Below are 56,411 nucleotides of genomic sequence, written 5' to 3' on the forward strand. Positions count from 1 at the left end.
CAGGACGACGCGCTGCACATCGAAGAACTGTCGGTTGCCCAGGCCAGCCAGGGGCACGGTCTGGGGCGCAAGCTGCTGGCGTGCGTGGAAGCCTGGGGCCGTGGCGAAGGCTTCAAGGCGTTGACCCTGACCACCTTCGCCACGGTGCCCTGGAATGCACCCTTCTATACCCGGCTGGGTTTCCAGCGCCTGGACGACGCACAGGCCGGCGAGTTTCTGCGCTGGCAACTGCGGCACGAACAGGCGCTCGGCCTGTCGGACCGCTGCGCCATGCGCAAGGCGCTGTGATCCTTACTCCGCCGGATCGGCGGGTGGTGTCTGCTGCGCCTGACGCAGCGCGTCGAGATCAGCTTCCAGCTGCTTGACCTGCTTGGCCAACTGGCGCCGCTCGCCACTGACCTGCTCCATCTGCGCCGACAGTGCCTGGCTCTGCCGCTGCAGCTCTTCACGGGCACCCTGGGACTGCGCCAGGTTGGCACTGAGGGTGCGTCCTTCGCCGATGTAGTGCTCGCACTGGTCCTTGAGCTGCTGCGACTCGCGCTGGATATGCCGCGCTTCCACCAGAAGACGTTCGTTGTCGCGGTTCAGGCGCGTGGTTTCGTCCTGCTTGACGATCAGCGTCTGCTGCAACTGGCGCAACTCGCCCTGCAACTGCTGCACCTGCGCTTCGTGGCGGCGCTGGTCCTGCTCGCGCTGTTCGCGGCTGGCGGTGCGGTAGTGCTCCAGGGCATCGCGGGCGTGCTGGTGCTTGTCTTCCAGCGAGGCGATCTGCTCGTCCTTGTCGGCCAGACGCAGGTTCAGCTCGCCCACCGCCTGGCTCAAGGTCGCATTGCGCGTGTGCTCGCTCTGCAGCGTGCTGCGGGTGGTGGCCAGTTCGGCCGATTCCGCCGCCAGCGCCGCGCCCTGGATCTGCAACTGCTGCTGCGCCGCGGCCAGGGCCTGCTGGCTGTCCTGCAACTGGGTCTTCAGCCCGGCCAGCTCCACATCGAACGACTTCTGCGCCTCGGCGACCTTGCTGTCGCTCTCTTCCTTCAACTGCTCGGCCAATTGCCGCACCAGGCCGCTGATGGACTCGCTGAGGTCCGGCACGCTGGTGGTGGCCGGCGGTTTCTGGATTTCCAGCTCTTTCAGATAACGATGAATGGTGGTCTTCGAACCGGTGTTTCCGAGTTCAATACGCACCGCGTCGATGCTGGGGTGATCGCCCCGGGCCAGGATCGCCTGACGGGCCTTGTGCACGACTGCCTTGTTGATACCACCGCGGGCCATGTTGCCTTTTCCTGCAATTTCATAATGTGGTACGTATCATGTATTTACATACCAATTTAGTCAATGGCGAAACATGAAAACGTTGAAATTTAAGATTAAATAATCACGACTTATCGAATGTGATAGTCGATTCAGGGGGTAAAACGTCGCTGCGCGGCCTCGGCGGTCATCAGAAGTGAGATCGCTGTCATCAGAAATGAGATTCTGGCGGTGCGAGCGGTGTGCCGCCGTGGCTGCATGGTGAAGGGCTTGGGGATTTTGCGCCTCTGATCGAGAGGCCTAAGGGCTGGCGCCCAGTGATGGGAGATGAGGAAAAGCGGAAAGCTATCCGACCCCCCCTTCATCTGTCAAAAGGAAAGACAAGGAATTCAGCAGTACGACGGTCAAGTTTGCGCAATCAAAATCAAGTGTACTGACATGCGCAGCAATTACACATAGTTCGTGCCCCTCACAAAGATTTAAAACGCACTACTCAACTTGGCTTTTTCATCTCGGATTTGACACTGTCTACCAGTTGTTCTAAGTCGAGTCCGGGATCAATGACTAGAAATGTCTCGACGATCAGTGCCAGCGGGTGAATACCCAATCGCTCAGTCAGTTCAACGACCTTCTCCAGGCTAACCGCCTTGGTGCCTCTCTCAAGACAGCTCAAATAGGTCCTGCTACTTACTATCGAAAAGTCCTCCTGAGTGAGCTTTTGCCGTTTGCGCGCGTTTCGTAGCGCTATACCAAACGCTTGCTTCACGTCCATCATCATTCCTCGCAAAAGGAATGATGAAGCCTTTTTTGAACCCTATAGGACTACAACCTATAGTGTTCATTTTGAATTGGCAGTATGCTTTCCGAGTTTTCACTCCGCCATCTTTCACGAATGTTAGTGCCGCTCCTCATGCGGCAGCCACTCGACGCTTACCATTTTCTCTATCCCGGAGCCTCAAGTGCTTTTCATATTCGACCCCGTAACACGGGATGTAAGAACCTGGACTCATTGTGAGCTGGAAGGCCTCTGCTTTTTTGTCACGATAAAGTGCATGCATACCGGGCAGAGGAATCGCGCTGCGATCGTCAACTGCGCATATGAGCTTCGCCACTATCTACTGACAGCTAGGGATGTGGAAATCCATCAGGTGCAGATGATGTGCCCTCCCTCGATCAGCGGCCAGAATCAATGGGTGCTTTCCGAGCTCGACAGCATCACGCTCTACTCCGGCGTTGACACCAATGAAACCGCTATGGTCTATCGAGCTAAAGGACAGGTCTACAAGCTTGGAGAACTCGATCTCCGAAAAAGAAAAACGGCGCGCACTTTTTACACCAGTGCAGAACTGTCGCAACGAGTTACTGAGGCTAGCGAGTGCCGACCACCTGTCAACAATGTCAGTCTCTACTCGTATGTTTAGAGCAAGAACCGGCTTCCCAGCCGTGCGCTCCTACTCGCCAGTCTGCAGGAGTCACCGACCAGTGTCCGTGTTGCTCAGTTAGGATGGATAGCGCTTCTCCCTATGGGCTTCAGCAGCATCGGCGATTTTCTTCTCGAACTCATGAGCCTCGGCAACTCCAACGCTTACCAGGCGCCCTACCATTGAGTCGATACGAGCACGACATGGATGCACTGGTCCGAGCAAATCAGGCTCTTGGAGGGCCGCTTGCTCGAACCATTGAACAACGCGCCGCCCGATTCCTAAATTGACCCACAGGTCTGACGAGTCAGTGCGTCCAAACCAGGATTCGGCCGCCTCAAGAAGAAACCCCAGGTGGGATGTATGGGATCTCACCTCGAGCAGATTCAGCGTGCACAGTGCTACGAAAGCCGTCGGCCCCCCCGGTAACAGCGGAGCTATTGGTGAAAGGAGCGGATCCACACGGTCGGACAACGACGGCGGAAGGTAGCAGTAGGTATTACCGAATGGATTGTAGGTATTCAGGAACATGCGGGCGACGATGCCGGCGAGATCGCTTTTGACCCGCGGCGCAGATGGGTTATCGGAATTCTGCCAGCTTTGAAGGCTCATCACTTGCGATGTCAGCCTGGCGCGTAATTCAGTTGGCCTGCCTGGAGGATGGCTCCGGTCGTTAAAGTAAAGCGCGTCAGCCGAGAGGATAACCACTTGGGCGATCTTGCCGAATTGCTTACCCGGCAAATCTGTCACCAGTTTGAGGTCATTCTCCCAGGATGCATTCGTGCGATCGAGCAGCCGCTCAGCGAACAGCGCGTAATAGGACGAGTTCCACTCATTCGGATCACTGCTGATCTCAACATCTGCCGGTAGCCCCAGACCGTTCATTCGTGAGGTCCAGGCCGCATAGGCCAAGACCACCTCAGAGCGCCAACTGATTGCCTCCCGTGGTGCTTCCTGCACCACCTTCAACCATTGTGCTGCTGAACGGCTGTCGAGACGAATGTCTGATGAAGAATTGGCAGCGTTGGGCTTGGCAGCATCGTTCTCTTTCGAGCTGGCCGCATTCGACAGGCTCGGAATACGAATGCGCATGCGCTGCTGGAGAATAGGTTGTTCTTCGGGCCAGGCAGGCCACGCCGGCTCGGGGCCGCCATCCAACCAGGCGATCTCGGCTGCCACTGCCATATTGCTGTTCTTCGCTTGATCCGCGCAGAAGCGAACCTGCTCGGATTCACCCTCTTTCGATTGGTCGCTCCAGCGCCAAACCATGCTGGCAAAAGCAGCACGCATTGCTGCCTTGAAGAGCTTGGGCTCGTGCTCAAGGATCCGTTCGCGTCCGATGGAGAATGCCGGCGCAGCGCAACGATCGTTGCGCACTGACAGTCGAATCAGGTCGTTCCGATCGGATTCGTCACCAGTGCGGGTCCAGAGATGAATCAAAGCAAGAATGGCTATAGCCTGTCGGTTGAAGCGCAGCGTCTCGGTGGAGGTTGCGTGGCGATCTGAGCGCTCTTCAAGCGTAATATTGATGACTTGGCGAATCCATCCGGCCGCAGAAGCTAGCAACTCATCGTCACCATCGCGCGCTGCCAGCAAGGCGGTCATGATGAGCCGAGTTGAGCGTGTTTTTTGATAATCAGTGTCACTGTCGTCAGGAAAGCCTCCGCTCGCGTAGGCAACTGCTTCGCGCGCGGTAGAAGCATTGGCATGATCGACATTGCCGTCGAACGCGAGATCGATGCGCAATTCCATCTCCCTTGGCCCCCAGGACACTATTTGACGCTCCGCCATAGCCTGGAGGTTCGCCGCCTCTTCTGGTGGCGATTGATAGGCCAATTTTCCGCCCTCAATGTCAATCCAATTCGATCTCTGCAGCATGTTACTGGCAATGCGCGCAATGACCTCTTTATCACCCCGACTTGAATAGGCTCCGATGGGTTCAAGACCTGCTATCGCGGCACTTAATTGCGCACGCAAGCGGTTCGCTACTTCGTCATCTGCCAGGTACCAAGGAACCATGTCAAACAGCGCGACGCGCCGTGATGGGCGACCCTCCAAATCAGCGAGTTTGACTTTGGCATAGGGCTCCCCTTGCAGGGCAAACTGGTCGAGCACGGATCCCCGGCGATCATGGTTGCAACGCACACTGTCAGCGGCGAGCAGCTCTGGGCTGGCAATGAACCGTGCCAATGCATCATGTGCAACGTCGGCGTGGGAAAGAAGCACATCGACTGCGACCAGAACATACGCAGCGCAACTGCCTTGAGGACCAAGTATGTCGGTGAGTACATTCTCGGCCGCCATTCCGCCGTCGAGTCGTTGCTGACTCCAGGCTTCGAGTGCCTTGAGCCCAGATGCCACAGCACCCTCATTGCATTGATCTCGCGACCAGAGATAGCTGTCTGGTCGAGGAAAGAGTCGTGGCCCATCACCAAGATCGATGGCGAAACCCGAGTCCATAGTGTCATTGTCATCTGTGCTGAATGTGATGGCATGGGACACGAGCGTTCGGATCAAACGCAATCCTTCGTCAGGTGCGGATTCCAGTAGGTCCAGGAACGGTGGTTGTGCTGGCGAAGCTGGCAGGTAACTGCTGTCCGCGTACGTGAGTGCACGCTCCCTGATTCGGCCTCCCAACCCATAGTCCGCTTCTGCCGGCACAAGGCTTTTGAGCACCAAGTCAGCTAACTCACGAGGCGCAACCGGAGCAATAGCATTTGAAAGTTCTCGAATCGCATTCGTCTTGTAACCACTCTCCTCGTTGGCTACCTCCTTCAGATAGAGCTTAAGCTCATCAGGGGCGTAGCTGCCGAGCATCACAGCGATTAAACGAAGTCGCTCCACCATGCTGTTTTGATCAATAGCCTGCGATCGCGCACCAGGGATCGTCACTTCAGCGTCACGGAGGTCCAGCTGCCGCAACCATCCGAAGAGCATGATCGCAGTTTCACGGCCAAGGCTCGGATTCTCTTTCAGCGAAAAGAGCTGAATTTTTACGAGCTCGACTATCGTGGGAATCGCTTGCAGTGGAATCGCTGCCTTATGTTTCAGCAGCCAGCATAGAACGAGAGTGGCGGACCAGGTAATCGAGATCCGAAATGACCGCGGCTTGTCAACGGGAGCTCCCTCTAGGGTCTTCAGGTCGGCTACCGATATTGTTTCAACAACGGAGACTGTTGTGCACAGCTCTACAAGGAGTGCTGCCTCATTGGCAAGTAAATGGTCTCTGCACTTGTCGAGCAGTTGGTAGCCTATCTCTGAACGCGGTAAGGCGAGGATCGCTTGGCGCCGCCACGAACTATGCGCACCAGAGACAGCGAGGGCCTGCAGCAGCTGAAGCCACTGGCCAGCATCCGCGCCGGATTCGAGAACTAAGCGAGCCGAGAACTCAATGCCCCGTGCAATTCGCGGAGATACCGGCACGCTCAGATCTAGGCTCGCCAAATGTTGGAAGTTTTCAGCCAGGTAACTGCCGATCCCCCAATCACAGAGCACATCGTGGTAGAAGTCTAGGCAGTCACGTCGTATTTCCTTGAGCGTCAGGGTTTCCACTAAGTGGGAGCGTGCTGCTGAATCCTCGCCAACCTCCAATCCTCTCCCGCCTTTAAGCACACTTTCCGCCAATGCTGCGACGAGCCGCTGAGCGCCCCGTATGTCTTTTGTCGGCGCGTTGTCGGCAGTTGACCACCACAACCGAGCCATACCCGCTTCCGTGTGTACGCGGGTTGGGCTTGACACCTTAAGTAGTCGGGAAAGACGGTAGAGATTGCGAGAAAGCCCGGCTGCAGGATGACTTGAGCTAAGTACTGACTGAAGCGCCGGAGCTTGCTCGATGAGTGTCGCGACTTCAGCGTCAGAAAGCGCTCCAATCTCAACACGTTGGGTGCCACCCAATGCGGTAACGATCTGCTCGTCGAGCCATATCACGTCGCAGATGTCATTGGCGTTGCGCATGGTGGTAATGACTTTGAAGTCTGGAATCGCGCTTGCGGCTCTGAGGATCTCCAGGACTGTTCTCTGGCGTCCCGTGTCCTCGAACATGTCCAGGCCGTCAATGAAAATTACCGTACCACCACTTGCGGCCAAATCGTTCAAGAAATCGGAGGCCACCCCTGGAATGCCCAGGGCGTTTGAAAACGCTAGCCATCCACCCGAAGGCGTAGAGTCGGGATCAAGAACTATAATCGTCGCCAGGCGCGCGGCCCGCTCCGCGAAATGGCGGAGGATCGAGGATTTACCTACGCCCGGATTTCCTCGAACCACCACGAAGCGGTGGTTTTCAAATGCATCATCGATCGCAGAGATTGCCTCCAAGCGAAGCAATGTTACCCCCGCCACATTCATACCGATATGGGCGAGCGTATTGTGCGCAAGTTCGGCAAGTTTGGCGCGAGCCTGGCCATATTCCCTGTGGCCGGCAAGTTGAAAGCCTGCCTCGGCTAGATTTGCCCTAAGGGCTTGAAGGTCTATGGTACCGCCTGTCGTTCCAGTCTTGATCGAAAACTCGATCAAGCGGCTCCATAACGCTTCTGCCCGCCCCTCCTCGCCGTCCGCCAGTGCTGTTCGTGCCAGCGATATTCCGTGCGTGCGGGCCATCGGAGACGTCGCCTCGAAATCAAACTCAAGGATGAGCAATCGCCGCAAGATTCGCCAAATGGTTTCAGGGTCATCGACGACACCGCCTGAGACCAAGTGCTTTTGCGTCGTCGCGATAAACTCGCGCATTGAGCTACTCGCGACGCCCTTGGCCGCCAAGCGAGTGAAAAATGCTTCCGCATGTTCCGCGCTGCGCGCCCACTTCAGGACATCCTGGTAGGCTCCCGAGATATTGCGACTTGTTCGCTGGGTGGCAATACCTAGAAAATGTCGATCCTCCGGAACAGAGCGGACCTTGCTTTGTGCTAATTGGGTCGCGACGTCCTTGAAGACTTTGTCAGCCGGAGAGAAGGTGATGTCTCGTTTCGACTGAATCTCGAGAATGTAGTCGCCATCATGGCCAGCGCCAAAAATGATCAGATCGTCTAGCGCAAACCCGTTTTCAACGCCTTGGAACTGAACACTAACGACCCGGGCCTGAGGTAGACCCCGGGCACGATTGCCAGTTATCAAGGCAAGCAAATACAAGGCCCCGAGCTCACCCTCGATATACGCCCCGGCCGCCCCTCGCGATGCCGGGCTTGAGCCGATCTCCATTCTGCTGAACTCCACCTCTATCCGCGAGCATCATGCGCGCACGGGTTCGACTATTGCACAGAAGAGCCGAGGAATCGACCTTGGCGTCTTAGAGAGACTTGGGCTCCCGGGGAGCAAGTTTATGGCAAGGCCTTTCGAACACCAATCTGAGCTAGACGTCTCGGTGTGGAGACCCGCCGAGGCTATTACTACTTTCGTCGTCGTTCTGTATTTCAGATGGATTGCTCAATAGTTCGGCTTAAAGGGTGCGGCCGTCTCAAGCTGAGGGGTGATAGTCGCTGATATGGTAGTGACACTGACGTCATTGTTGGTCTACCGTCGACGCGACAGATGTAGCCATTGCGGCTGAATCAGCATGCTAATCGCCTTGTTCTATCTCGGCAAGGAAGAACCCACTATGAGCGTTATTACGCACGCCTTGAAGTCATTGGGTCTTGAGGAGTTTGAGCAGCTCAAGGCCTCAAGGAAGCCTCAATGGATGCAGTCGGCCCTGGAACAGGCTGGTAAAGTAATTGAGTGGCGATCTGTAAAATAGCGGCGAGAGGAGAAGGCGACAATGCGTCTTTAACCAAGGCTAACATTTCTAAGGCGTTTTCATTAAATTGCACCGATCGCGCAAAATCACCATATTTCTACTCATCAAAAAGAAGTCGTGTCAATGAGCGAAAAAACTCAAAATGATATCAAGGCCATTCGGCATGAGCTGCAGGGCGGAGAAGATGATTTGGCGTACAACGGTCCCAGATCACTGAAATATTATGTTCGGGACATCCATCGGCAGCTCGGGAAATGGCTTTCGAGCCAAGGCTCTGCCGAGGACAGGGGGCACTATGAGCTCAGTTGGGCACTTGGATTGGTTGGAATCATTGGCGTTTTGCTCGCATTCACTCGCTCCGCAGAGAGCGATATTGAGTGGGTGAAAGACCACACCGTCGCATTCCGTCTATGGGCTGTAGTGTTTTGCACCATTTTCATAGGCGTATCCATAGAGCGATCAGCCGTCGTACGCTCGCTGTGGAGCTTCACGAGCACAAAGTTTCTGATATCAGTAATTCTTTCAGGGGTGGTGCTGTATTCAAGAGGGAACGCCGCAGCATACGTAAACGGTGTCTTCCATGTAGACGCATCGGCACTGCCAATCACGCTCGTGTTCACTACCGGGCTACTCATAATCAAGCTTGTGCTCCCGTTCGTGCTCACCGTCGCCCTAGTGCTTTCTTTGGTTCATGGGCTCATCAGTGCCGGCTGGATCAAAGGCAAGTTGGCGGGTGAGGTACGTCACGAACCACCTTTTTACTCTGTCCTCTCCGTGCTGGTTTCTGGGGTGATTTTATATTTCGGGTGGAGCTGGTCCCACGACCAGATTGCAGATTCCCGAGTGCCCGAAAAGGTATACCTGATGGCGAACGCGTTGGATTTCAGTTACTCCCATGAGTGCAGCAATATAGCATCCGACAGCCCTGTGGTGTTTCTCGGCGCCGCTCAAGAGGCTGTTTTGGTTGCGCCCTACAAGCTTCCCAGTTTCGATTTCGCTGAGTTTTTTGAAAAAACAGTCTCCGTGCCCACTAATTTCTATCGTTCGCGTTGCGAATACAAATCCCAACCGGTAGCCGAGAAGCTTGAGTTCGAGTATCCCCGCTTAGACTTCAGCGACTAGGGATACTGATTCAGCGCGAATTGAGCGCGAAGTCGCAAAGCAAGTCGCGCCCGCCATTCTCCCACAACCGGATCTGATAAGCTTTTCAGCTTGGCACCAGGTGTTCTCGCGAGGGCGCGCACTGCACAAAGCAGGTTATCCGCCAAGTCCTTTGCGGGCCTCATTCCGACTGCGCGGACGATGTTGATAGTGCCATTCTGTCCCCGCGACCCGCTTGCAAGCCAGCCCTCTGGCCATTCGAATCGATGTTTATAAAAGTTTGCAGCTCCGTTAGCGATCGCTACACAGCTAAGACCTGAATCTGGATTGATATCTGCCTCCAGTTTCATCACTGCTTCCTTACCTATCGTCTGTCCGTTTAGCTCGAAGACCCGTTTTACGATCGAGACGGTTTCGGTGATGGCTGCCTGAATGAGCACAAACATGGCCCCAAGTAGTACACCGACTTCGTCGTACATCAACTCTGCCGGGTGGTCCCAGTATTTACGCCCCGGACTGCCAAGATCTCGTAGGCGCTCAGACCAAGCATCCAGTGCTTGTTCAGTGAGTTCCGCATGCGATCTGATTACGCTAGAAAGGGGAAACTGTTCGAGTACGTCCTCTAGCTGCTCCACCATTCTCAATATCTGTGTCTGCCTGTCCAAGATATCTTCCTATGTAGATAGTTACATTAATCTTGTAAATACTGGGCCGCTGCAATTTCTCAGTCTTGAGCCACAGCATATTTCCGCGCGAATGCTCCCTCTCCATCCGTCGCAGGCCTGACCCGAAAAAGATTGGTAGCGTCTAGTTGGCAAAGGGTGCCGTTGGGGGTTCAGCTTTAGTACCCATTACTTCCGTACCTTCAACAAGCAGCTTGCGGAAAAGTCGTGCACATTTAAGGACAATCACAAGCATCACGTTATCCACCCGTGTAACTCGTCACTCTTTACCTTAGTCACTCTCCCATCTCAGTGATCAATCCAACGGTCAATGTCCTACTCGCTCGGATTGATCCACCTTCCCACAAACGCCCGCTATGTCCGACGGCGCAGCTGCTTCGCTGGAGCGAGGAGCTATGCGTATCAGTCATCCGAGTGCTCTGGGATATGAGAGAGCGTATCCCTCATCTCCTCGGCCAGAACTAAAGCTGCATTCGCAAAACTCTCCAGTCGATCGATTCGATCGAGCATGTCTTGTTGTTTGACCTGTTTTTGTCTCGTCAACAGCCCTTCTTCGACGAATCTTGAGACACGCAATTCCACGGTTGCGTCCAAACCACCCTCGACGACCTCCTCTAACCATGGCTTGACCACATTGACTGAGCGTTCGGCGCCAGCGCTGAGTGCGTAACGGATCAGCTCCCTAGCTGCCTGGTCCGTTGCGATCGCGAACTCAAAGTATTTCTTCTCCTCCTCTGTAGCACTTTCAAGCTCTTCGCTGCTAGGCGGTCGCACGAGAAACCTGAGTCCATCTGCCTTATTCAAACCTAAGGAATTGAGAGTGCGCAGCAGCGGGTCTAGCTCCCTCAGCGGCCGCATGTAGGGAGGCAATGTGTGCCGGTGCGCCCAAAGCTTCAGTATGAAATCCACGCACTCCGATACAGCTGCATCTCGCGCAGATTCGGGCGCATCCTCAGCAGTGGAGATTTTTTCGGCTACCAGGTGAGCCATCCATTGGGCAGTAACATCGTCGCCGAGCATCAAGCCGGCAACGATCCGCTTGCCGAGCTCGATAACAGCTTTAGAGCGATCTAGTGATTCCATCGTGTCCGATCAAATAGTAGCGGTTGTAGGGATAGTTGTAGAATGAGTAGTCATCATTGCCAGTCTCGTCTTTCGGTGGCTTGCGGCGGACCTTAACGCAGACCATCAAAGATGTGTTCGGGTGCCCGTCCAACAGTGCGCGAATAAACTTGTTATCGGCGCTGAGCCGAGTACCAGTCACGGCGTCGCTCTCCTCCCCGTACCCAACGCTGCGCGACCACGATTCGCTTCTCAGTTTGCCGCAAGCTGGTAGTGTCCATGATTGTATTTCTGGATCCGTCATTGGATTCAACACATCGAGGACTTCTTGAGAAGGACGCGGTCCTGGACAATCTACTTTGCCAGCCCATGGGTCATATTCGTCAAGATTCAACGAGTCACTTCCCGTCTTTACCCAGCCCAGTAGCCTCAGCCGTGGATCATCAACCTCCTCCCGATGGTCGATGTGATCCGCGTCTGGAAGGTAAATCTCTCCTGGGCTAGGGCTGGTCTGCATGGCGGCTAGGAGGGCTGCCGCATGGCAAGAAGGAACGAGTACTGACCTTACCGACACCATTTCATCGTTAACCGCATCGGCGGTCTTCCAATCGCCCCACAGGACCGTCATGCCGTCGTCCGTTGTTAGTTGCTCATCTAAGTACTGTCTATCGACTTGCCAACACCACGAGGCATCTGATCGACCGCTGTCGGACAAGGCAGCTTTCAAAATCTCGGGATCGCGTCGATCCGCAAGCCACCGACCACCACTGCGGGTAAGCAACTGTCCTTTCAACCATTCTTCGAAAGGATCTTCTTCCTCATCAGCGCGACGGCGTACCTGCTCGGTCTCCAAGAGCTGGCCAGCGACAAACATCATGGCGTGATAGGACTGGTAGACGGTGCAGTCTTCCACTCCTGGCATACTTCCATGCGAATGGCTTGTCTCTCGCCCTCGGAAAAGCCCGCGCTCATAGCGCTGATCATCGATACGACGGCTAGGCCCTATTGACATACGACCACGCAGGACTACCCGTGCTCGTTGTTCAATCGACTTCTGCTTCAAGCCGAAGACGCGACCTAGCGGTGCGAACCAATAAGGGCCGATGTCTATCCCGAAAAAGTATCTCTCGTCGTCGTCCATGGTTTCATCATCCGACGCATCGTCGTCGCCGATCTCGTGCTCGCTAGGGTTGTAGATCTCCGTAGGCAGAACAGCGCAGTTTGCGCTGGCTAGCAAATTCGCTGGCCGCGCATGAACTTCATTCAGTCGCCTCAAAGCATCCCATGCGAAGTGACGGATGACGACATGCTGCTCCCTTGCGGACGACTCAAGAAACGCGAGGAAAGGAGCAATGGCATGAGGTACGTCTATCGCGCCTCGCGCCAAAGCAATACAGAGCCATTGGCGGGCATGCCACTCATAAAAAACCAATTCACGGTCAACAAATGGCTGTGGGTCTGTCCCCGTAGCGCGGGTGGCTAGCGCAGACAATAGTGATTGCCAGTTGAGCTCAACACAGTTGCGCACGCAGTGGGCGTGTTCCCAACGTTCTGCAGTAGACGGGCGCGCCAGACCAGCCCATAAGTAGCCAGCCAGCGCATCCTCGCAGGAGGATGATGGTGCGAGCGAGTCGTTCCAAGGACCATCACCGTCTTCGTTTTCGAGAATGTCTTCGAGAAGGTCAAAGCCGAAGTTCAATACCTCATCGGCCTCGTTGCTGGTCAAGTGCCTAGCCAGCGGTTCCACCAGATGGAACAAGTCGTTCGCACCAAGCGTGTCGAGCTGCGACAAGTACCCCTTGATCCGAGCTGAAGCGACGTCCTTCTCCACCACGATGCCCTCTGCATAGAGACCATCAAACGGGCCCTCATAGCCCCAGCCGCGGCGCCCCACGCGGTTGGGTTCACTAGCAGACAACAAAAGGACTGCCTTTTTGAGCTCCCTGCGGACGGACTGGAGTCTCTTGCTCGGCTCGGAGAGATGCCGGATGACGTCCATGAAGCTGAACACACTCAACTCGTCATCCAGCTGGATCGCACGAAGATATCCGTCGATCTCCGACAGTTTCGCGCGCCGACAACCTTGCTCATAAAACTCGCGAATGTACGAACGACCGTCAACCTTCTTGAGCGATTGCCGTACCGCAAGAACCGCAGTAGCGTCGCAGAGATCGACGCCGTTAAAGATGACATCCCAATCGGGCTCCTGCACCTTTTTGCTAGTCCCCGACCGGGAAGCGCGTGCTGTAGTTGCCGACTTACCGGCGCCTTTCATCATCGATGCCTGGAACAGCCTCTCCAAATCCGGAAGCGATATCGCCAAGGACTCAGCTAGAACCTTGAGTTCGCGCCAGGTAGAGGTTTCGTGGGACTGAATCCGGAGGAATCGGTAGGCGATTCGCAGGACTAATTTTTTCTGACTGTTAACAGATTCCGCGTCGATGGCCGCTCTGATGTCATTGAGGCGCTTCCATCCCCTTCCGGTGCCACTCAGAGCCACTGCGGCGGTGTGTGGAAGGAGTCGTTTGTCGATCAAGCTGTAGATTGCGACGGGAAACAGCTCGCTAGCAACGCCGAATTCCCGATCCCGCCAGCGGCTCAGAATTGCGAGGCTGGATGAAGGACAAAGGCCGACCAAGCCTTCCACCAGCCGATCCCAGTCCATGTACTTATCCCTGGCCATATGCACATAGCTGAGCTCGGCAATCCTTGCCAGTCGATAAGCGGTCCGAGGCCTTGCCTCATCCGAACAATGTGCGGCATCCGCCAACTCCAGGAGCGTAGTCCATCGAGAGAGATGTTCCTCTCCGATCTTGCTGGCGATGTCGATCGCCTTCTCGAAATAGGCAGCCGCTTCGGGCGTGCTCACACAAAAGATGGCACGCGCCAACTCCTGAAGATCATCAACACGCGCCTCTGCATCGCTGTGTGACGCTACGAGCTGATCAAACGCTTTGGAGCTGAGTCGTAGTGAGAGGTCCTCCAGCCCTGCTATCCGTGCGGTCACGCGGCACATCTTAGTGAGAGTGCCTGAGTAGATACGGCCGTTCTTTTCGACCCACGTCAACAGCGCGTCGATCTGAGTTTGCGGAATGAAATCCACATCGCGCAGAATCTGCACCCACTCGATAGCCGCCACCTTCCCCAAATTGAAGTGCCGCTGATAGTCGCGTGACGACGCGGACTCCGTCTGTGCCAGCGCAAGCTCGACTTCGTGGTCAAGGTCTTGAGGTTGGCGGCCACAGGCGATCTCGGCTGCCAAGATAAACCAAGGGAGAACGCCTCCTGTGATTTCCTGCAACTGGGACGCTTGTTGGCTGTTAACAGAAGATCTCTTTGTCTCAAACTCAGGGCGAACATCCTTGGGAACGAGATCAATCAACTCAATCCGTTTTCCACGTAGCGCGGCTTCCAAAGCGTAGGCCCGAATGAAGTCCGCTCGCTCGTCATCGAAGTCATGGAACTGGCGAGGCGGATCTTCTGGCAAATACCGGCGCAACGTCGCCGCCCATGTTGTATCGTCGCGAGGGAGGCACTGGAGCGCCAGCGTGATTGCAGACCGGACTCCGTCCAGTACACTGCTCGAAGACCTCCATGAGAAATCTTCTTCGGGCAACTTAACCTTAGGGTCGGCCAGGACGCCCATCAGGTGGCGCATCGGCTCCGTCGGCAGCAAATGTGCGGTTCGGGCTGCCTCGGTAACCAGGCCCAGCATCATCCAGACATCCCCGTCGGCGTGCTCGGCGAGCTCATCGATTCCCTTGAAGTCGCCGACGTCCGCAAGTCTCGCGGCGACGAGCTTGGAGGTTCTCAGAACGGTGGACTTGGGACTCCACCCTTTTAGAAACCGCGCGGCCTCGGCAGGGCCTTGCAGTCTCAGCACGCCGATAGCAAGCTCAGCGACATCAGCGTCGTGAAGCTTGTCTTCCTTACGGCGCTTGGGTGGTAGCTTGCTCCAAGCGATCAACGACTCCCACGCCATGCGCAACCTGCTTCTCGCCTCAGGGATGAAGTCATCGTTTCCGGCAAGCAGCACCGCCTCGTAGGCGTGATGAGATCCAAGAAATCCTCCGAGGAACGTGCGCCTGGAGACCATTTCTTCGATGCGATCTGGCGCGAGCAGAACGCTGGCAATGTCAGTGTTATTCTGGATTAGCGTGTTCTGACGGGCCTCGCCAGCCACCTCGCCACCAACCTTCAGGGCGAGCTTAGCGGCGGCAACATACCGCCCCTGCTGCAAACATGCTCTGAGTGCGAACATTAATCGCTGCAGCTCGACGTCTCTTCGCTCAAGAGGGTTGAGCTCGGGCAAGCTCTCATTCGAAAGCGCCAGCGTGATCAACTCGTCCATTCTGCCGGCCGAGAGCAACAACTGCGGCAGCGCCGCCGCCACATAAGAGCTGGTTGCCGCGAGCGGTTTCAGCTTTGAAAGAAACGCATCGAGTGAGGCCGAGTCAGGCTTATATGTTTCGTTGAACCAAGTTTCTGCAGGTTCATCCGTGAAGTGCAGCCCTGAGTCTTTGACGAAGAGCGGCCGCCCGAGCCCTGTGGCGAATGTACGAACGGCGCTCTCTGAAACGCCAGCGATCTGGGCAAGGATAGAAATGGGCACCAGGGGCCGGAGCACCGCGAGGCCCTTGCAGATGAGGTCTATCTGATTCGCCTCTGTCGGCCCCCACTCGGCTTTCAGTCGGTCGATGGCTTTCGCCAACAGGCCTCCAATCGCGAGCTGAACTGTCATTGGTGCTGGCCCTAGGGCCCTGAGCATTTCACCGATGGGCGGGGTGCCCTCCATCGCCAGTGCTTGGACACGAGGATTGTTGCTGCTGAGAAAGGCAAACTCTGCTGCCTCCGCGTCCGTTGCCTCGGGATAACTCAGTCGTAGATGTGTGGCAGTTTCAGCTTTCGAGAACGACTCCAACTTAATAACTATGGCGTCGAGCGGAGCTCCCAGGTAACTCTGCCGGTGTGATCGACACGTGAATACCAAACGGACCCCGTCGGGCATGTCCGTATTGATCAGATCATGAACAAAAGCCCGCTCACCAATCTCTTGCGCCGCCATGTACGCGTTGTCGGCCGCGTCGATGATGACGCAAAGGCTCGCCTGACGTGTGCGGGCTCGAAGAAGATCAATGGCCTGCTTGAGCCGAGATACGAAGGCCCGCATGAACTGCTTGGAGTCTGTGCCGCCGGACGGAATCAGTGGTAGGCAAAGCTGCTGCCCAGAGAGCTCGTTTGCGATCTGGACGAGGGCATCTCGGTACCGATGGCGATACTTCAAGGCTTGGCGATAAGTCCCGTCACCAAAGCAGTCGTACAGAACCGCCACCGACCCCGCAGGCATCGTATGAGCCAGATGAGCAGAAAGAGTCGACTTGCCCACACCACCGTCTGCGTGGATGATCACGGGGCGTTTTGCAGTGAGAATTTCGGCCAGGATGTCTGCTTGTTGTGCTCGAGGCAGCAATTGCTTCGGTTCCGAGATCAACAAGGGCGCCGGCAAGAGATCGATTTCTGTCACGTGCAGTGCGCGAAGTACATCGTAGAGTCGGACGGAACGATCCTTCGCGCCTTCATCGGTTGCGCGGCGGGTGACCAATTCCTTTAGTTGGAGGGCAGCCTCTGTGTCCGGATCTGACAGGTATGCATTCAGATCCTGACTAAGGAGATTGCGCTGCTCCCATAGATCAGGCTCACCAGCTTCAACCGAGAACGCGGAGAAAAAGCCCTGTACGTTGCTGCCGGCTGACGCCGCATACCGTTTCAGCAACTCGTCTATTTCAATGTGCCGCGGCGGTATTGTCCCCGCAGCGATGTCGGCCAATGCCTCAAGAACAGCACCATCCATGGGCCTATTAGTTAGAAAAATGAACCGAACCTTCTTCGCCAAGGCATCCAGTCCAAGCGACGCTTCCAGCTCCTTGAAACGCCCTGCGAAACCTTCAATAGTTCCTTTGAGGCCGCTTGCCGTCCAAGGTACGTGCGCTTGCCTAGAGGAGTGTTTGAGCTGCACATAGCGAATTGACTGTGCTGCTATGACGTTTTCGCTACCGTAGTAAAGGCCTACGTCGATGACTTCGTCTCCGACACTCGTGGATGTAGCCCCCTCGTCCAGTGAAGCTCCTTCGATCGCCACCGCTACCAGGCCGTCCACCACAGCAAGTAACCCAAGGCATTGTCGAGCCGCCCATTGATAATGGAACTGGTCGCCACTTCTGGAAGGACCTATAGAACCTCGCTTCGCCATATTTTCCGCACTCTCTGCATCCGCCGTTGAACGGAGTCTACAGGACCGGGTTGTCCTTAGTTGCCCTGCCCATAAACGGTTGCTGACTTCAAAGGTCGTGAAGCTGCTTTCGCTATATAGCAGGTGTTGGCCACGGCGGCTCAAACGCCTGCCATTGGCCGCGAGCTGCTCTCCCCCAAAAGCAGCCATGGGTCGATAGCGGTCAGTCGCGAACTACCCCTAGCCGTAGCTGCCGATATCTGCCGGTCAAGGAGTACCCGTGCGCTGGTCAGATCCGATGCAAATGGCTGGTCAAGTCGAGTGCAAATAGGTGGTCAAGTCAGGTGATATTTCCCAACAAGATGTCTATTTGAAGACCTGAGTGGCTCAGTTCTCCTTGGTACGTCCGCTCAAAATGATTTCTGAGGGTTACCTGAGAATTTTCCGCGCCGCTGAATAAAGAGACTTTCCCGGAAAAATGCTCAATGAGGAGACTTCCCCGGAAAAAGTCTCTTTATTCTGCAACAGATTCGCTCCGGCCCTTAACAGCCGCGGCTTTGGGTTTGTCTCCTAATTTCGCGATTGGCGCAGGTTCTGCTGCCGGCATTGGGCTCTATCGAAACCAGTTGTGCTGATCTGCTTGAAACTGTTGGCTTGGGGTCATTCCTCTCGATAAACCTAAACTCATGCAGTCACCGCACATCGTGACAGAACGTCACTTGAAAACCGCTTGAGCAACCAAGGCTGATCGATTTGGGTGCACCACTCGCTCAAATATTCCATTGGTTGCAGGCACGCACCACTGCGGAGCTCTTGGTAGATGCAGGCGTCTACCAGGGCAAAGCCATTGAGTTCGAGAACAGTGATGTCCTCCTGCTTCGACAAGCAGCCTAAGTCCTCTGTGGCTTGCCTGCTGAAGCACGGAGCATGGATCTCGCTTTGGCCTCCACCATCCTCGCGGCGCCAGAACGACAATGCGAGTCTGAGGCTCCTAGATTTTGATCGAACACTTATTGATCGTTCGCCGGTAAAGCGTCACGAGAGTTGGCTTCGACTTATCCGAGGGAGAGATGATGCTTTTCAAGTGGGGAGCTATCGCCTTCCACGCTCTTTCCGAGCGCACCTCATAGCCGCGAGAGTGCTTGATAATTTCACCAGAGTCGATCAGCTCGCTCAGTGATGGGGCGCTGTTGATCTGATCAATGCGCTCTTGCAGCTTGGCGCGGAGGTCGTCCATGTCCAGTTTCATGTGATGTCCGTATAGGCTGGGTGGTGGAAGTCAAAGGTTCGAAAGGCCGCATCCGCCTACACGGCCTCCCTAGCCTCACACCCTTGTCAAGACAATAGCAACGCAAAGCACCAGCACAACAGCGGTTACTGGGGCAACGCCAGCTGCGCAAAGCACACCGACGACGCTACCGAACGCCGTAAGGCGCAGGTGTAAAGCTGCTGAACCAGCTTGTTCGAAAATGCTCATCGCACCCCTCCCTCGCTGTTTCTCCCAGTCTCATGTAGCAGTTGGCGAGGAGGTTCAGACTTCGCTGCACATTTCCCGTTGGTTACAGTGGGGTAGGAAGCAGCGTCCAACTGTTCTTGGGCAGCCATCGCACACTTGAGATAGCCGAATCACGCCGTCAAATTAGCATCGCTCGTGAAGAGCGTCCAGAGACTATGGGCTTAAGACGCGGAGTGTCATAGGCTCTAGCTGGGTTGTGCCAAGCTGTCGAGGCATGATTGGTAGCAGTCGACGAAGCGTGTCGCTGGGATGTCGGGGCTTAAGGGCACGGCCGCCGGCGCTGCCTGATCAAGCATTGCAGCCTAGTGGGCTTTAAGCCGTACATCTGATATCAGGACGGGCTGCATAGGGAGAGTCACATCGATGTTTGCTATTCACACACGGCGTTCCTACCCACATATGGGAGTGCCTGAATGGTTAGATAGCGCCAGCTCTGAGAAACAATCGATAGCGGCTCTGGACTATGGCCATCTGAAAGCAGGGACGCTTATGCTCTCTTGATATATGATCCTGTTTTAGTTCTTAAAGTTTTAGTGAAGGATTAACTAGAAAAATCATGCCAACGCCACTCGAATCAGCCATCCAAACATCTGCCACTCGATTAAATCATTATATTGATATCCATCGACGCCATCCGGAAGTCAGCTTCGTTGACCACCTCAAGCAGCGGCGAAGAGAAAAAAACGCCCACGCCAGTTCATTCAAACTCATTTATCTGGACACCCTCGCCTGGAAATGCCTGGCAGATTTCCGGCAAGGCAAACCAACGCTGACGGCGGCAATGAAGGCATTTGGCGCGAGTATTGAACAAGTCTTTCAGACTGGGTAGTTTGCATTCCCAATAGGTGTTCCGACTTATTTTGAACTGGCCTCAATGATCGATCCAAATACTCAGGACACGTTAAGGCTAATAGTTGATGAGCTTTCACAAGGGCTTAGCATCACGTCCTATCATGATCGTGTAGGCTCTGAGCTGGAACTGCTTCAAACGAACAAATTTGATGAGGTGGAGGGGTTAGAAAATTTTCTGTGTAGTCCTGTGGAGATGATCGGAATACCGACTATCTCACTCCCGCCTTTCGTCAAGGAATATGTAGATCAAAATACATTCAATAAAGCTTTTTTTGATGTTAATTATGAGACCCCATTTTCCATCCAGTTAGAAATCGCCAGCACCTCGCCAAGGAGACAATGGGATAATTCACGAGGAATTGCCGACCTTAATCATGGCAAGGCTCAGCATCAGTCCGAAGTGGCAAATCTTAACATGGGTATATTTCTTGAGCTTAGAGGAGGCATCGAAGCATGGTTCATCAACGAAAACAAGAAACTCGATTATCCGCAAATAACTTTGACTGCACTGAAGGCGATGAGCCTCTGGAAGGAAGACCCTGCTTCGAAGGCCATGCCGACATTACGTATCCTAAGCTCGCTGTATGGCCTAATGAGGTTTGATCCAAACCGCCGTTACAAAAACGGAGATCCCAATGACTTCATGGTGGCGGCGTCTGCTCTCCCCGTTGCCCAAGCGCTATTTACAGACAGAAAATTCGCAAACCTGCTATCAGATAAGCGAATCGGGATCGAGAGTTATTCAAATTGCGCTGTGGTCAGCAGTTTCGAAAACATGTCTGAATATCTAAGAAGCCAGATTTAAGGAGAGGTAGAGGCACTAGGCTTTTCATTGCTCACGCAATGATTTTAAATTAAACCAGGTCGCAAGTTACCCGTTGCAATCATTCGCCTTAGGTCTATAACGGCCAGCGGTGACCGTCCGCTTTCGACCCAAAGCTGCCCTTCACGAAGGGCAGCAATCGGCCAAAAGGAGACCCTCGAAGAAATCTAGAAAATTAGCGGGAATTCACAATCGCTCAAATAGAGGACAGCCATTTCATCTGTTCTTCAACGCAAGATCAGTCTGTTTCATCAAAAAGACCGAGGCGACACCAGCAAGGTGGTTCAGAGTCTGCGCCAGTTCAGGGGGATGAGCCACATAGCCATCATTCTTTCCATGTGAGGTTTCATTACGTAGGGTGCCTATTCCGTGAAACATCGTGCCTACGCCCTGTAGCATTTCCGAAGAGGCCGGGCCAATGATGGACGAGCCTCGAAGAACACCTAACAATCGCTTGAACAATTTCTCGACTGGGTAATGATCGTACCCTTCCTCTCCCAGTAGTTTTAGACAACCTTTGAGCACGGTTTCAATGTGCGTGCAACTGAGAGAAATTGATTGGTCAGGATCTGGAAGAACCAATTTTCGAGCCTTCAACCACGAGTCCAACAACATAGAATTACCGCTAAATAGACCATCTAGATCTGCATCGATCTCAGCTTTCTCGACAGTAACGAATTGAGCAAGGGACTGAACTACATAGGCGGTTTTCGAAAACTCCTTGTCGAGGTTCTGGAGCAAGTCAGCTACTAGCGAACTCAATATCTTGGGATCACTGACGCGCCTCTGCATATCAGTGCCAGCATCCTCCAACGAACAAAGAGTCCAGTAGTCATATTCACTGGGGCGCGGCACCTCTTTCCATCCAATCTTTAGCTCCCGACCAGTGAATGCGAGATAGCAGGCTGTGCGCCCAATTGGCTCTTCTTCTTGGTCAAGAATTTCATCAAAAGCAATGGTTTCGCTATTGCCAGAACAACCAAGACCTTGGACCAAATCCAAAAGCTTTTGCTCGAAGGCTCTTAAGCCATGCAGTAACTGCAGGTTCTCATTTTTTACTCTTGCCGATCTAATAGCCAGTTCTGCGAATTCATCGTCACTCATTTCTGATCCATCCGTTTATTCAGTTTTCCAGAATGTAGATCGCCACCGCACCAGCAAGATTATTTGAAGTCGTCCCTCATCAGCATTGGCGTTTTTTCACCACCATGCGCTGTACCTGCCGAAGCTGTAAGAAACCACCCACCAGCCAAACCCTCAACGTCCTTGTGACTTTTGAGTAATTGACCCTAGGCGAGCATTATCGCGATACTACCTTTCAATGCCCTCAGACATCAATTCGGTCAAAAACCTGAGACGCCGATCTATCAAAACGACATTTATTGTACGCCGAGTCGCCAGGGAGCTCGCTATGCAGGACAGCTATACGATTATTGAGCATCGCCATCGTTTCGCAACTTGGGCAGCTGGCAGAGCCTACTCCAGGCAAGGTCCTGGGCACACAATGGCCGTGGCGACAAAACTCATCAACGAGTCAGGCGTGGGGAGGATTTCAACCCTAGACGACCTGCCACCCATTGAAGAAATGGATGCATTTCTCGATGGGTATTTTCAGACGGTCGTCAAAATCGCCACAGGTATGACATACACGCGCAGGTGGGAAGACAAGCAAACGAAAGCCAAAAGGTCAGAAGTCCTCCCACTTGAGTGTTCATATGGTCGAGCTCAAAAGCTCGTAAATGTTTATCTAAAATCGAAACTAGTTTGTACAAATTCGGGTGATCAAGTCAGTATCGCAGCACTACATCCTCCTCTTGATAGACAACTCATCGAAGCGATTCGGCGCTACCTCTCGAGGGCTCCATACAAAGGCACCAAGATTCAGGAAGACTTCATCACCGCTCTGGCGCTGGGTGACAGCTGGACGAACTTCGACAAGGCAGCCTACGACGCTCACATCAAGGTAGTGAAGGCCATCCAAGGGCGACGTCCACTGTGGGGGATCGAATGGCTGTGGAAGCCAACAGAGTAGATAAAAAAACAGATTTTAAGGCCCGTCGGCTTCTGGCCGGGCACTGAACCCGGCCGATGACGGCTATGGGTTAAAACGGTCGCTCGTATACAGCGGTTTCCATCCATTCCGGATATTTGCAAACCATCACCTAGCTGCATGCTCCCGACTTGGGTGGGAGGTTTTCCACGCCGCGATTGAGCAAGTCGAGCAGGACTGTTTCACGAGACTCTAGTGATTGCGCTAGACCAACCAGGGCGTTTGCAGCTTCTCGTGCAAGGCGACGTGCCAAGACTCGCTGTTGGGTAGAGATGACTCGATCCTCAGGACGCCCGTGGACATAGGTGCATCGCATGTCGTAAAGGTCCAGATAGTCCTTCGCTGCGCCCGGATCGTCTATAGCAGCACTTAGTCTTGCCGCGACCCTGCGGGTCGCAGATTGGTCATGATTATCGCCCGTACGGCGCAGCCTGCGCTTGTGGTCTGCCTCGGCGCCAAACGCGGCCTCAATCATTATGAGATGCGCCATAACTTCATCGATGCCTTCAGAAAGAAAGGCGCGGACCAGAAAGTGTTCGACCGGAGTTGAGAAAAGTTCCGACGCTTGGATCCTCGCGGCCTCTAGCTGCGTCCACTTGGCCCCCAGTGTACGCTGCATATCTTCGGCAGTTGCCCAGGTTCGCAGCGAAATCGGGTGCTCGGACTCCTCCCACTCGTCGTGGTCCACCTGGCGAAAGTACGGTTCCCACGACAGCCTCTCGGGGAGCGGCGGCGAGGACGGGAACGCGCACAAGTCATCGTCAACGGTGTAGATCCAAGGCAGGCGGAAGCACCGCCAGTCAACCTCGGTCATCTCGGCCCACTCCTCCCATGGTGCAAGCAGCAGGAAGAACAGGGCGCGCTCCACCACTGCGGGGAAGCGTCCACGGTGGGGAACAATCTCTCCTTGATCCTTTCCGAAGGGAAAGTCCAGCCAGGAAAACTGGCGATTGCCAGATTCATCTCGAACCGAGATGTCTTCCTCTACAACCATCCAATTGAACAGCGATAAGCTCTGACTGTCCAGCCGTATACCGGGATAACAGCGCTCTAAGCGGGGCGCATCGAACAACACCTCGAGCTCGGCGGCAGAGAATCGACCGATCTGGGTATTACCAAACCGGAACGACGGGACTTCATCGGCCATATCGAGCGGGCAGAGGTATCGTCGCCTAGTGATGGTGCGTTCAAACTCATGAGTTAAAGCGGCAGCCACTTTGTCCATGTCCGGCTTGGGCTGGTTGAGGAGATGAAGGTTGATGCATGGTAGACCCAGCGCCCTAAGCGCATTGCCGATGGAAGTCTCCAGTCCAAAAATAGACTTTCCACCGTGGTAACGCTCGGTCAGCAATTTCTTCAGTGCGACGAACTCATGGCTACTCCAGAGATTCTCGGGTCCGGGCAGCGGAATATCCCACAGCGTTTGAAGTGCAGTGACAAGAGATTTATCTGAAGGCATGAGTGGCTCACCCTCCTTGGTGCGTCTGTTCAAATGATCTCAAGGTTACCTGAGGATTTTACAAGTTGGTGAATAAAGAGACTTTGCTGAGAGAGATGCCAAATTTGCAGGCTATCTCGGAAAAAGTCTCGTTACTCCGCAAAAGCTCCAGTCCGTCGCGGCCGCATTTTGGGCTCTTCATCTAGTTTCGCGATTGACGCAACAGCAGCGGAGAAGGCCAGGTGAGTCTTTGCCCAGGTGCGGACTATCTGAAAACGACGAGGGCCGCGCAGGGCCCAGACATATCCCGAACGCCATTACTCAGCCAACCATGATTCCACAGTGTCTGAACCATATTCAGCCTTCCACTCCTTGAGAAGCTTGTGGTTACCACCCTTGGTTTCGATGACCTCGCCAGTGTGTGGGTGTTTATACTGTTTGACTTGGCGTGGTTTGCGAGTGCCCGTCTTTAACTCTAGGGCTGCTGTTGCGCGACGCGATGCTTGCGGGTCTAGAACCTCGATCACGGTGCGGAGGCTATAGCCATAGTCAGCGAGCAGCTCACGGAGTTTTTTCTCGAACTCGACTTCACGCTGAAGGCCCTCATCGCCTTTCATGGCTTCAAGAGCGGCCAATTGCTCAGCGAGGTGCTTTTCGAGCTGACGAAATTCTGCAAGACGGGACATTTGAGTTTCCTTAGGATAATTCACTCTGTTCGCTCGGGGCCTCAGGCAACGATTGATACGACTGCATGATAGTACGATGACGGAAAGCACCATGTGAAGCTTGTACGCTGCACGGAGTGACCCTAGATTCTTCGCTGTCGCGTCAGATTACAACATGTCTCTAGCTGACATCGTGCTGGCAGGAGCAAAAGCTCCACTTTCTGATATGGGTACCCGTTAATGTCTGTTACCGCCATCATTTCCAAACGAATAAAGCGAATGAAGAAAGGTCAGCCATTCACTGGTGCAGTGTTCCTCAATGCTGGCCCGAGAGGTGCTGTCGACAAAGCACTGTCTCGACTCGTTCGAGATGGGACGCTTGAACGCGTAATCCGCGGCGTTTACATGCGTCCCAAGGTCAGCAAGATTCTTGGTCGATTAGCTCCAAGCCCGATTCAGGTGGTTGAGGCCATTGCGCGTGCTCGGAGGGAAAAGCTCAATATCCATGGTGCAGAGGCGGTAAGGCGGCTAGGTTTAAGCACCCAAATGCAGATCCAACCCGTCTACTACACCAGTGGCCCTACCCGCGCTATACGCGTAGGCGAAGCAGTTGTGCACCTACAGCACGCACCACATGAATACCTTCAGCATGCTGGTACCAAAGTCGGGATAGTGCTCACCGCCTTGCTCTATCTCGGCCAGGAAGAGGCAACAGTGGTGGTTATTGCACGCATCCTGAGAGCGTTGAGTCTTGAGGAGGTCAAGAAGCTCCAAGCCTCAAGAAAGCCACAGTGGATGGAGTTAGCCTTGGAGCGTGCTGGCAAGGACATTGAAGTGGCTGCCAGTGAAATAGTGATGGGCTAAACCGTGAACCGCTATGGCTGTATAGGTCTGAACCGCTACCCGAAGCTAATTTTTTGAGGGGCGCGCTGCCGAAGCTTTTCCCCGCTGGCCCTTGGACTTGGCAAGTTGCTGAAACAAGGCGTCTGCTCGAGCCTGTGCAACGATTGCTTGCTCCCGATTACTAGCCACCTCGCGGTGTGCGAGCAGCAGTTTCTCTTCCAAAGCTTGGCATCGTCGGGTGAGCTCCTCCTGTGCTGTCGTTGACTGTTCCTGCCCGCGCTGCAGGCCCTGAAGTTGCAATTGCGCTATCTCTCGCTGCTCACGTGCGTCCGCCAGGTCACGCTGGACCGACAGCACTAGCTCTTGCATCGCCTGCAGCCTACCTTCGGCTTCCTTGAGCTGACTGGCAAGCCCCTTGTTTTCCTCGCGAACTCGATCGAGCTCGCGATACGCCCGATTCTCAACATCGCGACTATAGCGCTGTAACTCCTGCCGTGACTGTTCAGCCTGCCGGTGCCTGTCGTTCATTTGCTCAGTAACCAAACTCAGTTGCTGTTGCCCCTCGTTGCGCCGGGCAATGAGCTCCTCTCGCTGGGTGCAGAGGTCGTCGATCAGGGATTGGCGCTCCGCCAACAATCTCTCCAAATCGGCCTGTCGAGCCTCCATGGTCTTACGGGCCGCCACCGCTTCAGCCACCTGCTGGCGGGCGTGATCAACGTCCATACGTGCTCGTTCCTGCTGCGCAACCAGCGCCTCACGTTCGTCACTCAGCACCTGACGCTGATCGGCCAGGAAATCCTCAGCAACACTGGCGGAAACGGCCGTTGCCTGTTGCCACACGGTAATGAACGCTTGCTCCACCTCAACAGGCAGACCTGATAGGCGCGCTTGACCACGCAGACGCCGCGCCAACTGCTCCCACCATTGATCAAGCAGAGCCCCCACTCGGGCCTGACTACCGCGACCAAGCTCGGCACGAACACGCTCGACAGTGGGGCGCTCACCACGGGCGAACACTGCATCCGCGGCGGTAAACACATCGGTTTCCGGCACTCCTACTATCATGCTGGCTCCTTAGCTATACTAGGTCCGATAATTAAATCTTATCCGATGTTACTAACGGAAATAATACGGTGAACGTATCCAAAACCGCAGGTCCGCCTCGTTTTAGGGTCCAAAGTGAGCTTGAAACCACGGCCTTATCACCTGACGCACAGGCCGCCGCCGAGGCGTTTATCGCCGCTGGGACGGCACCAAACACGGTGCGCAGCTATCGTACGGCCCTAGCCTATTGGGATGCCTGGCTACACCTTCGCTACCGGCGCGCCCTTGGCGACGGCGGGATAGCAGAGGCTGTGGTCGTTCAGTTCATCGTCGATCACCTGGCGCGTCCGACCGCGGATGGAACTTGGCACCACCTCTTGCCGGCGGACGTTGACCTTGCCTTGCGCACGGCTCGCGTCAAAGGCAAGGCCGGACCACTGGCGTTCAACACTGTCAGCCATCGCCTGGCCGTCCTGGCCAAATGGCACAAGCTCAACGGCTGGGACAACCCGTGCGCGGCATCAGCGGTCACCACCCTGCTGCGCGAAGCAGGCAAGGCACAAGCCCGCCGCGGTGTCGCCGTGCGCAAGAAGACCGCCCTCACGCGCGAGCCACTTCTGGCCATGCTTGCGACCTGCACGGATGGACTGCGCGGCATACGGGACAAGGCCTTGATCCTGCTCGCGTGGAGCGGAGGCGGTCGACGCAGATCCGAAGTGGTGTCTTTAAGAGTAGAAGACCTACGGCGCGTGGATGAGGAAACGTGGCTGTATAGTCTCGGCACAACCAAGACCGAGACCAGCGGCCAGATTCGCGAGAAGCCCTTGAAGGGAGTTGCAGCAAGGGCGCTGGAGGCTTGGCTCGTCGCGGCGCCCTCCTCTGCTGGCCCGCTATTCAGGCGGATGCGCAAGCATGACCAGGTCACCAACATCGCGTTGTCCGGCGAGGCGATCGCACGCATCATCAAGCGAAGGGCGCAACTTGCAGGACTACCCGGGGATTGGGCAGCCCACAGCCTGAGGTCGGGTTTCGTCACAGAGTCGGGGCGACAGGGTGTTCCCCTGGGTGACGTCATGGCGATGACCGAGCACCGCAGCGTGAGCACGGTCATGGGTTACTTCCAGGCCGGTTCATTGATGGCCAGCCGTGCCACACAGCTTCTGGATGACGACGATGACATTCGCCCCGAGCAAGGTGCATGATCCGAACCTGGACGCGGCGTTACTCGTGCGTTAGATACGTTGACGAGTACCGCCTTGACGTACTCGCTAGCCTCAGTCGAGCGTGCAGAGCAGGCCGCCGCGCCTCAGCCCTTCATCCATCCATTCGCCGCTAAGACCATCGACAGGTACCGGGCCTCCAGCTCCTTCACCAGAGTGCGGTGGTCACCGACTTGCTGCTGGAGTTCGTCCAACAAGTGTTGAAGCACTAATAAATTACCCAGGCAACGCTCGTGCAACGCCTTATCTGATTCAGCGCTTTGCCTGGACTGGGCAGAATCGAGCAGCCCTTGAAGTTCATCAAGCCGCCGCTCGAAAGTGGACTGAGTGGCAGCTAAGAGCGGCGTGAAATCGCTCCATAGAGTACGCCCGTCACTGTCAGGCCTTGCGCTCGTATCGGGCGTTGACTCCATTACGGAGGAGGACTGAGGGCATAATTCTTTCCAGAGGGTATGCATCGCCAATTTATACTCGTGGCGCTCCCGCCGACGCGCTTGCCTGCAGCCAGCCCTCTCGAAGGCCAGGAGTCTAAGCGCCCGCTGCAACTGCGCTTCGGTGCCATGCAGTGCGCTTTTGGCTGCTTTTTCATCAACACGTAACTCGTCAAGTCGTTCCTGCAGGTGGGCGTTGGCCGATGCCAATCGACGATGCTCCTGCTGCTCCGTCATCAGCGTTTGTTCAAACGCACGCCGCTGCTTGGCAAAGGCCTTCTCCATGACCTGCCGCTCGTGCCGCATCGTCTCCGCAGCGTTCTGCTGTGCACAAGCCATCGCATGCGCCCAGAGAGTGTTGAGCGCATCATAAAGCGATGCTGGAAGTGCCTCGGTTTGCAATCGTTTCATGACCACAGGCCACCACTGATCCAGAAGGCTGCCAATATGGACTAACGCACCTCTACCCAGGTGATGACAGACCCGAGCGGGGGTTACTCTTCGGCCACTGGCCATGACGGCATCAGCAGCAGCAAAGATCTCCTCATCGCGTAACGTGTCCGGCATAGCCATGATCTCCTAGGTGGCTCAGCGCTGAAGTGCGGGAACTTCCCACGCATAAGGAAGAGAAGTGCCGCGCGATGTATCACACCAGCGCAGACTTCCCGGCACTGGCTCCGCAAAACTGACGCGATCGTCGCGGGCTTGGCGTATCCAGCAGCGAGACTGCCTGAATGCATCCTGGCTGGAAAAAAAGTTCGTTGGGCTCGTGGTCAGCAATCGAAGCAGCAGAACAGGCTTGCGCAGCAAACGCCACAGGCGCAGGTCTGCCTAATCACCCTCCTCGTTGATCCATCCCCTGGTCGTAAGGCGCTTTCTGATGCGATCCAATCGACGCAGTTTCCGCTCGAACTGCGCACAAGTACTGGGCCAACCGGCCACATCTCCGAATTTCCCTAGGCGATGCGCCTCGTCGAGGATTCGGTATAGAAACGAGCAGTCCATTTTCGCTGGCAGCGTTGAAGCCACGCACAGCACGTAATCCGCAAATACCGTGCGCAACCAGGCGCGGGCAAACTGGTCGGCGCTCCGCTCACTGCCGAGTAGTCCGAGCACTCCGCATAAACCACACCAGCGAGGTAGGCCACACAGACGCTCCAGGCGTCGAACGGAGAAATAGCGCAAGGGGCGTCCGTTGAGGCGAAGTTGCGCCGCCCAACAGCTAGTGTCTTCCTGTGGATGAACCAAGCGGTTGAGTAATGGCCACAGCGGGTCATCCAGCACGGTCTGAAGGATCGGGAAATCTTCGATCAAGGGTCCGCGCACAATGCTTCGCGGTAAAGCCCCCTGCAGGTAATCAGCCCACTTCTGATTATAGGTACTCAGCACAGGCAGGCCGCGCCGCGCCGCCCACCACTGCTGCCCCCACTGCGACAACTCCTGCCCCGTAGCCGCACAACCGGCTGAATCGGCCAGCGTATGCGCAAAGAACATACCTCGAATCTGAGCCACCCCTAGGTTGTCAGGCATCTGATGAGCCTCTGATGTGAGTGCCATCATGGCCTTCGCTTGCACGAAGACGTACGGACCAATTGACTGAATCCTAGCAATAAGCCACCTGCACCATGGCTAATGCGAAAACTTCGGATGTTTCTGAAACCACTGTAGTAGAGCAGTTGGTATGAATATTTCCGAGCATAAAGCCGGATAGATAAGAAGACCTTCCCCGTTAAATAATATGAACACGGCAAACCCAACGCTTCGATGCGGAGGCTTAACGTGCTCGCCAGTATCCACACCATGCCTTGCGATTCCGTGCCCGCATTTCCGTGGCCAGGCAAGGGGCATCGTAATTTCTCGACAACATTTCCTTCTCGGAAGAATCGCCGGTCTGTACGTTGCGGGTCGCTCCTGCAAGCGGACTATTGTGTTCAACTGGAAAAGGACCCGCAGGTAGAGGAATACTGGGCGCAACCACATCTTTTCGTGTGGTTCGAAGGAGCAACCAGGTACCGTTACTCCCCACATTTCCTGGTAAGTACCAGCAACGGTAGTGGGTACTATTGCGAGATTCGAGACAGTTTTATCGAAATGACTACAGCCCATCGCGAGAGGATGCACGCCTTCGCCGCTCTGTGCGGCCGGCAAGGTTGGGGATTTCGTAGCATCGACCGCACAGGTGTTAAGGGTGACACCTTTTCCACACTGGAGCAGCTGTATCTACGCAGCTTCGACTCAAGCCAAGGCTCCTACGCGAAGCACCTCGCAACACTAGCAGCTGTGAAGTGGCCGGCAACCATCCGCGACTTTTTAGCCAACACCCCGATGATCCCTCTTGCCGATTTGTGCGAGTGGCTGTTTTTCGAACAGCTTCATGCTGATCTAAGCCAACCGCTTGATCTCGACTTATCTATCCAGGGTTTGCGTGTGGAATCGGCTCTTGAGTAGAGAGATAGCGTCGCCGCTAGTCGGCGCCCAGTACACGATTGATGGCTTTATCTATGAGGTCATCGAGCTGAGTGACAACCTGGTTACTCTATCAACGCTCACGCAACTGAGAGTCATCAACATTTCTCTCGATTTATTCATGAGCGACCTGAAGCGCCGGAATATTAACCTGTTCGCCGACAAGCCTGGCAACAGCTCCAATGCAATAGCATTTCTCAATGCTGAGGACCCTAAAGTCATCGAAGCCAAGCGGATGCATATGTACATCGTCACTACCTTGAGTGAGCAAAACAAACGCCTACCCAAGGTAGGCACGTTGGCAATTATTCGTCGTTTAGCAGAGCAAACCAACGATCCTCATCCTCCTGGTTACACGACATTATGCCGATGGGTCAAAAAGTATCGTGACTCTGGCAACGATGAGTTCTCCTTGTATAAGGTGCCCAGCACACTTCCCCGCGGTCGGCAGCTCTCCAGTGAAGTAAAAGCTCAACTCGAGCAGATAATCAAAGCAGAACTGATAGAGAAACAGCAGCGAATTACTTTAAAGCGAATTTTTCAATACACCGATGGATACGTGCTCAGTATTAATAAGCTACGTATGGGAGGCCCCTTACCTCTTCTTATTCGTCCGAGTGAATCAACGGTCCGCCGGGCGATCACCAGCCAGCAGGGATACGCCTCTGATGCGGCTCGTCTCGGGACAAAGGTGGCCCGCGAAGCCCATTTTTTTTGTGGCCAGCAGGAAGGGCCCAAGGCGCCACTGGAGCTCTGCGAGATTGACTCCCATCCACTGGACATTGTTGTTGTGGATCGGCGTGGCCATGTGCTCGGCAAGATCGCCCATGCGACGGTAATAATCGATGTATTCACGAGGATGGTCATCGGCTGGGAGCTGTCGCTTTCCTGTCGTTGCGCAGAGACCACCCTCAAAGCAATTCGCATGGCGGTTGTTGCCGTTCCCGGCGAGGAAAACTGGCGTGGCACAATGCGGTGTCTGGTGAGTGATGGCGGTCCGGAGAATGCCAATCAGCTCTTCTTGAGAATAGTTGATCGCTTGCAGATCAAGTGGCCGTTGCCCCCGGCAAAGGCACCAAACACCCGTCCACATATCGAGCGTTTTTTTAAAACCTTTGAATCATGGTTGCACGAGCAATACGGCACGACATTTTCCAACCCCGATGCTTGCGGTGATTACGACTCAGTTCGCCACGCCTGTTACACCATTGAATCGCTGAACAAGTATTTTGATGAATGGCTGGAAAATGTCTATCACAACAAGAAACATCGAGAACTCAATATGCCGCCTCGCGTAGCCTGGGAGCGTGCCATGCAGAACCAGCTCCCGCCCAGAAAGTTCTCTGCTGAGGCGTTGGACGCATTGTTTCGAGGTTTAGAATATTCCGCACTGCATGGCAATCGCGCCCAGTTTTTCTGTTTATCCTGGACGGGCCCGAACTTGGGAAGAATCAAAAAAATGCTGCGCAAGGGTGAAAGAGCCACCTGCTATTACGACCCTACGGATCTTGGTGTCATCTGGGTGGCGGCCCCGCGGGCACCACGCGATCTCGTACCAGCTTGGGGAACTCAGAAATCCTACCAGCCGGGGCTTACATTAAGCGAACATAAATTATTACAGGAACAGCTGAAGGCAGACGGCAGGCAGTTTGACGACAGTGATGCGCACATTGCCCTATTGCATCTGCGACAAATTATGCAGGAAGAACACGATCAGTTCGTCACTACGAAGCGCAGGCACGCACATACCAAAGGCAAGGCTAAGTCTGCGAGTCCTCCTCCGCCCACCATTGACCCAGCGGAGATCGATGAACCATGGGAGGATGAAGACGCGGCAGCTTGGAGGGTTGACTAGATATGAGCGAGGTCATTGAGCGGTCAACTCAGGTTCTTCCAACGCTGGAAAAATGTGTGGTGTGGCATCCAGGGTTCACTCACGCCTACGAGTTGGTACACAAGAGCATCAGAACCACCGAGACGCGTCAAGCGGCTTCCTCGATGATGCTGATCGGCCCTACCGGGACCGGGAAGTCGAAACTGTGTGAACGAATTGCGCAGGAATTCGGTTGTGCGGAGAAACTCGGGGATAATAACAGCCAAATTTTGACCAAAGGCTGTCTGCTTGTCGAGGTACCACCTGACGCGACCATTAAGACGCTTGCAATCCAAATGTTGAGCCGCATGGTCGTAGAAAATCGAGAGCGACTGGAGAAGTCAAGTGGTACCGCATTAACTCGAATGATTATCCAACGGTTGATTGTCATGCAGACCCAGTTGATTATCCTGGACGAGTTCCACCGGCTCCTCGATCAAGGCCAGGGACCAACGAAAAAAAAGGTATGCCGGTGGATTAACCAAATATTGAATGAAACAAAGATTCCTGTGCTTCTTGTGGGCTTGCCGACGGTCGAGAAACTCATAGATGAAATCTCTGAATTGAGTGATCGTTACCCCTATCGAGCCCGACTGAGATATTTCGATATTGGCAATGACGCAGCTAAAGCCCAGTTTCGAAAATTAATTGAGGCCATTGAGAACAAGGTTATTGACCCGGCAGGGTTCAGCGAGCGAATCGCGCTTAGCCAAGCGATGCCCTTCAACGCAATCTGTCTGGCGACGGCAGGAAATCTTCGTCACCTAAATATGCTGCTCAATGACGCTCTGACCATCGCACTAGAGCGGGAAGACAATAAGTTCACCCTTGAAGACTTCGCCCAAGCAGCCGATGACTTGGATTTCTGCCGCGCCAGCAACCCATTCCGCCTTTCCGGCGAAGCGCTGAGTGCGCAGATGAGGAAGGAGTATGCGAAACCTATGCTATCTCCCGTTACCAGCGGAGTTCGAAAGTAGCCAGAGCCTATGGATGCGCACGGCCCACTACAATGGCTTTGGCAATGTTCGGAATCTGTGTGCTTTTTTTGGTATCGTGCCCCGACGCTGGATGGACGTGCTCAGCACAACGTCGCCGCTGCTCGACATCATTGCTCAAGAAGCGCCGCGGCTAATCGAGTCTCTTCGCAAGGCATCCTATTCCAAAGAGCCTGGCCGTATGAGCTTTCAATTGGCCGGAGTGCAATTGCCCCTGGGTTCATGCCCAGGGACTTGGTCCTATTGCCCCCAATGCATTATAGAGGGGCACTCGCCGATTTTTCACGATATACGCGATATCCAGCTGTGTTTACTACACGGTACGCAATTAATAATGAATTGCCCAGCCTGCAATATCAAGCAAGCCTGGCAAAATGCCAACTACTTGACCTGTCAATGCGGTTTTGATCGTCGCACTGCCAATCAATTTCACGGCAATTTTATGCCGCCTGTGAAGAACCCTTTTGAATCCAAAAGCGCTATCAAAGATATCTCAGGCAAATACGAGATAGCAGAAGCCTGCGCCGCATTATGGCAGGCACGTCAGTATTCCGAAAACCATGCCAACTGCAGCCTTCCAGAACGTGTCATTGAGCATATCGATATGACGGTTGCGGCACAGGTGGAGCGGTATCCCGGTTTCATTCGCTCACTGCACATGGCGCCGTGGGTCTGCCACGCATCAACAACCGTCGCATGGCTCGCCAGTAGAGCCATGGATAGGCACTACACAGATGCTCACGCTTGTCCGCAACATGACTGCTGTCGCTTCGCAACCATTGATCATCAGTACGCCTGGTATGCAGTGTTTGGTGACCATGCCTTGATCCATGGCCAGAACAAGTTCTTTGCCCGTAACTGGATGAGTCAGCAGTCTCCTCATAGCTATAGTAGCCCGCCACGCTGCCAAGTTATCCGAGAAGCACAAGCAGAGACCAGAATTGAAACCCCTGTGATTCATTTGCAAGGTGTAACGAAGGATGAGGCGGCGACACTATTGAAGTGCCGAAGATCTACAATTGATGAACTGCTGTATCAAGGATGGCTTAACAGAGCAAACGGAGCACTGGCAGCTTGCCTACCCAATCTCCTCGATCAGGCCCAAGCTACACGCTTCTCGCAAAAATACCTACTACTTGACGAGGCCTGCACCACGCTAGACTTACCTTACGTCCTGTGTGAAAAAATATTGTCCGCCATGGATGCTAATTCAGCGAATTATTATTCAACCCCAACATTCTACCTCCGACTTTACGCTTTAACCATGCTCGACAACGTTAGACGCATGCGCAACCCGGAGCTGGCGATTTTCATCATGCCTAGTGAGCAAACATCGGATGAAGATTGTACCGCCAATAGATATAGAACTCCTGCCTCGAGGAGAAGCAAAAATGCATCCGATATAAGTTCACTTTCTGAGCGTGAAGCCTTACATCCCCGCCCCAGCGCATCTAGGCTATTCAACATTGATGAAATGTTTAAGATTTTTCGAATCTCTCCTGAAAAGGGAACCGGAATTCTAGACAAAGCTGGCGTATTCCTTCCTGAAGTCGACTCTACAACTACGACTCTCAGTTTTGCCGAAGTGGTCGCATACCGGAATATGCTATTCAAAGACAGCCAAAACCTCAATGATGTCCCTAACGTCTCTGGTTCAACGTGAGCTGTATTTCTGCGCCCGATCCGAACTAGCACTCGCAAACCAATTTTGCTGTCAGTGAAGTTAACCCCTGCCGACCTCCCGAATTGCGCGTCAAGACCGGCGGCGATATCTCAGCCTGGGAAATGAATTGCCTCTTGACGTATAACGCCGGTTGAGCCAAGCGGTACTCGCACTCGCGTAATCGACGGCGCAGCCATTACGTCATTGCCTTGGATTACCGGCTTTGCAGTTTATGGTGATACCCTTGAGATAAGTCGTGTGGTTTGGAGCCTCCCAAGGCTCATCTTGTTCAATACTTAACCCTCAGGCAACCGGAGTTACCGACACCAATGAAATACGTTATTTTCCTGATCTTGGGTATCTCGACATTATGGCAGATCAGCTTTTCTCAAGGATCTTGGTTGCAGTTCATGCTGCTATCCCTCATATCCACCTCCTGGGTAGTGGGCACGCTTTATATCTATGATTTCATCCGTGCAGTACGTGGAACCAACTCTGCGTACATGAGCGAGTTCTACGGTGAATTGAAATCAGAGATTACAGGCACGGTAGCCCTGGCGATTGCTCTTGGTGTCATCCTCGCGCTGTCATCTACCGCATACAGTCTGTCGAACATCGATATCGGCTACACGGGCGCGGCATTTCTGCTCTCAGCTTTCAGGGCCCTCCGTAGTTTGAAAACGCGAAAAGTTGCAGGCAATCGACTCCCCACCCGGATTACACACGCACTTTTAACCATGTTCCTAATCACTGTAGGGATCTATGGCTACTACCTAGTACAGATCAACTCAAACGCCTTTCCGGCTCACGCATCCCTTTGGATTCAATGCACACTACTCATGACTTCAATTTGCTGGTGTATTGCAGCACAGCAAGTGGTGTTCATCCTAAAAAAGCAGCGAATGGAAATTTCGCCAGTGATCGCAGAAATTTTTGATTCGATTTCAATGAGCCGCGGGATCTATCGGGACGCAGGGCAGATGGCTGACAAATGGAATGAGTTGGTTTTCCAGCAAAATCGCCAACTCCTGGCAAACAAGCACTCTCACAAAAAAAAACGGAAGAGGAAGCGCTAAATTTTGCATGCCGCATGTAGGTGGGCCGTCCAAGAATCTGCTAAAGCGGGCGGCCCCACGAGATCGTAACGGATCACGAATAGCACATTATCAGTGAAGTTGGAGACGGAGTACTTAGCGATTTGTTGATTTCCTCTACCACCCAAGTGCCAACCGGCCACACCACCTGCAGCACCAAAAGAACGGTAAAACTCACAAAAGCCCGAAGCAGGTATTCATGGGTCAGCTTGATGCCGGTCACCTTCTGGTTGACCAATGAATAATTGTATAGGACGGCACCGGCGAGTTGTTTCGCTAGGGCAGCTTTAGGACATCTTCTTTTCCAGCTTTTTGCTAACTCCTCAGGACCAAGCTGCGCGAATCCTGCAACCTTCAGTGTCTTGAATGCCCACGCCCCTGCACCAAGCAGAAAAGCGACTGCCCAGCCGAACAAGAAGAGCCCTATACAGCCCAACCACTTGTTTGACTTCTCGTTCCACAAGGTGGGTAAAAGTGACACCAAGACGGGGATCAACGCCGTGATGGCGGCTAGGTAGATTCCTGCCTTGGCATCTGCGCCCTTCCTTCGATCAATCTCTGCATCAAATAGCCGACGAGATTCATCCAGAACGACATCGCTGTCGATCGTCCAATCTCCCTCACGAACTGACTCGGCGATTCTCAGCCTCCATGCGTCATCCTCAGCCTTTTGAACAGGTGATAGTGGAGTGACCTTCGGCCATAGCCAATTGAGACAGTCCGTAAGATTAAACAACTGCGCTCCCTGTCAACTCATCTACGATCGCCGAAGCAATCGGGTAACCTGTTAAATTCTCAATCCAAGCCCACTGACCATTCGGATTGATCTCCAAGAACCATAGCTTCCCCGCCCGATCACATATCAAATCGATAGCGCCGAAACGCAACCCCAGGCGCTGAACAAGCTGGACACACATCTGTTGAACACCTAGTTCGAGAACAATTTTTTCATGCCGCAGATCAGTACGGCTCCCCTTTCGCCAGTCGGTCTCAGTTTCAGCGTTATCTTGCGACCAGATCGCCGTAGCAAACACTCGTTTGCCTACAACGGTCACGCGAACATCGTATTGCTTTAAGACTTCGGACTGAACGATGAATGGGGTCAGTCTCATTGCATCCGACTGATCATCCTCAATCCCTGAAAGACGAGAAGTGAAAATGACGCGCTCCGTCTCGCCTGTCAGCACTGCTTGGCGAAGGGGCTTACCAATCGCCTGGCCCAACGCAGTTATAGACCTTGCACATGAGATGTCGTTTGTAATGCATGCCTCCGGCACGTGGAAACCAATCTCTTGGGCGAGAAGAAGCTGCATGGGCTTGTCCTCAGCCAAGAAAATCCTGGTGGGTGAGTTCAGCCACCGCCCCTCCAAACGACAGTAGAGGCTTTTCAGAAAGCTACTCCACTCCGCCTCGATGTAAGCACGCTCTCCAGGATCCGTAACTGTGTCCGGCACAACCGGTGCACCTGGCCTACGGAAATATGCTCCTGTTATCTGCGGCCCACGCACAACCGCCCCATTCAGAGAAATAGACCAGGCGTCCCGGGGATAACCTGCCATCGAGCACAACGCTTGTGGTAAGTGCTCGGTATTAAGTCGGACAAAAGGCTGGCCACGTCGACGAAGCTCAGCCACGACATAATCCATTGTGATATCACGACGATTTGTCACCAACAGCAACATGATGCGCTTCCAAGTCAGTCCGAGTAATAGCGAGCGTCTAGCCCGAAAGTAGGATCACCGTTGTCGTCGCGCTCCAGTTCGACATTGGTCTTGGTAATCAACTCAAGAATGTGGTTGGCACTGCATTTATCATCACGCTCGCTGGTCGCATCGGTTTTGGTTACGAGCTGCATTAGGTGACTGCTTGAGCCTGAACCAAATGATCGATCGCGGTACGGACTGGGGTCATCGTCATCGCTCTCGACCCTCTGGTAGGTTTTAGTCAACAGCTCTATCTGCCAGGACGCCTCGTCATCCTGCTCGGCATTGACCTTGGTCTTGGTCATCAGCTCGTCCAGAGCGCCATCGGCGATGATCGGTGCTGCACCATCCGCAGTTTCAACGACCCACATGTGGAGATCAGTGGAGTAGAAGCCAGAGATGCTGTCTTCACCCGTTCTGGGTGTCGCAAATCTGGATAGAAACGGCGACAAATTTTGCAGAGCTCCCACGCTGGCGTCTCCTATGCCTGTAAGTCGCCAAGGGCGGCAACGCCCTGACAGTACCATTTCGCCAGCATTACGGTAAGTGATAGTTGAGAGTTCGAGAAACCGAGCGCATAGCACTTTGTGTTAACTGAATCGAAAATCCATCTGGCCTGTCCGAACAGATAGTGCTAGGTAGCATCGCGCCTAACTCCACTCCTGCCCCCAACCAATCGGAGTTCAACTATCGCTCAACAGGTGCATGATCTCACTGACCCAATCAAAAAAACACGTCTTATTTAGCAGATCGATCTTCGAAAAATAGTTTTCACTCTCAAGATCAAACAGGGGCCAGACCACTACCCAATATGCGAAAATTACTGCCACTCCGAGAAACTCACCATCATCATGAAGCGACGCCCACGCGAAAGGCATTTCATCATTTTTTGTAGAGACCAAGCTCGCACTCTTCGGTGGCCAATAATAAAGAAATGGGGTATGAACAAAATCGCTATCCACGCCATGAAACAAATGCTCGCAGACCTGCTTATTTATTGAACTTCCATGCGGCGAGGACAGAAACTCACTAGCGTACTTCTCTCCATCAAGTTTCAATGCGTGTAGCGCTCTCCAAGCAACTGAGATGACAAATTTCTCCAGAACTCTAGATTTCGGCTCGTCATAGTCATATCTACCCAAGTAGAACTCTGTTTCGAAAACGCCGTGAATTTCCACAGGAGTGATGGGCAGAGTTCTCCACGAACTCATTTCGTCAACGTTACTCGGCATCAACAAGCTTGGGACGTGCCGTTCAATATTAGATCCCAAGAGGCTATCACACTCAATGCACATCAGGTTAGGTTTCGGAAGGTCTTGTTTTGGAAGATCTTTTCGGCCAACCCATCGAAACTGAAACTTTTTTTGCCCTGACTCACTCACCTCACCAGTTAATCTCTTACGAATAAAGTTCGGAATGACATGGCTATCAGCCATTTTTTTCTCCAAACCGCATGCAATACAAGCCATCCTAACCCCCCCAGAGTACCAAACCCAAACAAACGTACATTATATTCCAACTTGAGAATATCTAGCCCTAGGTAAGCAGCGCCGAGGTGTGACCGGCCAAGCTCAACGGAGGCCAAGAATGGTAAGAGATAGAGGCGTGGTTGGCTACATTTCAACGCTTAAGTACTCTCTGAGGGGTGAGTAACGCAGATTCCCAAAGCATATCAATGTAATGGTCGTAGGGTGATTGAAAACTCCACTAGATGTGATAGCTTCTCGCGCCTGAGCAAACCTCGTAGACAAAGGAGTTGGTGTGAATCCGGATTGGGTAAGAGATTTCATTGAGAATTTTGCATCGGCCACCATCGGCGACATGGACATCCCAGAGCTAGTCAACGGAAAAGTTCTGCACACACCTAATCGGCTGTTCAAGGTCAGAGCTTGTAACGAGTACTCGCTGAAGAACCTGGCTGAGAAAACTCTCTATCTGAGCGTAGCCAATGAGTTTAACGACCCATACGACACAGCTTTCTGGATTGACTATCGGAAGCTCGCTGCTTGGGAGAAACTCGTTGAGCTTGGCTTCAGCGATGATCAGGTCGTGACTGCGCTCGCCTCCGAAGACCCTATTTCAGCGGTGATTACGCTCGCTTCGGCTCATGACCCACACCTTCTACATGTTGACCAATGGCTACACGAAGTAGAGGTTTTGGCGTCAAACCACCAGGCTGGGCAGCTCACGACCCTCATTGAGCAGCTCAAAAGCAGCTACAAAATCTGCAGCCTGAGCGAGCGTGTGGACTCGATGTTGATGTGGAGTCACTATGGCCACAACCACACCGGTTTTGCCATGGAGTACGATTTCTCAGGCCTTCATCGAAATCATCTTTCGACCCTCACGCTCTGGCCGGTCGCCTACACAGATAAGTTGTTCGACATCACCCATATTTTCAGAGCTCACCGTCTGGGTAAGGACTACAACGCGCTTTTTGGCATTGCTGCATCGCTGTGCAAAGCTGTCGACTGGCATTATGAGCGCGAGTGGCGCTGGGTGGTTCCAGATGACGATAGAAAGGTCAAAGGTATCAATGTCGATGCGCCCCTGAAGGCCGTTCATCTTGGGGCTAAAATCTCGGATGCTGACGCGCTTGAGATCTTGAAAATATGCAAAGAAATCGAAATCCCGGCCTATCGGGTCACACTTGCACCTAACGAATACCGGATGGTTTCGGAGCCCACTAACCTGGACGATTGGTGTTCTGCCCGCTGACGGGAGGCAGTAAGCGATTTCGATGACGACTAAGGCCTAGCCTCCACCTATGGTATGGGGAGGCAAAGTCCTGAGATTGAACACACAAACTTCTCTTGCAATATGTTTTTCTCTCTAGCTGGGCGAAAGCATGTTCGCTGAAAATTTCTTTGCAGCTAACTGACCTTTGAGACCCCTGGCCGTCGAATGTGGCGGCCAGTGCAGGCCTAGATTGCTAAGGAGACCTCTCAAATGCCTGTTTGTCCTAGCGATGATTCGCCGTGTACCGCTAATTCTCATTTCTGATGACACTTTTGCGCTGATTCTCAAATCTGATGACCGGAGAATCTCATTTCTGTTGACGTCCCGGGCTGCAAGCCACGGTTTTCCGTCTGCAGAATCTCATTTCTGATGACCGACGACGCGCGGGTGTACAACCGCCCTTTCCGGCCACGGGCGTGGTCGCGAACAAAGGCAGGGAAAATGGGGAAAAGGCGCCGGGAAGCTATAGTTACTGGCCTTGGGGGATCACGCGTTAGCCGCTTGCCGGCAGGTGCTGCCATGAAACCGATCGATCTCGCGCCGTTGCTGGCGCTCTGTCTTGTCGCTGGAACCCAGGCGGACGACCGCCCGCTGCCGGGCCATGACGCCAGCGGCACGTTCATCTACTACGGGGCGGACCAGCCGTTCGCCCATCCGTTCCCGCCCTCGTTGAGTTCGGTACCGCCGAAGCGCTATATCCCGACAGCACCCCGTACCTTCATCCCCGTCGCCAGCCGGCACAACTTTGCCGATTCGCGCCTGCCGACGGTCACCGATACCACCGCCCGTGTCTTCATCCGCGTCTACGACGCGGAACACGGGGTCCATGTCAACGAGGAAGTCAGCGATCCGGCGTGCCAGCTCGCCTGCCTGCGCCACTGACAAACCCTTACCAGTGGCGTTTGTCCGGGCGTTCGAGGCCGAGCTTCTCGATGCGATAGCGCAGCATGTCGCGGCTCAGCCCCAGCAGGCGGGCGGACTTGGTGACGTTCCAGTCGGTCTTGTCGAGCATCCTGCGCACCATATCGCGCTCGACCTCCGGCAGGTTCATCGATTCAGTGCCGTTGTGCGGCGGTCGAGGCTCCAGGTGCGGGGTTTCCTGGAGTACGGGCAGGTCGTCGACCAGACCGTGGCAGACGTTCAACTGGTGCGCGGCGATGGTCTCGCTGGGCGCCAGCAACACGGTCTGTTCGAGCATGTTGCGCAGCTCGCGCACGTTGCCCGGCCATCCGTAGTTGAGCAGCAGCTCTTGCGCCTGCTCGCTGAAATGCAGATTCGGCTTGCCGTAGCGCTTGCCATGGCTGGCGAGGAAGTGCCGGGCCAGCAACAGGATGTCCTGGCCCCGGGCATGCAGGCGCGGGACCTTGATCGAAATGATGCGCAGGCGGAAAAACAGGTCCCGGCGGAATTTTCCCTGCTGGACCATCTGCTCCAGGTTGCAGTTGGTGGCGCTGATCACCCGCAGATCGACCTTGCGCTCCTTGACCGAACCGACCCTGCGGATGGTCCGGTCCTCCAGCAGCTTGAGCAGCTTTGCCTGCAGTTGCAGGTCCATTTCGCCGACTTCGTCGAGAAACAGCGTGCCGCCGTCCGCCGCCTCGACCAGGCCGGTACGGCGCTCCCTGGCGTCGGTGAAGGCGCCTTTCTCATGACCGAACAACTCTGACTCCAGCAGGTTCGAGGGAATCGCCGCGCAGTTGAACTCGATGAACGGGCCCTTGCTGCGCGGTCCGTCGAAATGCAGTGCGCGCGCCACCAGTTCCTTGCCGGTGCCGGTTTCCCCCTCCACCAGTACCGGTGGCAGGTCGGTGTTGGCCATGCGCCGCTCGGCATCGAGCAACTGGGCGATGGTGGTCTTGAGCTGCTGCATGGGCGCCGATTCGCCGATCAGCGCCTGCACCCCGGACTTCTGCGCTTCCCGCTCCTGATAGAACGACAGCGTGCGCTCCATCCGTTCAGTGGCCAGGGCCTTGTCCAGCAGCAGCTTGAGCTCGGTCAGGGCGACGGGCTTGGTGACGTAGTGAAAGGCCCCCTCCTTCATCGCGATCACCGCATCCTCGACGTTGCCGTAGCCGGTCATCATGATCACCTTCAGATCCGGCGCGCTGATGCGCAGCTTCTGGATCAGGTCGTGGCCACTCATGCCAGGCAGCGAGTTGTCGGTCAGCACCACGTCCGGCACGAAGCTGCCCAACTGCTCCAGCGCCTCTTCCGCGGAATGGCAGACCGTGACTTCGAAGTTCTTGCGTTCGAGGTAGGTCTGGATGTTTTCAGCCAGCAGTTCATCATCCTCGACCAGCAGAATGCTGTGTTCCATAGTCGCCTCCCGTTGCCACCTTGAAGTTGAGTCGCACGCGGGTTCCTTCCTGCTCGCGGCTGGTCAGTTCGACCGAGCCCGCGAAGCGTTCCATTATTCTTTTCACCAGCGCCAGACCGACGCCCAGCCCGCCTTGCTTGGTCGTGAAAAACGGCTTGAAGACCATCTGTTGCTGCTGGGGGCTCATGCCCTTGCCGGTATCGCTCAAGGTCATGCCCAGTTGTCCGGGGTGCGAGGCGTCGATGTCGATCGTCAGCACGCCGCCCTTGGGCATGGCTTCCAGGGCATTGGCGAACAGGCTATTGAGAATTTGCGTGAGCAGCACCGGTTGGCTGACGACCGGTTCGACAGATGGCGTCTCGAAGCGCACATCGACACCGTTGCGCCGGATCAGCGGGTCATAGGCACTCAAGGTGTCCTCGATGGCCGCGACCAGGTCCACCGCTTCGCCGTCGTCGTTGCTCGGACGCATGGACGCCAGCAGTTCGCGGACCCAGCGGGACATGCGATCGACCTGGTTGATGATGTCGCCGATGTTCTTCTGCGCGCCCGAGCTGGCGATATCCATCGCCAGCTCGGCGCTGGAGCGGATGGTCGCCAGCGGATTGCGCAGGCTGTGGGCGATGGCCGAGGACATTTCGCCGAGGGCGGCGAAGGTTTCGTTGGCGATCAGTTGCCGTTGCTGGCTTTCCAGCAGGCGCGCGGCGCGCCGGACGATCCAGAACAGCGCCAGGTAGATCGCCAGGCCGCCCAGCAGCGTGGCCAGCCAGATGTTCTTGAAGCCCCGCTGGATGCGCGCCACCAGATCCGCGGGTTCCTTGTAGATCTCCACCATGGCGATCACATGGCTTTTGTCGGCATTGAACATCGGAATGTAGTTTTCCACGAACAGGTACTGCGGCTCGCGCAGCAGCCGCTGTTCGGGACGTTCGTCGTTGATCTCGTGATAGCTGGTGGACACCGTTTCCTTCATCTCGAAGGAGTGATCCAGTTCGTCGTCATCCTCGATTTGCAGCCCGATGAGGTCGGGATTGCTCGACCACACCACCGTGCGGTCGAGGGCATAGACATTGGCCAGCAGCAGGTCCGGCAGGTGCCCGACATGATCGAGGAACTCGGTCCGCGCCGCCGCCCGTGATTCCGGCGGCACGTCCGGGTAGGCGTTGTCCTGGCGCGGGTCGAGCATTTCCCCCATGGTGCGCTCGGGATGGATCGCGGCATGGCGGATCTCGGCGGCGCCGATGGCCTGGACGAACTGCGCGGTGAGAATCGAGTCGCGTTCGATGCTCTCGTTCACCACGAACCGGGTGGAAACGTAGCCCAACCCCAGGGCGACGGCGCTGATGATCAGGAAGCTGCCCACTGAAAACCAGCGCAACAGGTTGAACTGCCCCTGCAACCCCGGACGCGGCTGCGCATCGGGCACAGGGACTGGCTGGTCGGGTAAAGGCATGGATATCCCCTGTTTTACGGCATCCGCCGTTTCCGGCGTGATGCGGATCAGTGTAGGCGCCATTTGCCACTATTGAACCTGCGCCATCGGTGTTCGCTGGCGTGCCGTCTCCTCGCGCAGAAACGCGATGATCGCCTGCACCGCCTGCTCATCGAGGTGCAGGTTGGGCATCGGGATCCTGTCGTAACGCTCGAACAGCGCCAGCGCGAGCGGATCCCGTTCCGCCAGCAGACGGTCCGGCTCGCGAATCCAGCGGCTCAGCCAGGCCGGATCGCGCTGTTCGGTCACCCCGATCAGGTCGGGTCCGATGCTGCGCATACCGATGTTCTGCCCATCCTCCGGGCCCAGGCTGTGGCACGAGGCACAACGGGTACGAAACAACTCTTCGCCACTGCTCGGCGGGCGAATCTCGGGCGCGCTGGCATAGCTCTGCGCATGGCTCGGCTGTTTCCAGTTCTGCAGGCTGTTGCCCAACTGGTCGGCGAGGATCCAGGGGTTCTCGAAGGGCGATGCCTTCATCCAGCGCCCGGTCTGCTGGTTGCCGACGATCAGGCTGAGGTTGTGATCACGGCTGCGCCCGTTGTCGACCCCCTCGATGAACAGACCCAGCTTGCGCCGCAGTTCGGTGATCTCGGCGAAGTCGCCGGTGAGAAAGCGCCAGCCCGGCCCGACCTTGAAGCGCCGGGCATAGGCGTCGAGCACCTCGGGGGTGTCGCTCAGCGGATCGATGCTGATGGAATAGAAGAACACGTCCCGCCCGACCCGATCCCCCAGCAGGCTCTGCACCTGGCGCAAGCGCGCGGTTTCCAGCGGGCAGGCCTCGCTGCACGAGGTGAAGATGAAGTTGATCACCACCACCTTGCCCTTGATCAGGTCATCGAAGAAGCGCACCTGCCGCCCGTCCTGGTCGGTCAGCAGGGTGTTGGGAAAGTAATCGGCGCCCCAGGGCGTCGCCGACTCGCCGGCCGCTACCGCCGCGGTGTCGGGGGCCCGCAGCACCTGTGACGCGAGCAGGCCGCTGGCCAGCAGCAACACCAGGTGCATGGCCAGGGCCTGGCGGTTCATTTGTTCACCTGGATCTGCGGGCCAAGGCCATCGCCGTCGCGGAAGGTCGGCAAGGCGGCCGAGTTGACATAGTGCACGCCGTCCCAGCTCGGCAACGGTGTCGGCATCAACTGGAACTGCCCCGGTTTCTCCACATCCCAGCGCAACAGCATGGAGTTGTCCTCGTGTTGCGTGTTGTGACAGTGCTCCATATAGGTACCGGCGAACTCGCGGAAGTTGATTGCCAGCTCGACGCTGTCCAGGCCGTCGTTTTCCGAGCCGATGCGGTAGACGTCCTTGCGTGCCCACTTTTCCCATTCCGGCGGCGCCTTGCCGCCGCGGCTGAGAATGATCCCTTCTTCGAAGTGCACATGCACCGGATGGCTCCAGCCCTTGCCGCCGGCCTTGATGCTCCACACCTCCAGGGTGCCGAAGCCGCTGCTGCCGGCATCGGTGGGGCCGCTGGCCAGCTGGGGCGAGGCGTTCAGCCGCCGCGGGTCCATATGGAAGCCGAAGCCGCCGTCGGTCTTGACCGTCCACGGCGCCGCATCGGTACCGTCGGAGCGGCCGAAGGTGAAGGTGCGGTGGCGTGCCTTGGCCAGCAGCGCCTTGTCGGCGGCATTCTCGCGATGCAGTTTCAGCGGGATCATCACCCGCCCCTGCGCCTTGCCCGGCCGGGCGGGCTCATAGTCGGCCGGGTCCATGGCCAGGTCCTGACCGGTGTAGGCCTTGACGTTGAACTGCAGGACCTTGCCCACGGCCGGGTCGCCCTTGTCCCACTGCGGCCCCTTGCTCGACTGCTTGATCACCGCCAGGTATTTCTCCGAGAGCACGTCGCCCAGGGCAATCGGCTCCTTGGGGCCCTTGCCGTCGTCATGGGCCTGGAGGTTGACCAGGAACAGCCTGTCCCCCGGCTTGATGCCGTTCTTCGCGAAGTTGACGATGATGTCGAAGCGCTCGGCGATGCCCTGGGTCGGCAGGATCGCATTGTGGTTCTGCTTGTCGCCGTCGCCGTCCAGGTCCATGGAGCCGTCGAACGGTACGCTGTGCTCCATGATGTTGCCGTCGTTGGCGATCAGGTGGAACGGCACCCGCGCATAGGACACGCCAGAGCCCTTGGGGCCCTGGAATTCGCCGCCGCTGCCCTTGACCTCGCGTACCAGGGCCAGCTTGAAGTAGCGCGATACCGAGCCGTTGAGCAGGCGCAGGCGATAGCTGCGGGCACGCACGTCGAGGGTCGGTTTCCATTGCCAGTTGACCAGCACCTGGTCACCGATGAAGCCATCGGTGTTGAACGGGTTGAACCACAGCTGGCCGTTCTGATCCCAGGCCTTGTCGCCCAGCACCAGGTTGACGTCGTAGTCGCGATTGCCCCAGGCCAGCGCGCTGCCGCTGGGAAAACGCAGGTTGACGCCATCGTTGACCGCCTCGTTGCCGCGGTCGAGGGCGCTGTAGTAGTTCATCATCGCCGCGTTGCCCTTGTAGACGTTCTGCGCGGTGAAATCGAGCATGTGGTCGTGGAACCAGTGCGTGCTCATGGTTTCCCGCCAGTCGCCACGAATCCTGATCGTGCCGTTCTCGCAGGTCTTGCGCCCCGGACTCAGGTCGTTGGTCCACAGGGTTTCGCCGGGCGCGCAGGGAAACGCCGCGCGCGGGTCGCGGGCCTCGGTGTTGATGCTGTCGTAGCCGGCCAGCTGCACCGGCCAGCGATAGTCGTAGTACTGCCCGGGGAAAAAGAACGCATTGGCGTAACCGTCGCTTTCCGCCGGCGCGTGACCGTTGTGCTCGTGGGTACTGATGGTGTGCAGGCCGAAGCCCATGTTCGCCGCCGGGTCGATCGGCAGGCCGTTGTAGTGGCGCATCAGCAGTGGCTGGCCGTAGCGCACCATCAGCAGCTTCGGCGGCAGGGTGCCATCGAAGGTCCACACCGAGTTGTGGTTCTGCACCGGCATTTTCGGGTGGAAACGCGGTTCGACGCCCTTGGCCGTACCGTCGGTGGCCGGCACCCCGGCGACATTGTGATACAGGCCGCCGACAGCGAACTCGCCCACTGCGTAACCGTGCATCTGCCGGTCGTCACGCAAGCCGCCGTTGATCCGCGCGCCGGTCTGAACGGTCTTGTAGGCCTGCTGCGGGTAGAACTCGTTCCAGCGCTGGTGCGACCAGCCCTTTCCCGGCGGACGGCCTTCGGCCGACGAACCGATGCGCCGGTTGAGGAACATTTCGACCTGCGCCTGCCAGGGATTGCGGTCCACCACGTTGGCGAACTGACTGGGGAACGGCGTCAGCCCCGGTTGACGCAGGAAGGCATCGAGGGCCGCACTCGGCGGTGCGCTGCGCGCCACGCTGAGCGGATCCTGCTGCGGCAGCGGGCCGACGGCCGGCGGGGGAAAGCCCAGGGGCGCCGCCGGGGTGGTCGGGTCGAGTCGTTCCGGGCCGAACTCTTCGAACAGCAGCAGTTGCTGGGTGAAAGGCTGGGCACCGAACAACGGGCTCGGCTTGCCGTTGGTGGGATAGTTGAACGAGGTCTGCACGTTCGGCGGCAGGCTGTTCTCCTGGCGGGGAGTATCGCGGCTGCCCTTGACGTCATCGGGCAGGTCGAAGGCGTCGAGGTTGGCCTCCGGCAGCGTCAGGATGGCATTCAGGGCCGCCGGCTTGTCCGCCGGTTCGTCGCTGTAGGCCGACGGGTCGCCGGGCTCGGGCTGTCGCTCATCGTCGATCGGGCTGGCCCGCAGCAAGGTCGTACCGAGCAGCATCGACAGCAGGAGGGTCAACGGCGTCACCACGGCGAAGCGTTTCAAGGAGGAACGCGCTTTCGTGTCCATCACCAACCACCTCGAATTCATGAAGGGGGTGATGGGGTCAGTGCAAGAAGGTCGCCATATTTGTAACCATTGATTTCATTGATTATTGTTCAATGGAATCAACGGGTTACCTGAAACGGCAGTAGACAGCAGGCACGTGATTGGGGAATGACACCCGCAAACGGGGAACGTTCACACCCGCTTCGCGGTGGTCCGACGAAACGACAGGTGCACGCAGGTGCCCTCGCCTTCGCGGCTTTGCAGGCTCACCGAGCCGCCGAAGCGCTCCATGATCCGTTTGACCAGCACCAGGCCGACGCCGAGCCCGCCCTGCTTGGTGGTGAAGAACGGACGAAACGCCATGCTGCGCTGCTCTTCGCTCATGCCCCGGCCGTTGTCGCTCAAGACCAGGTTGACCCGCCGCGCGTCGCAGGAGTCCAGGACAATGTGCAGGGTGCCGCCCTGGTCCATCGCCTCCAGCGCATTGGACAGCACGCTGCCGAGGATCTGGCTCAACTGCGTCTGGCGGCTGAGCACCCACGGCCGGTCAGCGGCCTCGAACTCGACCTGGATAAAGGCCTTGGCAATCTGCGTTTCGAAGGTCGCCAGGCTGTCGCGCAAGGTCGCCAGCAGATCCACCGGCTCGGCCTCGTCGCCGATCGGGCGCAGTGACTGCAGCAGCTCGCGAACCCATTTCGACATGCGGTCCACCTGGCCGACGATGTCGTTGATGTTCCTGTGCGCCGCGCCGCTGTCGAACTCCAGCGCCAGTTCGGCGCTGGAGCGAATGGTCGCCAGCGGATTGCGCAGGCTGTGGGCGACCGCGGAAGACATTTCCCCGAGGGCGACGAAGGTCTCGGCGGTGATCAGTTGTTTCTGCTGCACCTCCAGCAACTTCGCCGCCCGCTGCACGATCCAGTAGAGCCCCAGGTAGATCAGCCCCGCCCCCACCGCGGTGGCCAGCCAGATCAACAGCAGCCCGCGCTGTATGCGGTCGATCAGGTCGTTGGGCTCCTTGTAGATCTCGACCATGGCCGTGACGTTGTTGCCGTCGGCATCGAACAGGGGGATGTAGTTCTCGATGAAGATGAATTTCGGCGGCACCACGAACTTCTGCTCCATGCGCCCCTTCTCGACGCTGTGATAGCTGGCCGATACCGCGGTTTTCGAGATGAAGGCCTGCTCCAGGTCGGCGTCGGCGTGGATCTTCACCCCGATCAGTTCCGGGTTGCTGGACCAGATCACGGTACGGTCGGGGGCATAGATGTTGGCCAGGATCACGTCCGGCAGGTGCTCGATATGGTCGAGGAACTCCCAACGGGCGGCGGCCCGGTCCACAGGATCGACATCGGCGAAGCTGTGGTCCTGGCGTGGATCGAGCAGTTCGCCCATGGTCCGCACGTTGGGCAGCGACACATGCCGCACCTCGGCCGAGGCAATCGCCTGGAGGAACTGCGAGGTCAGCAGGGCATCGCGATGCACGCTCTCGCTGATCACGAACTGCGAGGACACGCTGCCCAGGGCCACCGCGACCGTGCCGATCACCGCCAGGCTGATCAGGGAAAACCAGCGCAGCAGGTTGAAGGGCGGCTTGCCCGCGGTCAGGTGCTCGTCAGCCTCGGCGAGCGAAGGCGTTCTGCTCAACAGATTCATGGAGATTGTTCCCGAGGTTGTCCCCTATAGGGTTATAGCCCAGCTCACCCGAATTCGGGTGGGGCTCATTCCCCAGTTCCCGCCACCCCCATCCGCCCCCAAACCTGGGGGCAGGACGCCGTTCACCCAACCGTCCCCACCCTCGCCCGCGAGCCGCCAGGCCTTTGCCTGCGGGCCTGCGCGGGTATCCATCGATGATTGGTATGAATGTTGCGCCGGCCCCGGCAACCGGCCCATCCCCACGGGACGGGTCACCAATAGAGGGAATACCCATGCACCCTTTACTGTCGAAAACGGCGACCGTCCTGGTCGTCACCGCATTGGCCCAAGGCGTTGCCCAGGCACAGCTGTTCGCGGTTGATTCCGGGCCCTATACCCCCGCCAACGGCGGTTTCGCCGCCTGGTATCAAGACAGTCATGGCCGAACCCTCGACCTGTGCCTGTCCAAGGCCGTCAGCTCGCGGGTGGCCGGCGCACCCGGGGCACCCACCTACATGTGCAACCTGCTGCCCACTCCCGGGGTGTTCGATGACGCGCAGCCGGTGGTATTTCCCACCAACTTCCCCGACGAAGCCTTCTGGTTCACCGCCGACGGCAGCATCGCCGATGCCGCGCGCGGCATCGACCTGTCCTACGGCGCGGCCATCGAAGCCGCGTTCGCCGCCGAGGAGCCGGTCGAAGGCGATCAGATCAGCTTCGCCCGCATCCGCATTCGCGTGGACGTGCCCAGCGCCGGCACCTACGTGATCACCCACCCCTACGGCGTCGACGTGTTCAACGTCGAGGTCCCCGGGCGCCGGGCGATCAACATGACCCGGGACATCGGCATCGGCGCCCCGCAAACCTACGATGGCGCGCTCAAGGGCGATATCGGCCCGTTCCTGCGCAGCGTCAACGGCCCCTATACCGAAACCAACCCGGTGACCGGCGCGGCCGAACGCTTCATCGGCGATCCGAACCTTGAAGAAGCGGTGACCGGCAGCCCGTTCAACACCAACTTCATCCGCATCGAAGGGCCCGGCGGCCTGGACCTGCGCAGCACGGTGTTCGCCGTCTCCGGCAAGTTGTCGAGCGTGGTGCGGCCGACCCCGCTGATTCCCCAGCGCAGCACCTACTCGCGCAAACCCGGGAGCAACGGGCCGGTCGCCCAGCAGGACGTATTCGTCATGGCCCCGCCGCCGCCGGGCAGTGTCGCCCTGACCAGCAGCACCCCCGTGCTGAACCTGACCGAGGCCGACACCACCGGGCGCTGGTATGCCCAGAGCGCGGTCAACCCGATCCTGCCGAGCACCCTGCAGGTCACCGCCGACAACCACCTGGCGATTGCCGACAGCACGCCGACCACCCTGCCCCTGGCCCTCACCGACCTGGTGGTGATCCAGCGTGCCGAATACAGCCTGAGCTCCGGACAACTGACCCTCGAGGCCTCGACCAGCGATGAAACCTCGCCGCCGGTCCTCACCGCGACCTCGGGCAGCGGCGCGGCCATCGGCGCCTTGAGCGGCGACGGCGCCGTCAAGAGTCTGGCCACCGGCATCTCGCCCATCCCACCGGCCACGGTCCGCGTGACGTCATCCAATGGCGGCAGCGACACCGAAGAAGTGGTCATCGTGCAATGAACGCTCATCTGCCCGGATCCTCATCAGGAGGCATCATGAACAATTGGCCACGTCTGGCGCTCAACGCCCTGGGACTGACACTGTCGCTGTCCGGCAGCGCCTTCGCGCAACTCGCCGCGGTCGACCCCGGCCCCTACACCTTCGCCACCGGGAAATTCCCCATGTGGTACCAGGACAACAACCTGCTGTCGCTGGAGCTGTGCCAGTCCCGGGCCGCCAGCTCGCGGGTGGCGGCCAGCGTACCGCCCGCCTACATGTGCACCCTGCTGCCGGAACCGGGCATCTTCGATGACGGCCAGCCGATGGTGTTTCCCGACAACTGGCCACCGGAAGCCTTCTGGTTCCTGGCCGAGGCAAGCATTCCCGCGGTCGGCAACAGCGGTTTCGAACTGGACGCCTACGTGGCCGGGATCGAGGCCGCCTTCGCCGCGGAAAACCCGGTGGATGGCGACCAGCAGAGCTTCGCACGCATCCGCATCCGGGTTTCCGTGCCCACGGCGGGGGTCTACACCATCACCCATCCCTATGGCGTGGAGACCGTCAACGTCAGCGCGCCCGGACGCCGGGCGATCAATATCACCCGTGACATCGGCATCGGCGCCCCGGGCAACTTCAGCGGCGCGGTCAATGGCGCGATCGGCCCGTTCCTGCGCAGCGTCAACGGCCCCTACACCGAGGTGAACCCGGAAACCGGCGCCGTGGAAACCTTCATCGGCGACCCCAACCTCACCGAGGCGGTCACCGGCAGCCCCAACAACACCAACTTCGTGCGCATCAGCGGGCCGAACGGCAGCATCCAGACCAACCTCTTCACCCTCTCCGGCAAGGTCCTCGACACCCGTGCGCAGACCCCGGTGGAGATCGCCCGCGCGACGTACCGGCGGACCTCCTCCGGCAGCGGCGGCACCACCCGCGTGGAGGTCTTCGCCAAGGCCGCCGCCGGTACCACGCTGTGCTTTCGCGAGTCCATCGCCCTGGTCGCCGGGCCGCCGCAGTCGCCTTGCCTGATCAACCTGCTGGGCGACAACAACGGTCTGTTCTTCGGCCAGCGTGCCTTCAGCGGTGCGGTACCGCCGGTGGTGGTGGTCACGGCGAGCAATCCGGCCGGCAGCACCCGCCCGACCGCCGTGTCGAGCAAGCTCAGCGACCTGGTGAAAATCCAGACCGCCCGCTACGACTGGGAAACCGGCACGCTGCTGATCGAGGCCAGGTCCACCGATGAAGTGGTGGTTCCCGACATGGTTGCCCAGGGCTACGGACGCCTGTCGAAAAATGGCACCCTGCAACGGCTCAGCGTCACCGGCCTGAGCCAGCCGCCAGCGAGCGTGACGGTCAAGTCCGCCGCCGGCGGCAGCGACAGCGAGCCGGTGGTGGTGGTCGGCAGCGCACCCAACAGCGGCGAGAACCAGCCGCCCGTGGCGCAGGCCGACAGCGGCAGCACCAGCTTCGGCGTACCGATCACCCTCAACCTGCTGGCCAACGACAGTGATCCGGACGGCAACACGCCGTTGAGCATCACCGCCCTGACCCAGCCACCGACCGGACAAGGCACGGTGGCCCTGAGCGGCAGTACCGCGGTGGTCTACACGCCACCGGCGGTGGTCAATGCGCCGCTGACCACCTCGTTCACCTACAAGGCCCAGGACGTCAAGGGCCTGGCCTCCACCACAGCCGCCACGGTCACCATCACCGTTGCACCGAACCAGCCGCCGCAGGCGGTCAACGATGCCGTCTCGACCCTTGGCGTGGCGATCCCCATCAACGTCCTGGCCAACGACACCGATCCGGAGGGCAACCTGCCGCTGGCCGTGGCCAGCTTCACCCAGCCCGCCCCGGGACGCGGGACCGTCACCAGCAATGGCACGGTGCTCACCTACACCCCGCCGGCCACGGTGACCACGGCCTTTACCACGACCTTCACCTACGTCGCCCGGGACAGCTTCGGCGCCCTCTCGACGGCGCCGGCGACGGTCACCGTGCAGGTCTCGCCAAGGCCCGCTGCGGAAACCTTCACGGTGACCACGGCAACCGTCTCGGCCCGCTCCAACAACCGCTTCACCTGGGACTTCGCCGGCACCTCGTCGGTGACCACCGGCAACACCATCACGGTGCAGGTGAGCACACCGAGCGGGCCTGTGACCCTGGGCAGCACCACGGTGCCGGTCACCGGCCGCTGGCGGCTGACGGTGAACAACACCACCACGGTGGTGCCGGCGGCGAACCCCACCGCCACCATCACCTCGTCCCAGGGCACCGTGCGCACCGTCGCGGTAACCGCCAACTGAGCCCGCGCCCCGCCAGCCCGGTGCTGGCGGGGCGCCTTGCCAGAGGACTCGCCCATGAACCTCTCGACCGCCGCCCTGCTCGGCCTGCTTCTGCTGTGCGGCAGCGCGGGCGCGCGGGCCGACGACCTGATGGAAAACGACGATCTCGCCGCTGGCGGCGACCTGGGCGAACTCCCCGCGCCGGTCGGCCAGCAGGCCCTGATCGAGCAGAACGGCCAGGCCAACAGCGCACGGGTGCAACAGGGTGGCCAGTCACTGCTCGGCAGCATCACCCAGTCGGGCAGCGACCAGGAAGCCTGGATCCTGCAACAGGGCAACGACCTGATGGCCCTGATCAGCCAGCAAGGCAGCGGCAACCGCGCGGGCATCAGCCAGACCGGCAGCCACAACCGCGCACAGATCACCCAGACCGGCAATGCCAACGACGCCACCATCGACCAGGCGGGCACGGGGCTGCAAAGCGCCGTCAACCAGTCCGGCAATGGCCTGAGCGTCTCGGTCCGACAATATCGCTAACGCACTGCACTACCCGGAGGTTTCATCATGTTCAAACTGACGCCCCTCGCCGCCGCCATCCTGGTCATTGCCAGTGCCCAGGTCATGGCCGACGACAGCCTCTCCAGCCAGAGCCAGTTCGGTACCGCCAACATCGCCGATGTGAAGCAGAACCTGGCACCGTCCAGCAGCGCCACCCAGCAGCAGTATGGCCAGGGCAATGACGCCGCCGCGGTGCAGGACACCGCGAGCAGTACCCTGCAGCAGTACCAGAACGGCGACTACAACGCCGGTTACGCCGAGCAGTTGTACGAAAACGCCAGCACCATCACCCAGCAACAGCAAGGTGCCTACAACATCGCCCATGCCAGCCAGTCGATCGGCGAAGGCGGCAACGTCGTGCTGCAGCAGCAACAGGGCAACGGCAACTTTTCCTTCGTCTACCAGGAGAGTCAGGACAGCGGCAGCGGCAAGACCTGGCAGTCCGGTGACGGCAACGAGGCCAACATCGAACAGATCTGGCCGGGGGTCGGCAACAACGCCTTGATCATTCAATACGGCACCGGCAACTACGGCACCGCCGAGCAACTGTCGCAGAACGCCGGCCAGATCGAGATCAACCAGGCGGGCGAAGGCAACTATGCCTACGGCGACCAGCGCAACGGCGTCGGTGGCAGCGTCACGATCAACCAGTTCGGCGACTTCAATGGCACCGAGGTCTGGCAGGACAGCCAGCTTGCCAGCCATGCCCGCATCGACCAGTACGGGCAAGGCAACGAAACCGTGGTCGATCAGAGCTTCGGCGAAAGCAACCTGGCCCAGGTGCTGCAAGTGGGCGATCTCAACGCGATCTACGCGGATCAGTACGAATCCCTGGGCTCGACCCTGGGCCTGTACCAGCAAGGCAGCGGCAACGTTCATTTCACCTACCAGAGTGGCGACGGCCACGTTCTCAGCGCCGCCTCGGTGGGCAATGCCAACAAGGTCTATGCCAGCAACTGGAAGGGTCCGCAGTCCGGTGGGCAGTTCGGCAGCAACCAGCGCGCGACGGTCAGCCAGGTCGGCGGCGGCAACGTCGCCAACTTCACCCAGGATGGCATCGGCCAGATCATGACCACCGTGCAGACCGGCGTCGGCAACCAGACCGCGGTCAACCAGGCCGACAGCTACAACGAGCTGTACTTCGAGCAGAACGGCAGTGACAACCTGCTCGTCGCCGATCAGCGTGGTACCACCAACCTTGCCCAGGGCTTTTCGAACGGCGCTGGCAACAGCACCGAGTTCGAACAGTCCGGCACTGGCAACCAGGCGTTCACCGCGCAGTTGTATGGCAGCGACAACCAGATCACCGTCAAGCAGGCTGACAGCCTGAACGTGGCCTATGTCACCCAGGGCGGGACGGGCAACATTGCCACGGTCGATCAGAGCGGGACCACGCAGATGGCGACGGTGCAGCAGTTCGGGACGGCGAACCAGGCGAGTGTTCTGCAGCAGTAGGGGGTTGGCAAGAAAGACCGCGGCCGGTTTGGGTCGCGGTTTTTTTTGGGGGGGAGTTCGCTTGACAGATGTTGCGCCCATGAGATCGAGTGGCGCATCGCTGTGCATGTCGATGCTCTTCTAGCGCCCTTGAGATCGAGCGCCGCCCGCGCGGCGCTTCGCGAGCAAGCTCGCTCCCACAGTTTGTTGCAACGCGCCATGGCCTGTGGGATTGGGGTTGTCAGCCTTTGTTTTTTCGGCGATGCATCGCGGGGAGGCTGTTTGAGCTGGTCAACTTTTTCCGGACACCGCAATGTGGGAGCTCAGGCTATCTGCCGCTCATACCGGTTGGGCGGTAGATAGCCCAGGGTCGAATGC

The 56,411-nt window shown here is 57.0% G+C and carries 41 protein-coding genes (1 of these 41 only partly in view); 19 read left to right on the forward strand and 22 right to left on the reverse strand.

The genetic code is table 11. From position 1 onward, the window contains the following. Positions 1–288, forward strand: partial view of a GNAT family N-acetyltransferase gene (locus CHB99_RS19970; protein ID WP_042126880.1) — the 3' portion only. It extends 216 nt beyond the left edge of the window; only the last 288 of its 504 coding nucleotides appear in the window; the start codon falls outside the window, past its left edge; it ends in the stop codon at positions 286–288. 3 nt (positions 289–291) lie between these two features. On the opposite strand, the gene CHB99_RS19975 is transcribed toward CHB99_RS19970, so the two are convergent. Then, positions 292–1,269 (reverse strand): DNA-binding protein, encoded by a 978-nt coding sequence (locus tag CHB99_RS19975; RefSeq protein WP_042126878.1) that lies wholly within the window; start codon positions 1,267–1,269, stop codon positions 292–294. A gap of 472 nt (positions 1,270–1,741) precedes the next feature. Further along, on the reverse strand, positions 1,742–2,020 hold the full coding sequence (locus tag CHB99_RS19980; RefSeq protein ID WP_042126877.1) for a helix-turn-helix domain-containing protein: 279 nt from the start codon (positions 2,018–2,020) through the stop codon (positions 1,742–1,744). Between the two features lie 280 nt (positions 2,021–2,300). On the opposite strand from CHB99_RS19980, the gene CHB99_RS19985 reads away from it, so the two are divergent. Further along, complete coding sequence (locus tag CHB99_RS19985) at positions 2,301–2,669, forward strand: hypothetical protein (protein WP_052419494.1); 369 nt, start codon at positions 2,301–2,303, stop codon at positions 2,667–2,669. A gap of 78 nt (positions 2,670–2,747) precedes the next feature. Here CHB99_RS19985 and CHB99_RS19990 read toward each other — a convergent pair whose 3' ends face one another. After that, a complete protein-coding gene (locus tag CHB99_RS19990) occupies positions 2,748–7,862 on the reverse strand; it encodes an NACHT domain-containing protein (protein ID WP_042126875.1) in 5,115 nt (1,704 codons plus the stop codon). 658 nt (positions 7,863–8,520) lie between these two features. On the opposite strand from CHB99_RS19990, the gene CHB99_RS20000 reads away from it, so the two are divergent. Then, positions 8,521–9,519, forward strand: coding sequence for a hypothetical protein (locus CHB99_RS20000; protein WP_042126873.1), 999 nt, complete (start codon positions 8,521–8,523; stop codon positions 9,517–9,519). On the opposite strand, the gene CHB99_RS20005 is transcribed toward CHB99_RS20000, so the two are convergent. The 4 genes from CHB99_RS20005 to CHB99_RS20025 all read right to left on the reverse strand — a co-directional run bounded on the left by CHB99_RS20005 (position 9,516) and on the right by CHB99_RS20025 (position 18,721). Then, positions 9,516–10,163, reverse strand: coding sequence for a hypothetical protein (locus CHB99_RS20005; protein ID WP_042126871.1), 648 nt, complete (start codon positions 10,161–10,163; stop codon positions 9,516–9,518). The genes CHB99_RS20000 and CHB99_RS20005 overlap by 4 nt on opposite strands. 420 nt (positions 10,164–10,583) lie before the next feature. Further along, positions 10,584–11,264: an AVAST type 3 anti-phage protein Avs3b gene (avs3b, locus tag CHB99_RS20010; protein WP_042126869.1), complete on the reverse strand. Its 681-nt coding sequence runs from the start codon at positions 11,262–11,264 to the stop codon at positions 10,584–10,586. After that, positions 11,242–17,493, reverse strand: a complete 6,252-nt coding sequence (gene avs3a, locus CHB99_RS20015; protein ID WP_042126867.1) for an AVAST type 3 anti-phage nuclease/ATPase Avs3a — start codon at positions 17,491–17,493, stop codon at positions 11,242–11,244. Before avs3a ends, avs3b begins: the two co-directional genes overlap by 23 nt. A 970-nt stretch (positions 17,494–18,463) precedes the next feature. Continuing rightward, the gene (locus CHB99_RS20025) at positions 18,464–18,721 is read right to left on the reverse strand and encodes a hypothetical protein (protein WP_089266607.1); all 258 of its coding nucleotides are present in this window, start codon (positions 18,719–18,721) and stop codon (positions 18,464–18,466) included. An 823-nt stretch (positions 18,722–19,544) separates the two neighbouring features. Between CHB99_RS20025 and CHB99_RS29595 the strand changes: the two genes are divergently transcribed. Continuing rightward, positions 19,545–19,817, forward strand: a complete 273-nt coding sequence (locus CHB99_RS29595) for a hypothetical protein (RefSeq protein ID WP_141137315.1) — start codon at positions 19,545–19,547, stop codon at positions 19,815–19,817. Positions 19,818–19,862: 45 nt separating this feature from the next. After that, positions 19,863–20,645: a hypothetical protein gene (locus CHB99_RS20030; RefSeq protein WP_052419493.1), complete on the forward strand. Its 783-nt coding sequence runs from the start codon at positions 19,863–19,865 to the stop codon at positions 20,643–20,645. 234 nt (positions 20,646–20,879) lie between these two features. Here the strand turns inward: CHB99_RS20030 and CHB99_RS20035 are convergent, their stop codons facing one another. Beyond that, positions 20,880–21,767 carry an abortive infection family protein gene (locus CHB99_RS20035; RefSeq protein WP_042126862.1) on the reverse strand — a complete coding sequence of 296 codons (888 nt, stop codon included), beginning with the start codon at positions 21,765–21,767 and terminating at the stop codon, positions 20,880–20,882. 307 nt (positions 21,768–22,074) lie between these two features. Between CHB99_RS20035 and CHB99_RS20040 the strand changes: the two genes are divergently transcribed. Beyond that, positions 22,075–22,695, forward strand: a complete 621-nt coding sequence (locus CHB99_RS20040; protein ID WP_042126860.1) for a hypothetical protein — start codon at positions 22,075–22,077, stop codon at positions 22,693–22,695. Between the two features lie 130 nt (positions 22,696–22,825). Here CHB99_RS20040 and CHB99_RS20045 read toward each other — a convergent pair whose 3' ends face one another. Both CHB99_RS20045 and CHB99_RS20050 read right to left on the reverse strand, forming a co-directional pair. Next, positions 22,826–24,172, reverse strand: a complete 1,347-nt coding sequence (locus CHB99_RS20045; RefSeq protein ID WP_042126858.1) for a hypothetical protein — start codon at positions 24,170–24,172, stop codon at positions 22,826–22,828. A gap of 296 nt (positions 24,173–24,468) precedes the next feature. Further along, positions 24,469–24,837: a histone-like nucleoid-structuring protein, MvaT/MvaU family gene (locus CHB99_RS20050; RefSeq protein ID WP_042126856.1), complete on the reverse strand. Its 369-nt coding sequence runs from the start codon at positions 24,835–24,837 to the stop codon at positions 24,469–24,471. 219 nt (positions 24,838–25,056) lie between these two features. Between CHB99_RS20050 and CHB99_RS20055 the strand changes: the two genes are divergently transcribed. Beyond that, positions 25,057–25,680: a DUF6088 family protein gene (locus CHB99_RS20055; protein ID WP_042126854.1), complete on the forward strand. Its 624-nt coding sequence runs from the start codon at positions 25,057–25,059 to the stop codon at positions 25,678–25,680. Positions 25,681–25,725: 45 nt separating this feature from the next. Here the strand turns inward: CHB99_RS20055 and CHB99_RS20060 are convergent, their stop codons facing one another. Continuing rightward, a complete protein-coding gene (locus CHB99_RS20060; protein WP_042126852.1) occupies positions 25,726–26,724 on the reverse strand; it encodes a DNA-binding protein in 999 nt (332 codons plus the stop codon). A gap of 170 nt (positions 26,725–26,894) precedes the next feature. Here CHB99_RS20060 and CHB99_RS20065 point away from each other — a divergent pair, with 170 nt between their 5' ends. Beyond that, positions 26,895–27,905, forward strand: coding sequence for a site-specific integrase (locus tag CHB99_RS20065; protein WP_042126907.1), 1,011 nt, complete (start codon positions 26,895–26,897; stop codon positions 27,903–27,905). A 104-nt stretch (positions 27,906–28,009) separates the two neighbouring features. Here CHB99_RS20065 and CHB99_RS20070 read toward each other — a convergent pair whose 3' ends face one another. Together CHB99_RS20070 and CHB99_RS20075 are read right to left on the reverse strand one after the other, a co-directional pair. Further along, the gene (locus CHB99_RS20070) at positions 28,010–28,921 is read right to left on the reverse strand and encodes a DNA-binding protein (protein ID WP_042126850.1); all 912 of its coding nucleotides are present in this window, start codon (positions 28,919–28,921) and stop codon (positions 28,010–28,012) included. Positions 28,922–29,185: 264 nt separating this feature from the next. Next, positions 29,186–29,914 carry a hypothetical protein gene (locus tag CHB99_RS20075; RefSeq protein ID WP_042126848.1) on the reverse strand — a complete coding sequence of 243 codons (729 nt, stop codon included), beginning with the start codon at positions 29,912–29,914 and terminating at the stop codon, positions 29,186–29,188. Positions 29,915–30,133: 219 nt separating this feature from the next. Between CHB99_RS20075 and CHB99_RS29600 the strand changes: the two genes are divergently transcribed. The 5 genes from CHB99_RS29600 to CHB99_RS20095 all read left to right on the forward strand — a co-directional run bounded on the left by CHB99_RS29600 (position 30,134) and on the right by CHB99_RS20095 (position 36,427). Beyond that, positions 30,134–30,802: a hypothetical protein gene (locus CHB99_RS29600; protein WP_141137316.1), complete on the forward strand. Its 669-nt coding sequence runs from the start codon at positions 30,134–30,136 to the stop codon at positions 30,800–30,802. After that, positions 30,795–32,675 (forward strand): DDE-type integrase/transposase/recombinase, encoded by a 1,881-nt coding sequence (locus tag CHB99_RS20085; protein WP_042126844.1) that lies wholly within the window; start codon positions 30,795–30,797, stop codon positions 32,673–32,675. The genes CHB99_RS29600 and CHB99_RS20085 overlap by 8 nt, the downstream gene beginning before the upstream one ends. Before the next feature lie 2 nt (positions 32,676–32,677). Next, positions 32,678–33,670, forward strand: coding sequence for a TniB family NTP-binding protein (locus CHB99_RS20090; RefSeq protein ID WP_042126842.1), 993 nt, complete (start codon positions 32,678–32,680; stop codon positions 33,668–33,670). Positions 33,671–33,683: 13 nt separating this feature from the next. Next, a complete protein-coding gene (locus tag CHB99_RS29605; RefSeq protein WP_141137317.1) occupies positions 33,684–35,351 on the forward strand; it encodes a hypothetical protein in 1,668 nt (555 codons plus the stop codon). Positions 35,352–35,680: 329 nt separating this feature from the next. Further along, the gene (locus CHB99_RS20095) at positions 35,681–36,427 is read left to right on the forward strand and encodes a hypothetical protein (protein ID WP_042126840.1); all 747 of its coding nucleotides are present in this window, start codon (positions 35,681–35,683) and stop codon (positions 36,425–36,427) included. A gap of 73 nt (positions 36,428–36,500) precedes the next feature. Here CHB99_RS20095 and CHB99_RS20100 read toward each other — a convergent pair whose 3' ends face one another. The 4 genes from CHB99_RS20100 to CHB99_RS29610 form a co-directional block, all read right to left on the reverse strand. After that, positions 36,501–37,181 (reverse strand): hypothetical protein, encoded by a 681-nt coding sequence (locus tag CHB99_RS20100; RefSeq protein WP_042126838.1) that lies wholly within the window; start codon positions 37,179–37,181, stop codon positions 36,501–36,503. Beyond that, the gene (locus tag CHB99_RS20105; protein WP_042126836.1) at positions 37,174–38,127 is read right to left on the reverse strand and encodes an MvdC/MvdD family ATP grasp protein; all 954 of its coding nucleotides are present in this window, start codon (positions 38,125–38,127) and stop codon (positions 37,174–37,176) included. Before CHB99_RS20105 ends, CHB99_RS20100 begins: the two co-directional genes overlap by 8 nt. Before the next feature lie 14 nt (positions 38,128–38,141). Beyond that, positions 38,142–38,618, reverse strand: a complete 477-nt coding sequence (locus CHB99_RS20110; RefSeq protein WP_245655629.1) for a hypothetical protein — start codon at positions 38,616–38,618, stop codon at positions 38,142–38,144. A 213-nt stretch (positions 38,619–38,831) separates the two neighbouring features. Continuing rightward, positions 38,832–39,584 (reverse strand): hypothetical protein, encoded by a 753-nt coding sequence (locus CHB99_RS29610; RefSeq protein WP_141137318.1) that lies wholly within the window; start codon positions 39,582–39,584, stop codon positions 38,832–38,834. A 325-nt stretch (positions 39,585–39,909) separates the two neighbouring features. On the opposite strand from CHB99_RS29610, the gene CHB99_RS20120 reads away from it, so the two are divergent. Together CHB99_RS20120 and CHB99_RS20125 are read left to right on the forward strand one after the other, a co-directional pair. Next, on the forward strand, positions 39,910–40,866 hold the full coding sequence (locus CHB99_RS20120; protein ID WP_042126830.1) for a DUF2971 domain-containing protein: 957 nt from the start codon (positions 39,910–39,912) through the stop codon (positions 40,864–40,866). A gap of 540 nt (positions 40,867–41,406) precedes the next feature. After that, positions 41,407–41,769, forward strand: a complete 363-nt coding sequence (locus tag CHB99_RS20125; RefSeq protein ID WP_042126828.1) for a hypothetical protein — start codon at positions 41,407–41,409, stop codon at positions 41,767–41,769. Between the two features lie 7 nt (positions 41,770–41,776). On the opposite strand, the gene CHB99_RS20130 is transcribed toward CHB99_RS20125, so the two are convergent. The 5 genes from CHB99_RS20130 to CHB99_RS20150 all read right to left on the reverse strand — a co-directional run bounded on the left by CHB99_RS20130 (position 41,777) and on the right by CHB99_RS20150 (position 50,158). Continuing rightward, complete coding sequence (locus tag CHB99_RS20130; protein ID WP_042126826.1) at positions 41,777–43,204, reverse strand: sigma-54-dependent transcriptional regulator; 1,428 nt, start codon at positions 43,202–43,204, stop codon at positions 41,777–41,779. Further along, entirely contained in the window at positions 43,173–44,657 is a 1,485-nt protein-coding gene (locus CHB99_RS20135; protein ID WP_042126824.1) for a sensor histidine kinase, read from the reverse strand. The genes CHB99_RS20130 and CHB99_RS20135 overlap by 32 nt, the downstream gene beginning before the upstream one ends. 69 nt (positions 44,658–44,726) lie before the next feature. Beyond that, positions 44,727–45,722 (reverse strand): SCO family protein, encoded by a 996-nt coding sequence (locus tag CHB99_RS20140; RefSeq protein ID WP_042126822.1) that lies wholly within the window; start codon positions 45,720–45,722, stop codon positions 44,727–44,729. Next, on the reverse strand, positions 45,719–48,526 hold the full coding sequence (locus CHB99_RS20145) for a multicopper oxidase domain-containing protein (protein ID WP_042126820.1): 2,808 nt from the start codon (positions 48,524–48,526) through the stop codon (positions 45,719–45,721). Before CHB99_RS20145 ends, CHB99_RS20140 begins: the two co-directional genes overlap by 4 nt. Positions 48,527–48,697: 171 nt before the next feature. Next, the gene (locus tag CHB99_RS20150; protein WP_042126818.1) at positions 48,698–50,158 is read right to left on the reverse strand and encodes a sensor histidine kinase; all 1,461 of its coding nucleotides are present in this window, start codon (positions 50,156–50,158) and stop codon (positions 48,698–48,700) included. A gap of 272 nt (positions 50,159–50,430) precedes the next feature. Between CHB99_RS20150 and CHB99_RS20155 the strand changes: the two genes are divergently transcribed. From CHB99_RS20155 to CHB99_RS20170, 4 genes are read left to right on the forward strand one after another with little or no spacing between them, the layout of a single operon-like run. Further along, entirely contained in the window at positions 50,431–51,777 is a 1,347-nt protein-coding gene (locus CHB99_RS20155) for a hypothetical protein (protein WP_042126816.1), read from the forward strand. Between the two features lie 35 nt (positions 51,778–51,812). Next, a complete protein-coding gene (locus CHB99_RS20160; RefSeq protein ID WP_042126814.1) occupies positions 51,813–54,062 on the forward strand; it encodes an Ig-like domain-containing protein in 2,250 nt (749 codons plus the stop codon). A 54-nt stretch (positions 54,063–54,116) separates the two neighbouring features. Then, the gene (locus CHB99_RS20165) at positions 54,117–54,578 is read left to right on the forward strand and encodes a curlin (protein WP_042126812.1); all 462 of its coding nucleotides are present in this window, start codon (positions 54,117–54,119) and stop codon (positions 54,576–54,578) included. A 27-nt stretch (positions 54,579–54,605) separates the two neighbouring features. Then, the gene (locus tag CHB99_RS20170; RefSeq protein WP_042126810.1) at positions 54,606–56,054 is read left to right on the forward strand and encodes a curlin; all 1,449 of its coding nucleotides are present in this window, start codon (positions 54,606–54,608) and stop codon (positions 56,052–56,054) included. Positions 56,055–56,411 lie beyond the last annotated feature (357 nt).

This window comes from Pseudomonas japonica, assembly GCF_900188455.1.
Lineage (GTDB): Bacteria > Pseudomonadota > Gammaproteobacteria > Pseudomonadales > Pseudomonadaceae > Aquipseudomonas > Aquipseudomonas japonica.

Bases quoted from the DNA above. Each gene is read 5' to 3' on its own strand.
- CHB99_RS20140 (WP_042126822.1), bottom strand. From the start codon at position 45,722: ATGAACCGCCAGGCCCTGGCCATGCACCTGGTGTTGCTGCTGGCCAGC.
- CHB99_RS20040 (WP_042126860.1), top strand. From the start codon at position 22,075: ATGCAGGACAGCTATACGATTATTGAGCATCGCCATCGTTTCGCAACT.
- CHB99_RS20165 (WP_042126812.1), top strand. From the start codon at position 54,117: ATGAACCTCTCGACCGCCGCCCTGCTCGGCCTGCTTCTGCTGTGCGGC.
- CHB99_RS29605 (WP_141137317.1), top strand. From the start codon at position 33,684: ATGCGCACGGCCCACTACAATGGCTTTGGCAATGTTCGGAATCTGTGT.
- CHB99_RS20125 (WP_042126828.1), top strand. From the start codon at position 41,407: ATGAAACCGATCGATCTCGCGCCGTTGCTGGCGCTCTGTCTTGTCGCT.
- CHB99_RS20105 (WP_042126836.1), bottom strand. From the start codon at position 38,127: ATGTTGCTGTTGGTGACAAATCGTCGTGATATCACAATGGATTATGTC.
- CHB99_RS29610 (WP_141137318.1), bottom strand. From the start codon at position 39,584: ATGGCTGATAGCCATGTCATTCCGAACTTTATTCGTAAGAGATTAACT.
- CHB99_RS20025 (WP_089266607.1), bottom strand. From the start codon at position 18,721: ATGAAACTGGACATGGACGACCTCCGCGCCAAGCTGCAAGAGCGCATT.
- CHB99_RS20170 (WP_042126810.1), top strand. From the start codon at position 54,606: ATGTTCAAACTGACGCCCCTCGCCGCCGCCATCCTGGTCATTGCCAGT.
- CHB99_RS20160 (WP_042126814.1), top strand. From the start codon at position 51,813: ATGAACAATTGGCCACGTCTGGCGCTCAACGCCCTGGGACTGACACTG.
- avs3a (WP_042126867.1), bottom strand. From the start codon at position 17,493: ATGGCGAAGCGAGGTTCTATAGGTCCTTCCAGAAGTGGCGACCAGTTC.
- CHB99_RS20060 (WP_042126852.1), bottom strand. From the start codon at position 26,724: ATGATAGTAGGAGTGCCGGAAACCGATGTGTTTACCGCCGCGGATGCA.
- CHB99_RS19990 (WP_042126875.1), bottom strand. From the start codon at position 7,862: ATGGAGATCGGCTCAAGCCCGGCATCGCGAGGGGCGGCCGGGGCGTAT.
- CHB99_RS20000 (WP_042126873.1), top strand. From the start codon at position 8,521: ATGAGCGAAAAAACTCAAAATGATATCAAGGCCATTCGGCATGAGCTG.
- CHB99_RS20075 (WP_042126848.1), bottom strand. From the start codon at position 29,914: ATGATGGCACTCACATCAGAGGCTCATCAGATGCCTGACAACCTAGGG.
- CHB99_RS20045 (WP_042126858.1), bottom strand. From the start codon at position 24,172: ATGCCTTCAGATAAATCTCTTGTCACTGCACTTCAAACGCTGTGGGAT.
- CHB99_RS20050 (WP_042126856.1), bottom strand. From the start codon at position 24,837: ATGTCCCGTCTTGCAGAATTTCGTCAGCTCGAAAAGCACCTCGCTGAG.
- avs3b (WP_042126869.1), bottom strand. From the start codon at position 11,264: ATGGAATCACTAGATCGCTCTAAAGCTGTTATCGAGCTCGGCAAGCGG.
- CHB99_RS20130 (WP_042126826.1), bottom strand. From the start codon at position 43,204: ATGGAACACAGCATTCTGCTGGTCGAGGATGATGAACTGCTGGCTGAA.
- CHB99_RS19975 (WP_042126878.1), bottom strand. From the start codon at position 1,269: ATGGCCCGCGGTGGTATCAACAAGGCAGTCGTGCACAAGGCCCGTCAG.
- CHB99_RS20030 (WP_052419493.1), top strand. From the start codon at position 19,863: ATGATCGATCCAAATACTCAGGACACGTTAAGGCTAATAGTTGATGAG.
- CHB99_RS20150 (WP_042126818.1), bottom strand. From the start codon at position 50,158: ATGAATCTGTTGAGCAGAACGCCTTCGCTCGCCGAGGCTGACGAGCAC.
- CHB99_RS29595 (WP_141137315.1), top strand. From the start codon at position 19,545: ATGCCAACGCCACTCGAATCAGCCATCCAAACATCTGCCACTCGATTA.
- CHB99_RS19985 (WP_052419494.1), top strand. From the start codon at position 2,301: ATGCATACCGGGCAGAGGAATCGCGCTGCGATCGTCAACTGCGCATAT.
- CHB99_RS20055 (WP_042126854.1), top strand. From the start codon at position 25,057: ATGTCTGTTACCGCCATCATTTCCAAACGAATAAAGCGAATGAAGAAA.
- CHB99_RS20135 (WP_042126824.1), bottom strand. From the start codon at position 44,657: ATGCCTTTACCCGACCAGCCAGTCCCTGTGCCCGATGCGCAGCCGCGT.
- CHB99_RS20095 (WP_042126840.1), top strand. From the start codon at position 35,681: ATGAAATACGTTATTTTCCTGATCTTGGGTATCTCGACATTATGGCAG.
- CHB99_RS20145 (WP_042126820.1), bottom strand. From the start codon at position 48,526: ATGGACACGAAAGCGCGTTCCTCCTTGAAACGCTTCGCCGTGGTGACG.
- CHB99_RS20155 (WP_042126816.1), top strand. From the start codon at position 50,431: ATGCACCCTTTACTGTCGAAAACGGCGACCGTCCTGGTCGTCACCGCA.
- CHB99_RS19980 (WP_042126877.1), bottom strand. From the start codon at position 2,020: ATGGACGTGAAGCAAGCGTTTGGTATAGCGCTACGAAACGCGCGCAAA.
- CHB99_RS20035 (WP_042126862.1), bottom strand. From the start codon at position 21,767: ATGAGTGACGATGAATTCGCAGAACTGGCTATTAGATCGGCAAGAGTA.
- CHB99_RS20070 (WP_042126850.1), bottom strand. From the start codon at position 28,921: ATGCCGGACACGTTACGCGATGAGGAGATCTTTGCTGCTGCTGATGCC.
- CHB99_RS20090 (WP_042126842.1), top strand. From the start codon at position 32,678: ATGAGCGAGGTCATTGAGCGGTCAACTCAGGTTCTTCCAACGCTGGAA.